The sequence below is a fragment of the Enterococcus sp. S53 genome (assembly GCF_016516865.1).
Lineage (GTDB): Bacteria > Bacillota > Bacilli > Lactobacillales > Enterococcaceae > Enterococcus_D > Enterococcus_D innesii.
On sequence record NZ_JACVUH010000002.1, the window covers coordinates 344,424 to 402,094 of the forward strand.

A 57,671-nucleotide genomic window follows, 5' to 3' on the forward strand; every position below is an offset into this window, starting at 1 on the left:
CACTTTCTAATCATAGTAAAAAAACAGGAAAGAAGCAATAGCAATCTCTTCTTTCCTGTTTTAATCAACGGGTTAAGTAGCCTTTATAGTCGTCTACATGAAGCAAACGTTTGGCATTTTTCACCCGATCTTCTGTTGGTGGTTCGATGCCTTCAAGGGGATATTTCAAACCAAGCTCATCCCACTTGTATTTTCCCATCGTGTGATAAGGCAAGATCTCCACTTTATCGACATTCTTCAGTGTTTTGATAAACTCATCCAAACGGATCAAAAATTCATCATAGTCGCTTCTAAATGGAACCAGCACGTGGCGAATCCAGACAGGTTGATTGATTTCTGAAAGATAATTCGCCATATCCAAAATGTTATCATTGGATTGAGTAGTTAACTCTTTATGGGCTTTGTTATCGATATGTTTGATATCAAACAACAGCAAATCAGTCACAGTCATCAACTCTTGAAACTTACTGAAAAAAGGCTCTTCTCGTGTAAATGGTTTTCCGCAAGTATCCAATGTTGTGCTGACCCCTTCTGCTTTGGCTTTGCGAAACAAATCGATCAGAAAATCCATTTGAAGTAACGGTTCCCCACCACTGACAGTGATCCCACCTTTTTGTCCCCAGAATTCACGGTATTTCAACGCTTCTTCTAAGACGTCATCGGTCGTTCGTTCGACACCCGTGCCAATCTTCCAAGTATCTGGATTATGACAAAACTGGCAACGCATGCGGCATCCTTGCATGAATACAATAAAACGGATACCCGGTCCATCTACCGATCCAAAACTTTCTGTTGAATGTACTTGTCCTGTTACTGCCATAATGCTCTTCCTTTCTTCGAAACGACGGATGATCTTGTTCCGTCTGATACTTTCAAAACAAGAGGCGGCGGATTTTCCCGTCCGCCGCCTGAATTTGTTACTTATTACATTGCTTCGTGCATTGTACGAGCAATGACATCATCTTGTTGTTCTTTGGTCAATTTAATGAAGTTAACCGCATAACCAGAAACCCGAATCGTTAATTGTGGGTATTTTTCTGGATGAGCTTGCGCATCAAGTAATGTATCACGGTTAAATACGTTAATATTTAAGTGGTGACCACCTTTTGCAGCATAGCCATCTAACATTGTTGCTAGATTTTCTTGTTGTGTTTCATCGTCACGACCTAATGCTTTAGGTACGATTGAGAAGGTGTTTGAAATACCATCTAATGAGTAATCATATGGCAATTTCGCAACTGATGAAAGACTTGCCAACGCTCCATGAGTATCGCGACCATGCATTGGATTTGCTCCTGGAGCAAATGGTGCACCTGCACGACGTCCATCAGGCGTGTTCCCTGTTTTCTTACCATAAACCACGTTAGAAGTGATTGTAAGGATCGATGTTGTGTGTTTTGAATCACGGTAAGTTTTGGTGCGTTTCACTTTCTTCATGAAGGCTTTCAACAAGTTGACTGCGATATCATCTACGCGGTCATCATTGTTTCCGTATTTAGGATAATCGCCTTCGATTTCGTAATCTTCAACAATGCCGTTTTCATCACGGATCGTACGAACTTTGGCATATTTGATTGCTGATAATGAGTCAACTGCTACAGAGAAACCAGCGATACCAGTAGCCATCGTACGTAAAATGTCTGTATCTTGTAGCGCCATTTCAATGCGTTCATAAGAATATTTGTCGTGCATGTAATGAATGATGTTCAATGTGTTCACATACAGCTCACAAATCCAATCCATCATTGTGTCATATTTTTCCATTACTTCGTTGTAATCCAAGTATTCAGAAGTAATTGGTTGGAATTTTGGTCCAACTTGTGCTTTTGATTTTTCATCGACCCCACCGTTGATTGCATACAACAATGTTTTCGCTAAGTTGGCACGAGCACCAAAGAATTGCATTTGTTTCCCGATACGCATTGCTGATACACAACAAGCGATTCCGTAGTCATCGCCCCAATGCCCACGCATCACATCATCGTTTTCATATTGAATCGCTGATGTTTGGATCGACATTTTCGCACAGAATGTTTTGAAGTTATGAGGCAAACGTGTTGACCATAAAACAGTCAAGTTTGGTTCTGGCGCTGGGCCTAAGTTTGCTAGAGTGTGTAAGAAACGGAAGCTGTTTTTTGTTACCATATGACGTCCGTCTTCACCCATACCAGCGATTGATTCAGTTACCCAAGTTGGGTCCCCAGAGAACAAGGCATTGTAATCAGGTGTCCGAGCAAATTTCACAAGACGTAGTTTCATGACAAAATGGTCAACGATTTCTTGTGCTTCTACTTCAGTGATCACACCGTTTTTCAAATCACGCTCTACATAAATATCAAGGAAAGTTGACGTACGTCCCAATGACATTGCTGCACCGTTTTGTTCTTTGATGGCTGCTAAGTAACCAAGATATAACCATTGGAATGCTTCTTTTGCCGTTTGAGCAGGTTTAGAAATATCAAATCCGTAAATGTTTCCTAGTTCTTTCAATTCGCTTAACGCACGAATTTGTTCACTTAATTCTTCCCGTTGGCGGATAATGTCTTCAGACATGGTTCCGTTTCCGCAATATAGTAGGTCTTGTTGTTTTTCTTTGATCAAGAAATCCACTCCGTATAATGCAACACGACGGTAGTCACCAATGATCCGGCCACGACCGTATGCATCAGGAAGACCTGTGATTACACCAGAACGACGAGCTGCTCTGATTTCAGGTGTATAGGCATCAAATACTCCTTGGTTATGTGTTTTACGGTAGTCGCGGAAAATGTGGGAAACTTCCGCATCAATTTCATAGCCGTAAGATTCTGCTGCTTGTTCTGACATGCGGATGCCGCCAAATGGTTGCAAGCTGCGTTTAAATGGTTTTTCCGTTTGGAAACCAACAACTGTTTCTAAGTCTTTGTCTAAGTAGCCAGGTCCATGAGAAGTAATCGTTGAAACGACTTTTGTATCCATATCCAATACGCCGCCAGCTTCACGCTCTTGCTTGTTCAGTTCCATGACTTGATCCCATAGCTTTGTCGTTGCTTCAGTAGCATCTGCTAGGAATTCATCTGTTCCGTCATAAGGTGTGTAGTTTTCTTGGATGAAGTCGCGTACGTTTACTTCTTCTTTCCAAGTTTTTCCTTTAAATCCATTCCATTGTTCCATCTGATGGACCTCCTTAAATTTTCTGTTCACTAATGTAACAGCTTTACGTGAACAGTATAACACACGCCTGAATGATTGCAAGCATTTTCAAGAATTATTTTGAACAATTTAATTATTTTTAAGATGTTTATTATTAAAAACGTTGATTTATAGGTATATTTTAAATGTGAATCTTTTATTAAAGTACGTTTTTAGCAAATGTGAAAGATTAATTAAGAGGTAAAAAACAGCCACCCTGTACTGGTACAGAATGGCTGTTTTGTTATAATTTATAGTACAGAATCCTCCGCGATTGCAGGACTGATTTGTGTTTTCACTTCGTAGATTTGTCCCCCTGTTTTCTCATCCATAATAAATGAGCCATTGGAGGTCCGATCATTGATCGGGATTTGATTCGTGATGACTTCAAAGGCTTGTCCTTTTTGGTTGGTCACTAGCAGTTGCTGATTTTCCCCACTGCCCATATAGACGACGCGATGAGGATTTTTCTTCAATTCACGCAAGACCATCAAACCACGCTTCGCCCGTCCTAATTGGGTAATCTCTTGAGCCAGCATGCGTTTTGCTGCGCCACGTTGAGTAATCAGAACGATTGGTGTATCCCCTTCGGAATAAACTAACAACCCATTGATAAGATAATCACCCGCTTTAAGGTTCATCGCTTTGACTCCCGCTGCTTTTGGTCCCACAACCGGCACTTCATTAAGCGAATACCGTAAGCCAAAGGCAAGATGACTGACTAAAAAGACATCCATTTCTTCCGTTTGATCCGTCAAAAAGACATTGACCAATTCATCGGTTTCATCTTTTAGCTTCATGATCGTCATTGGCCGTGTCTTATAGGTACGCCAAGGTTCAAATTCCGTCATCCGCGTTTGTTTGATCATGCCGTTTTTACTGATCAGCACAAAGTTTTTCAAAGGATCGATCTCTTTGTAAGCAAAGACCCCAATGATCATTTCATCTTGGGCCAGCGTCATGACCGTTTGCGAAATATGTTCGCCTAGATCTTTCCATTTTAAATCAGGCAATTCATGAACCGGACGATAGATCGTGTTTCCTTTATTGGTTACCAACAACAGATGATCTAACGTGTTCATTTGACTGCTATAAAGTAAAGAGTCGCCTTCTTTCATGCCGATCTCTTCTGGTTTTGAAGCGCCGTAAGAACGCAAACTGCTACGTTTGACATAGCCGTCTCTTGTGACTGTTACGACGACTTCTTCTTGTGCAACTAAGACTTGTGTTTCAATCTTGATTTCTTGAATTTCTGCTTCGATCTCAGTCAACCGCGGGGTCGTATATTTTTTCTTGATTTCCCGCAATTCCTTTTTGATCACTTTCAGTAATTCGCTTTCCTCATTTAAGATTGTTGTCAATTCAGCGATCGTTTCAGCAAGTTCTTTCGCCTCTGCTTGCAATTGCGTGATATCCGTATTGGTCAAGCGGTACAACTGCAAGTTCACAATGGCTTCTGCTTGCTCTTCCGTAAAGCCGTGTTGAACCACCAGATTGCTTTTGGCATCTTTTTTGTCTTTACTGCCGCGAATGGTGGCGATCACTTCATCAAGGATCGATAGAGCTTTGATCAGACCATCAACGATATGCTGTCTCTTTTGGGCTTTTTGCAGTTCAAAACGACTGCGTTTTTCAATCACTTCACGGCGATGCTTGATGTAGCTTTCTAAAATCCGTTTCAAACCGACTTGTTGGGGGCGCATATTGTCAATGGCCACCATATTGAAGTTGTAGTTGATCTGCAATTCGGTATTTTTAAATAGATAATTTAAAATTCCTTGTGCATTTGCTTCTTTTTTCAGCTCGACAACGATCTGCAAACCAGTACGGTCGGTTTCATCCCGTACTTCAGCAATCCCGTCGATCCGTTTATTCAAACGGATCTCATCCATTTTTTTGACTAAATTGGCTTTATTGACCTCATAGGGAATTTCATTGATGACGATTTGCTGTTTGCCGCCTTTAATGTCTTCAATCTTGGTTTTCGAACGCAGGATCACTTTGCCTTTACCTGTTTCATAGGCTTTTTTGATTTCTTCTTTCCCTTGTAAAATCCCTCCTGTTGGAAAATCAGGGCCAGGAATATACTTCATCAGCTGATCCAAAGAAGCTTGCGGATGGTCGATCAAATAGACCGTTCCATCAATGATCTCTCCTAAATTGTGTGTGGGAATTTCCGTTGCATACCCAGCTGAGATCCCCGTTGAGCCATTGACTAACAGATTCGGGTATTTTGCTGGTAGAACAGTTGGTTCTTTTTCGGTATCATCGAAGTTCCACACCAATTCGACCGTGTTTTTTTCGATATCTTTTAACAGCTCACCGCTTAATTCTGAAAGCCGTGCTTCCGTATAACGCATGGCTGCTGGTGGATCGCCATCCATACTCCCGTTGTTCCCGTGCATTTCAATCAAAATCTGACGTAGTTTCCAGTCTTGGCTCATGCGGACCATTGCTTCATAGATACTTGAGTCGCCATGGGGGTGAAAATTCCCCATGATATTTCCGACTGATTTCGCTGATTTGCGGAAGCCTTTGTCATACGTATTGCCGTCTTGGTTCATGGCAAACAAGATGCGCCGCTGAACCGGTTTTAACCCATCACGAATATCCGGCAATGCCCGTTCTTGAATGATGTATTTGGAATATCGTCCGAAGCGATCTCCCATCACTTCTTCCAATGTCAATTCTTGTATATTGCTTCTGTGTTCCAAGAGACCACCTCCTATTCCTTAACTAACTGTTTGCTTTCTGCTTGTTCGGTATCCATTAACTTTTCATCAACTAATTCCGGTACTGTATCTTCTTTTTTATCCAAAATACTGCCATCTTCTTCTAAACTGAATTGAACATGGCTTTCGATCCACTTCCGACGTGGTTCTACTTTATCTCCCATCAATGTGGTGACGCGACGTTCTGCTTGAGCCGCATCATCGATCCTTACTCGAATCAGCGTCCGCGTTTCTGGGTCCATCGTCGTTTCCCACAATTGATCGGCATTCATTTCCCCCAACCCTTTGTAGCGCTGAAGCATATAGCCTTTGCCGATTTTTTGGGTCAGTTTGCTTAGTTCATCATCGGTCCAAGCGTATTCGACTACTGCCTTTTTCCCTAACCCTTTGGACACTTTGTACAAAGGCGGCAAAGCAATGTAAACTTTTCCTGCTTCGATCAACGGTTTCATGTAACGGTAGAAAAACGTCAATAGCAATACTTGGATGTGTGCCCCATCGGTGTCCGCATCGGTCATGATGATCACTTTATCATAGTTGCAGTCTTCAATCGAAAACTCTGGGCCAACACCGGCACCGATAGTATAGATCATGGTATTGATCTCTTCATTTTTCAAAATATCCTGCATTTTGGCTTTTTCCGTATTGATAACTTTGCCTCGTAACGGTAAAATCGCTTGGAACTTGCGGTCACGGCCTTGCTTCGCTGAACCACCAGCAGAATCCCCCTCCACCAGGTACAATTCATTTTTCTTAGGATTACGAGATTGTGCAGGCGTTAATTTTCCAGAAAGCAGTGACTCCCCTTTTTTGCGTTTCTTTCCAGTGCGGCTTTCTTCTCTCGCTTTTCTGGCAGCTTCACGGGCCTCTCTTGCTTTGATCGCTTTACGAACCAGCATTTGACTCATTTCACTGTTTTCTTGCAGGTAATAGCCTAGCTGCTCGCCAATCACATTGTCTACCGCATTTCTTGCTAAGGGTGTTCCTAATTTCCCTTTGGTCTGTCCTTCAAATTGCAAAAGATTTTCCGGAACACGGATCGACAGCACGGCCGCTAAGCCTTCCCGAAAATCACTGCCTTCAAGGTTCTTATCTTTTTCCTTCAACAAATTCACCTTGCGGGCATACTCATTGAAAGCTTTCGTCATTGATGTCTTCATCCCCACTTCATGGGTACCACCATCTTTGGTACGTACATTATTGACAAAAGACAAGACATTTTCCGAATAGCCATCATTGTATTGAAAGGCAAGTTCTACCTCGATGGCTTCTTTCGTGCCAGAAAAATAAACCACCTGGGTCAAGGTATCTTTTTCTTCATTTAAATAATCAACAAATTCTTTGATGCCTTCCTCATATAAAAAGACTTCATGAATTGGTTCTTCCCCTCGTTCATCCGTCAGGGAGATTTTGACCCCTTTCAACAAGAAGGCTGATTCTCTCAAACGTTCTGCGAGAATCTCATAGGAGAATTTGGTTGCAGAAAAGATTGTATCGTCTGGTTTAAAGGTGACTGTTGTTCCCGTTGGTTTACGGGTTTTGCCGATTTTTTTCAAGGTACCGGCTGGTTTCCCACCGTCTTTGAAGCTCTGTTTGTATTCGATACCGTCACGAACGATGACCACTTCTAGCCAGCTGGATAAGGCATTTACAACACTGGCACCAACCCCATGAAGGCCGCCAGAGGTTTTGTAGCCGCCTTGGCCAAACTTCCCGCCGGCATGTAATACTGTGAAGATGACTTCAACAGTCGGGATTCCAGATGCATGTGTCCCGACCGGCATTCCTCGGCCATTGTCTCGAACACTGATACTATTGTCTTTATGGATCGTAACATCGATTTCATTGCCGTATCCTGAGAGTGCCTCATCAACCGCATTATCGACGATTTCATACACTAAGTGGTGCAAGCCGCGGCTATCGGTCGAGCCGATATACATTCCTGGCCGTTTTCTTACTGCTTCCAGGCCCTCTAAGACCTGAATGGAAGCATCATTATATTCTGTGGTTTTCTTTGCCAAACCCACCGCTCCTTTAATCTTGATCAGTCCTTTTTTGCTGCTGAAAGAACTGCAAAAAAAATCTTAACACAAAATACGCTTTTTTCAAGCGAACATTTTTCTAAACTATCTTATCCTTTTTCCTTTGTTTGCACAAGCTAGAGTCACAAAATGGCTCGTTTGTGTTTCACAGCTCTGAGAAAAGCTGTTTTTCTTCTTTGTCTGACCAGCGAAAGATTTTCTTATTGTTGGAAAGGCGTTTTCATGCTAAAATTGCCCTAGCCTTGCAAAGAAAGTTGGTTATTATGAATACGATTCTTTTATTTATTGTTGCTTACCTTTTAGGTTCGATCCCCTCGGGTGTTTGGATTGGCCAACTGTTTTTCAAAAAAGATATTCGCCAATTCGGCAGCGGCAATACGGGAACGACCAATACATTTCGCGTGTTAGGAAAAAAAGCCGGGATCGTTGTTTTATTGATGGATATCTTAAAAGGAACTTTGGCGACCAGCTTGCCGATCATCTTTGGTCTCCATACCGTCAATCCGCTCTGGTTTGGGGTCTGTGCAATCTTAGGTCACACCTTCCCAATCTTTGCCAAATTTAAAGGCGGCAAAGCAGTGGCGACAAGTGCTGGGATGCTCTTAGGATACAATCCGCTCTTTTTCATTTATTCTTCATTGATTTTTGTTATCTGTCTTTATGTGACCAGTATGGTGAGCCTGACCAGTATGATCGCGGCGTGTTTGATCACTTTATCGACGATTGTTTTGCCTTTTATCGCCCCTGCGATCTTGCCTGAGCAAAATTGGCTGCTGACCTTTATCGCCATCGGCGTAACGATTTTTATCTTTATTCGCCATCGTGAAAACATCACCCGCATCAAAGACGGAACCGAAAGTCGAGTACCCTTTGGACTGAATAAGCGTCAAACGAACAAATAAGCAGAAGCTGAGAAAAGTCATTGCGCTTTTCCCAGCTTCTTTTTGCATACATTATTTAACTGTGATTGAGTACTTTGTTTCAAATACTTCTTCAGGTGGAAGTGCTTGAATCCCCAGTTTTTCTGAAAGCTCACCGGAAGCTTCCAGTGTGTCTGCGATACCGCACCATGGTTCTATACATAGAAACGGCGATTTCACTGGATACGTGGACCAAAAACCGACATACGGCATATTATTGTAGCTTAACGTGACACTATGAGGCGATTTCTCACTGCGAATCGAGTAGGAATGTAATCCTTTCGTTTCATAAACTAGCGCATCATTTGCAAACATGTCATGGGTCAAGCGTAAATCCGTATTCGTTTGACCGAGTGTGCGTTGCTCATAATCAATATAGTTGCCTTTTAACGGCAATTTCACCCGTGATTTTTTTGGAGAAAAAGAAAGATAATAGTCTTCAAAAGTCAGCCCTTTTTCAAGTGGGACGTTGAATGCAGGGTGTCCACCAATGGAGAAATAGAGTTCTTTTTGACCGCTATTCTTCACTTGGTATTTGACGACTAAACCATCACCGCCTAATTCATAACTGACATACAGCTGAAAATCAAACGGATACTTTGCTTTGGTTTCAGTCGAACTTTCTAGTAAAAACAAAGCGTAATCTGTGCGTTGTTCAACGACAGTAAACAACATGTCTCTGGCAAATCCATGACGAGGCAAATGATAACTCTTGCCCTCATGCTGATAGGTGTCCTCTTTTAAGGCACCGACGATCGGAAATAAGATCGGTGCATGCTTTCCCCAGTGGTTTGGATCAGCTTGCCAAATATATTCAAGGTCATTGCTCGTATCGACTAAGCTTTGCAGCTCAGCCCCTTTTTCTGCAATTTTTGCTTGCAGATGACCGGCCGTGATGGTAACTGTCATGGTCTCATCTCCTAATATTGATGTTTCGTCAATTCCTCTTTAAAGCGACTGTTAAGCACTTTTAAATAGGTGCCTTTCATCCCCAAAGAGCGGGATTCAATAATACCGGCAGACTCTAATTTACGTAAAGCATTTACGATCACCGACCGTGTAATACCAATGCGATCAGCGATACTTGATGCGGTCAGACGACCTTCGTCTCCTTCTAGTGCCTCAAAAATCGCTTGAACAGCTTTCAACTCACTATAAGAAAGGGTGTTGATCGCCATTTGAACAGCCGTTGTACTGCGAACGTCTTCTTCGATACTGCGGGATTTTTGGTACAAGAATTGCATACCCACAACTGTTGCACTGTATTCCGCTAATACCAAATCGTCATCATCAAAAGATTTATCGATTCTAGAAAGAATGATTGTTCCTAAACGTTCCCCTGCACCGTAAATCGGTACGATAGTTGTTAGTCCGTTGGGATACAACTCACGGCCTTCCACAGGAAAAGCGGTCATATCATCACTGATTGGCACATTAGCTTCTGTGGAGGTCAGGTGATCGACTAAATCTGTATAATTTTTAGGAAACTGTTTTTCAACAAACATTTTTTTGATACGTTCGTTATTAACATCGTGGTTCTCAACAAAACCTAACACACTACCGTCGATGCTAATAATATACGCATTGCTGTCTAGGATATTTCCTAAAATGACAGCCATTTTGTCGTAAGGCAAATCAGAAGCTAAATTAAAGGTGTTTTTTTGCTGCAATAATTCGTTGATTTGTCTAGTCTTTTCTAATAATGTTTTCATTGGTCCGCTCCCTTTATAAAATATACCGGCTTAAGTCTTCATCTTTTGCGATGGACGCAAGTTTTTCTTCCACATACGCTTCTGTGATCGTAATTTCACCCATTTGCATCTCAGATGCTTCAAACAATAAATCTTCAAGTAGTTTTTCTAGAATTGTATGCAAACGACGAGCACCAATATTGTCGGTATCGCGATTGACTTGATACGCGATTTCGGCAATTTTTTCGATGGCTTCCATCGTAAAGACCACTTTGACATTCTCGGTTCCTAACAAGGCGATGTATTGTTTGACTAAAGCATTGTTTGGCTCCGTTAAAATTTTAACAAAGTCTTCTTTTGTCAAGTCATCTAGTTCCACGCGAATCGGGAAACGCCCTTGCAACTCAGGGATCAGATCGCTTGGTTTTGATAGATGGAACGCGCCTGAGGCGATAAAGAGAATATGATCTGTTTGTAACGTGCCATATTTCGTATTGACTTGCGATCCTTCAACGATCGGTAAGATATCTCTTTGCACCCCTTCACGAGAAACTTCTCCTGACTGCTGTGATTTCGAAGATACCTTGTCGATTTCATCAAGAAAAATGATGCCGCTAGATTCTGCTAAACGTAACGCTTCACTATGAATATCCGCGTCGTTGACCAGTTTGGAGGATTCTTCTTGAATCAACAATTCTCGTGCTTCTTTCACAGTTACCGTGCGCTCGATTTTCTTTTGCGGTTTCAATGCCCCTAAGGTTTCATTCAAATCAATCCCCATTTGTTCTAAGCCATTGTTCATCATTGGTGCTTGATTTTTCGGCTCATCGACTTGGATCGTCACTTCTCGGTTGTCTAAAAGCCCCTTTTCTAATTGCTCGAAAATGGCTTGACGGTTGCTGCGAATCTCATCCGTCAATTCTTCTTTTGGCTCTTCTGGTTGTTGTGCGGCGTTGAACATATTCATCATTTGTTCATAAGGATTGGTATTCTTTTTTTGTTCCTTTTTAATACCAGGAACTAGGACTTTTACTAAACGACGGTTGGCTTTTTTCTCCGCTTGGATCCGCACGTTTTTATATTGTTCTTTTTTCACGATTTGGATCGCATTCTCAACGAGGTCACGTACCATCGATTCTACGTCTCGACCGACATAGCCGACTTCCGTGAATTTCGTCGCTTCTAACTTAACGAAAGGTGCATCAACGATCTTTGCTAAGCGTCGCGCAATTTCCGTTTTCCCAACGCCCGTTGGTCCGATCATCAAAATATTTTTTGGTGTGACATCTTGTTGCATCTTTTCATCTAATTGTAGCCGGCGGTAGCGATTTCTCAAAGCAACCGCCACTGATTTTTTGGCGTTGGTTTGTCCAACGATGTATTCATCTAATTCTTTCACGATTTCTCGTGGTGATTTGTTTTGGTTTGTCATATCGTCATCCCTCTTTAAAACTCTTCTACAATGATATTGTGATTCGTAAAGACACAAATGTCTGCTGCGATATTCAAGGCACCTTCAGCGATTTCTTTGGCAGATAGTTCGCCGCCATAACGTTTCATCGCACGGGCTGCCGCCAAGGCATAGTTTCCGCCTGAACCAATGGCTAAGATCCCTTCATCTGGCGAAATGACCTCGCCTGTCCCAGAGACTAAGAGCATCTCCTTATCATTCATGACGATCAGCATCGCCTCTAATTTTTGCATCGACTGCTGCGTCCGCCATTCTTGTGCCAATTCTACTGCAGCTCGTTGCAAATTTCCGTTGTATTCATTTAGTTTTCCTTCAAATTTTTCTTCCAAGGTAAAGGCATCTGCCACACTGCCGGCAAAGCCAACGATCACTTCACCGTTGTATATTCGACGAACTTTCCGAGCGGTTCCTTTCATAACGACCTGTTCTCCCATCGTTACTTGTCCGTCACCGGCCATGGCAAACTTGCCGTCTTTTTCAACCGCACAGATGGTGGTTGAATGAAATTCTGACTTCATTTACGTTCCTCCTGTACCAATTTTACGCGCGTGGATGAAATTGGCGATAATTTTTTTGTAAACTGTCTTTGGTGACATGCGCATAGATCTGTGTCGTCGATAGATTGGCATGCCCCAACAATTCTTGAACGGTCCGCATATCGGCACCGTTATTTAATAAATGGGTCGCAAACGTATGCCGAAGCATATGAGGATGGATTTTACTGTCTAAACTGCTTTTTCGAATGATTTGATTCAACACATACTCGATCCCTGTTGCAGTGATCCCATCACCAAGATGATTCACGAAAAGAATATCGTGTTCTTTGTTCTGCTTTTCCATCAGTTGTTTGCGTCCTGAGGAAAGGTAGCGCTTGACTGCCGCTTGTGCGTAACTGCCGAAAGGAACATAACGATCTTTGTTGCCTTTTCCGTGGATCAACAATACGCCGCTTTCCCAATCGATCGCACCCAGCGTCAGACTACTACATTCGCTGACCCGCAGACCTGAACCGTAAAGGACTTCTAACAATGCTTGATTGCGCTGTTGTAATGGCTCATCACCGGCAACACTTTGAAAGAGTGCATCCATTTCCTTTTCATAAAAAAAACGCGGCAATTTGGCGTTTTTCTTTTTTAAATGAATGTAGGCGAAAGGATTCTCTTTGACGATCTCATGCTTGGTTAGAAATTGGTAAAATGATCGCAAGCTAGCCATTTTGCGACTAATGGAATTACGACTGTACTCTCGTTCTGTCAAATAGCTTAGATAGACGCGAACATCACGGTACTCCACTGCTAATGGGTCTTCATTGCCAGACTCTTTTAAGAAGTAAAAAAAATCGCTCATATCTTCTTGATACGCTTTTTTTGTCTTTTCCGAATACCCTCTTTCAACAATAAGATAACGAAAAAACTCTTCTTGTAACTGATCTGTTTGCAAAGTAACCCCCCTTTTCATGATTCGAAATAACTTTAGCATAGACCACAAAAAAAAACAAATGAATTGTCAGAATTTAATCAATATTTCAAAGTTTAGACATAATTGTGAAAACTTTCTAAGAATCTTCGTAAGATTCTTATCTCTCTTCAAAAGATCCCTCAAAAAAGCCAGAAAAACGTACCAGTCCTTCTCCTCAAAAGATAGAGGGACTGATACGTTTCCACTTATTTGCTTTTATTCGATTGGATCCGTTGTTGGCTGATGCGAACCATTGCTTTCAGATACAGCCTGAACTAGCTCTTTGTTTCCTTGTTTTGTGGACATCGTGTCATTGATCAACCCAACTAAGTCTAATCCGGTTGTCTCTTTGATCGTATCAAAAGTTCGCGCTAAACCAGCTTCTCCCATTGATTGAAGCCCATCGTTGCCGCCAAAGCTGACCACTTTATCAATATTGCTCAGTGGCGCATTGACTTCTTTCGCGATTTCAGGCAGCACTTTGATGAACTCCATTAAAATACCGGCTTCGTTTAGTTTGGTCAAAGCAATCGCCATCTTTTCACGGCTTTCCGCTTCGGCTTGACCGACTTTTGCGATCCGTTCCGCGTCGGCACTACCTAGTTTTTCAATTCGTTCGGCTTCTGCTTGGGCAGCTAATTTGACTTTTTCCGCTTCGGCTTGTGCTCGGGCGATTTCACGTGCTTTGTCTGCTAGAGCGTTTTGTTCAACGACATATTTATCTGCTTCGGCTTTTTTACGGACAGTTGCATTCAATTCTTTTTCCGTCAATTCCGCTTGTTTTTCTTGGATCTCAATATTTTTTTCTTGTTCGATCAACTGAACTTTCATTTGTTCGCCGACCGCGATTTGTTCTGCTTTCGCATCCGCAACTTCGCGTTCTTGTTTGTACTGCGCTTGTTTCAATGCCATATCTTTAGTCGCTTCTGCGATTTCTGTTTGGCGACGGATCTCTTCATGCTGTGCCAATTGCTCATTCTCAGCTTGCTTGATCCGCGTTTCTCTTAAGGCATTGGATTCCGCTACTTCGGCATTTTTTTTCACTTCAGCAATCTGAGGGCGTCCTAACGCATCCAAGTAGCCATTGCTGTCGCTGACATCTTTGATCGTAAACGAAACGATCTCCAACCCCATTTTTTTCAAGTCCGTAGAGGCAACTTCTTGCACTTGTTCCGCAAAATCATCTCGGTTTTTGTAGATAGCTTCTACCGTCATCGTTCCTAGAATCGCCCGTAAGTGACCTTCTAAGACTTCTTGAGCTTCATCTTCCAATTCACCTGTGGATTTACCTAAGTATTGTTCGGCGGCTGTCTTGATCGATTCGGTACTATTACCGACCTTCACAAGCACCGTCGCACTGGCTTTGATCGGTACGCCTTGTTCCGTATAAACTTCTGGTGTCCCAATCTCTAACTTGTGGGTCAATAAACTTAATTTATGAGCTTTTTGAACAATAGGAATCACAAATGTCCCACTGTTTTTTAAGATCTTGATGCCTTCTTTTCCTAAGAATGATCCTGTAACGATCAACGCTTCATCGGGTTTCCCGATACGGTAACGTATCATCAAAAAGGCAACCAATAAAACAACGAGGACAATGATCCATAAAATTGGATTACTTAAAAAATCGACTGCTGATCCTGTATCCACCATAACCTAACACTTCCTATTCTATAAAATTTTTACTTTCAACCACCAACGCGATCCCTTTTTTATCAAAATCGACAATGATGACTTTGGTGCCGACTGGCAATCGAACATTGTTTTCACGATCTTCTTCTCGAAAAAACCGAGCGGGATAAACAGAACGTGCACTTTGACTCCCTATTTCCATGACTTCGCCGATTGTGTCTCCGACAATCTTTTCCGTCAGTTCGCCGATCACAAACTCATTGCGGCTAATGACATTGCTGCGGTTTTTGTCTGTGATGCGATTGTAAAGCCACATAAAGGGACCTAACAGCAAACTAAATGCAACAAAGACAACGAAAATGACCCCGACCAAGAGGATCAGCCATCCTAAAAATTGGATCACTGTAGGAAAACGCTGTAAATAGTTTTGAATCAAATGAACCCATTCTCCGATCACCATCTTCACCACCTTCTCTCATTGTTACTGTCTATCATAAGTCACCTTGATTAAAGTTTCAAGACAAATTAAAAAAAAACCTTCTTACCAATTATCAGTAAGAAGGTGTTGACTCATCACTCTTATAGTTGTTCTTTGGCTTTTTCTAAAGCAGCTAACGCTCGATTTGCCAATGCTTCATAACGAGATTTCTTGTCTCTGATTCGCTCTGGAAGTTCTGGCAATAACCCAAAGTTTGCATTCATTGGTTGGAAGTGTTTGCCTTCAGCATGGGTGATATAATACGCCATACTACCAATTGTTGTTTCTTGCGGCATAATGATCGGTGCTTCGCCTTTTGCAAGTTTGGCCGCGTTGATGCCAGCCATCAATCCACTGGCTGCACTTTCAACATACCCTTCGACCCCTGTCATTTGACCAGCAAAAAAGAGGTCCTCACGTTTTTTCGATTGATAGGTTTGGTGTAACAACTCTGGTGAATTCATAAAACTATTCCGATGCATCACGCCGTAGCGCACAAATTCGGCCTCTTCCAAACCAGGGATCATCCGGAATACCCGCTTTTGCTCGCCCCATTTCAAATGTGTTTGAAAACCAACGATGTTGTACAGAGAAGCAGCTGCATTATCTTGCCGCAGCTGAATCACTGCGTAAGGACGCTTGCCGGTTTTCGGATCTTCCAAACCAACGGGTTTCATCGGACCAAACAACATGGTTTTCGGTCCACGGCCAGCCATAACTTCGATTGGCATACATCCTTCAAAGAATTTTTCTTTTTCGAATTCTTTCAAAGGGGCCACTTCCGCATTGACTAAAGCTTCACGAAACGCATAAAACTCCTCTTCGTTCATCGGACAGTTTAGATAGGCTGCTTCGCCTTTGTCGTAGCGTGATTTCAAATAAACTTTATCCATATTGATGGTGGATTTATCGACGATCGGTGCTGCTGCGTCATAGAAATAAAATCCTTCTGATCCGTTAAAAGCTTGGATCGCTTTGGATAAAGGTTCAGAAGTCAAAGGTCCAGTTGCAATCACGGTGATCCCATCTGGAATTTCAGTGATCTCCTCTTCGATGACAGTGACTAAAGGATGTTCTTTGACACGTTTGGTGACTAACTCTGAAAAATCATCACGATCAACAGCTAAAGCACCACCTGCTGGAACCGCTGTTTTGTCTGCAGAGGTAATAATGACTGAATCTAAGCGACGCATCTCTTCTTTCAAAACACCGACCGCATTTGTTAAATTGTTGCCTCGTAGTGAATTCGTACAAACAAGCTCAGCAAAATTATTTGTATGATGGGCTTCTGTCGATTTCTTAGGACGCATTTCATAAAGCTTTACTGCGACACCTGCTTGCGCTGCTTGCCACGCAGCCTCGCTTCCGGCTAAACCGGCACCAATAACATTGATTTCTTTCATAGTGCTCTCCTTTTATTTCAAAAGCTCGCCTCTTCTCATAAGAAACTGCTTGTATTAATCAAAAGGACCGGCACTTTCTTTTGTCAGCCAACATCGAGGCTGACCCTTCAAAAGAATGCGCCGATTCTTTTTATAACAGAGAATCCTGTTAGTTATTTTTGCACATTTTCTTCATAGTCGCCATTGATACACACGACTTGCTTGCCGCCTTTGACTTTCTTCTCGACTAAGTAATTATCACATTTCGGACAATTACGGCCTACAGGTTTGTCCCAAGAAGTAAAGTCACAGTCGGGATAGCGGGTACATCCATAAAACAACCGATTTTTTTTCGATTTGCGTTCAACAACTTGGCCTTGGTGACAGACCGGGCACTCAACGCCGATTTCTTTGACGATTGGTTTCGTGTTGCGACAGTCAGGGAAATTGCTGCAGGCATAAAATTTTCCGTAGCGACCTAATTTGATCACCATTGGATGGCCACAAAGATCACAGTCAAAGCCTGCAGGTTCGTCTTTGATTTGGATTTTTTCGATACTTTCTTCTGCGGTCGTCAATTCTTTTTCAAATGGACGGTAGAATTGATCGACGACTTTGACCCATTCTTCTTTCCCAGCTTCAATGCTATCCAAGCTATTTTCCATTTCAGCAGTAAAATGCATATCAACGATTTGCGGGAAGAATTCCTCGATCAATGAATTGACGATCTCACCAAGTTCAGTTGGCTCAAAACGTTTTTGCGTCAATTTCACATAATAACGCCGCTGGATCGTTTCTAGCGTTGGTGCATAAGTTGAAGGACGGCCGACACCGTTCTCTTCAAGGGTTTTGATCAAGGTGGCTTCACTGTAGCGGGCAGGTGGTTGAGTGAAATGCTGTTTCGGTTCGATCGATACGGATTGGACCACATCTCCTTCAACTAACTCTGGCAAGATGTTCTCTTTGTCTTCTTTGCCATCATCGCGCCCTTCCACATAGACCTGCATAAACCCTTTAAATTTGATTTTTGAACCATTGGCAATAAAGATGACACCATTTTGATCCAAAGTAACTTTCATTGTGTCCAAAATCGCCGGTGTCATTTGACTAGCCACAAAGCGAGACCAGATCAAGCGATACAGTTTTAGTTGGTCTTTATCTAAGAATTTCTCCATGGCTTCTGGCGTACGCATCACACTGGTTGGTCTTACCGCTTCATGGGCATCCTGCGCTCCTTGTGCATTGGCGCGTTTTTTGCCACCGTGCGCTGAAAACTCTGAACCATAGGTAGTTTCAATAAATTCTGCCGCTTCGCCTTTGGCTGTGTCTGCGATTCGGGTCGAATCGGTACGCATATAGGTGATCAAACCGACGGTGCCTTGTTTACCAAGGGCGATCCCTTCATAGAGCTGCTGTGCAACCATCATGGTTTTCCGCGTTCGAAAGTTCAGTTTACGGGCTGCTTCTTGTTGCAAGCTACTGGTGGTAAAAGGTGCCGCCGGGTTGCGTTTGCGTTCTTTCTTTTCAACCTTCGTCACTTGAAAGTCTTTACCAGAAAGGCGATCAGTGACTTCTTTAATACTTTCAGCATTCGGTAATTTTTTCTTTTTGCCATCTAGGCCCCAAAAATTGGCTTTAAATTTCTTCGTGGCTTTTTTAAAGTTCCCATCGATGCTCCAGTATTCTTCAGGCACAAAATCACGGATCTCTTTTTCACGATCAATAATGATCTTAAGCGCCACCGATTGAACACGGCCAGCACTCAATCCTTTTTTCACTTTACGCCAAAGGATCGGACTCAATGAATACCCGACTAATCGGTCTAAGATCCGCCGTGCTTGTTGGGCATCGACGAGATCCACATCGATCGTTCTTGGCTCTTTGAAGGCTGCTTTGACGGCATCTTTGGTGATTTCATTAAAGACGACTCGGTTTTTATCTTTTAAATCTAACCCTAGCAGAAAAGCTAAATGCCAAGCAATGGCTTCTCCTTCTCTATCCGGGTCACTTGCGAGGTAGACTTTCTCGGCTTTTTTTGCAGCTGAACGGAGGCTTTTGATCACATCGCCTTTGCCACGGATCGAAATGTAATGCGGCTCATAGTCATTTTCGACATCAATTCCCATTTTACTTTTAGGGAGATCACGAATATGACCGACACTTGCGACGACTTTGTAATTTCGTCCAAGGTATTTTTCAATGGTTTTCGCCTTTGCTGGCGATTCCACGATTACTAAATATTTATATGCCATATAAAGAATGGCTCCTTCCTGAATTTTTCCTACTATTATATTCTATCAATCAGTGAACCTATCGTATGCAGATGAAACATACAAATCGTAGCTTATCATAGCTTTCAAGAAAAGGTTTGTCAAGGAAGGTTGATTGGAAAAATCAAAAAAAGGCTAACTCCTGTAAAATATCTGACACACTAATCGTACATTTTGCGCCATCTTGAATCAAGTGGTGACAACCTTTTGACTGATCGGAAATCATTTCACCAGGTACTGCAAAAACTTCGCGGCCATTTTCCATTGCTAATTGTGCCGTAATCAAAGAACCGCTTCTTTCTTTAGCTTCAATCACACAGATCCCTTTTGAAATACCAGCAATGATGCGATTGCGCAAGGGAAAGTGATGTCTTTGCGGTTTAGTATCGTGAGAATATTCACTCAGTACTAGATGTTCTTGACGAATCTGCTGAAATAATGGAAACGCAGAAGCAGGATAACAATGGTCCAACCCAGACGCAATCACCGCAATGGTTTTCCCACGATTTCTGATGGCTGATTCATGGGCAAAACTGTCAACACCATTTGCCAATCCACTGACGATCGTATAATTTTCCGTCACTAGCGGTGGAATCAGCTTTTCGCAAACTTTACGCGCGTAGCGAGAAGCTGTTCTTGCGCCGACAAAGCCAATCATGGGCGTTTGCAGCAATTGCAGATTTCCTTCATAAAAAAGCATCAATGGTGGGTCCGCAATTTGTCTTAAAAGCATCGGATACTCCGCCGAAAAAAAGGTAAGGTAGTTTTGATCCCCCATCTTTTGTGTGATGTGCTCTTCTGTCAATTGTTCCCATGATCGCCGAAAAACCGCACGGTGTTGTGGAAGGACGCCGATGGCAATCATCTCTTCCAACGAACAACGCATCTCTTTTGTTTCCAGCCAATACCAAATAATCTTCCAGCAGCCTTGCAGACCGATTCCCTGACAGTAGTACAGTTTTATCAACTGTTTTTCAAAATCTGTTGCTTGTTGATATTTCATAAACAAAGCCCTCTTTTCTTAGTGATCTTACTTATAAGATTCGCTAAAAAAAGAGGGATGGATGAAATTTATAGGTATTGTTTAACTGGGGCAAAGGTTTTTCGATGAATAGGGCAAATTCCATGGGCAGCTAACCCTTCTAAATGAACTTTGGTCCCATACCCAGCATTTTGATCAAACCCATAAAAAGGATACACATCATGAAAATCTTTCATTAAATTGTCACGATAGACTTTGGCAATGATACTTGCTGCGGCAATCGAAATGGAGCGGGCATCGCCTTTGATCAGGCTTTGTTGAGGAATGTCGGTCTCGATCGTCATCGCATCAATGAGCAAATGTTCCGGCTTGACCGCTAAGTCGATCAAAGCTTCTTTCATCGCCAGGCGGCTCGCTTGATAGATATTTATCCGATCGATTTCTTCAGGACTAACCACACCGATACCGACAGCAACAGCCTTGTTTTGAATTTCGATAAACAGTTCTTCTCTTTTCTTCGCAGAAAGCTGTTTTGAATCATTCAACCCCAAAATTTGGCATTCTTTAGGCAGAATCACCGCAGCTGACACCACGGGTCCTGCTAAAGGTCCGCGTCCTACTTCATCTAAACCGGCGATAAAACGGGCGCCTTGTTGAAATGCTTCGTTTTCAAAACGCATCATTTCTTCATATTTCTCCCGCAAAAGCTGCTGTTTGACTAATTGTTTCTCATATTGTTGCAACAGCTTTTGGACCCCCGCGCGTTCATCTGCTAGCAATTCCTGCAAAAATGCCGGGTCATTAAAGGTTGGATCAAATAATCGCTCTTTGATTGTCTTAATCGATTGTTTCATCTTGACTTTCCATTTCCTCCACTCGATCTAGTGTGTAACGGCCTAATTTTCCTTGCCGAATGTCAAAGACAACAAGTTCGCTTCCTCGATCATAATTGTCTTTATAGCCACGTTTTTCCGTGATCTTCATTAAAAGGTCTGGCGTTAATAACGCCTCTTCCTCCGCCTTTAATTGGTAACGATTGGCGATTCTTTCAGGATAATAACGAGCGAAAAAATCAAGTCCATACAATGCGATATCATCCAAATGGATCAGCTGGTCTTTGATCGCTCCGGTCAATGCCAGCTTCTTACCGATCTCTGGATCTTCAAATTTTGGCCATAAGATCCCGGGCGTATCTAGCAGCTCTAGATCAGTCCCAAAACGCAGCCATTGCTGCCCTTTGGTCACACCAGGTTTATTGCTCGTCTGAGCAATTTTCTTCCCTACTAAGCGGTTCATCAAGGTTGATTTTCCGACATTCGGGATGCCGATCACCATCGCCCGAATCGCACGGGGTTTCAATCCTCTGGCTTTGTCACGAGCGATTTTTTCCTTCAAGACTTGCTTAGCCGTCGGGACAATCGCTTTGACGCCTTGATTGTCTTGGGCGTTGATCGCCAAGGCTAAATAGCCTTGTGCTTGGAAATAATGCTCCCATTTTTTGGTTTGAACGGGATCTGCTAGATCCGCTTTATTGATCAAGATCAATCGTGGTTTTTGCTGTAATAATTGATCCAGCATGGGGTTGCGGGATGAAATCGGCAAGCGTGCGTCCACGAGTTCAAAAACGATATCCACGAATTTTAATTTTTCACTTACTTCACGTCTGGCTTTCGCCATATGGCCTGGAAACCATTGAATGGTCATTTGAACGTTTTCCTCCTTGGTACTTCTTCGAATTGGTAAAAAGACAGTAATATCTAAATCCCTGCAGTATATACCTGACAAGAACAAGGACTATTTGCTCTAAAACCATCAGAGAAACTAGTCACACTGGGCATTTTGCTAAAGTTGCTTTAGGACAATGTTCTTGTTCCAACCTCGTGCATAGGTAAAGCTTTCAGCGCGATTCTCATGCGTCATACGCGCTTTCTCGCTTTTTAATTTTGGGGAAGTGATTGGAAAAAGCTTGTCTACCCACTCATTCTTCCTTTTTTCTGACACCTTTACCATTAGACCGACTGCTTTTTACTACCTTTTATCTTCGTTATTGTACCATATTTCACACGACATGTTTCGTTCTGAGTAAGGTTAACAAGTCATTTTCTAGTGGATCTAGAGGAAAACCTGCTATCTTTGCTTCTTATCACTGGGAGTGATCAAATCATGCTGTTTTTTTCTTTTGATTCTGCTAATCACCAGCAGGAGTAGTAATAGTATGGTGCTTACAACTAGCAGCACCCACAAATCCTGCTGGTTTGCTTTTTTTGCGGCATTTGTTTCATTTTCTTCATTGTAAGGAACCCGTTTGCCGCGAACCAATAAACGATGGCTATTGACCATATAGGGTGTGCAGGTTAGTAAGGTGACATAATCACTGCCTTTGACAATTTTTAGTGCTTCGGTATCATCAGGGGCGACCGTTTTGATCTGATCTATTTGATACGCCAACGTATCATCAAACGTTTCGATATAAAACGCATCGCCGATCTGCAGCTTAGGCAGATCCGTAAAGAGGGTTGCACTCGTTAACCCACGGTGTCCGCACAGAACTGCATGGGTATCTTCCCCACCTATTGGATACGAAGCGCCCTCCAATAATGTTGCACCTCTTTTTAACAACGTATCGGTGGTTTGATCAAAAATCGGGAGAGCGACATCGATTACAGGGATCTTTAAAACACCGATCGTATGTCGTTCATAGTAATCAGGGGTGTCGACTGATTCTGAGTCCTTTGTTTCTGCTGAAGCTTGCGTTTCTTTGATTCCAGGAGTACTTGCCCGCTGTGCCAGTTCTTGATTCGTTCGTTCCAACTGGTTCCTCTTTTGCTGTTTTTCTATTTCACTCATTTTTTTGGCTTGGCTTTGGTAGTAACTGATCAACTGCTGATCCAAAAAGGTGTTGAGTTGATTACTTACAAAAGGATAACTGATGATCAGGACTCCTATCAGCAGCAAAATACCCATTAAAACATCCAACAAAGTCACTTTTTTAGTAAGTGATTTCGCGCCATTTCTTTTCCTTTTGATCGTCATCGTGCATCTTCATCTCATTTACTTACCCTTTCCGTTTTACAAAGTAACACCCAGCTAAACCAACGATCACCACTCCGATGGCGCCCATTAAATACGTGCCGACACCACCAGTTGCCGGTAAAGTTCCTTTGCGGCGGTTAGGGACTTTTTCAGGTTCTAGCAATTGCTCTTTCGTTCCATAGGATGTTTCATGGACTTCAAAAGCGATGCGATTTGTTAACAGCACATAATTTTTTGGTGCTTTTACTTCTTCCAAATAGTAGGTGCCAAATTTCAACCCGATAATGTCGACTAATCCATCTGCACCTGAGGTAAATTTCGTCGCTTCATCCGCTGTTTGCACCCAAGATACTTGTTTGGTTCCCTCTTCGATTTTCAAGTAGTTGGCCTCATCATGGTCTTGATCCCGTACAACAAAAACTGCATCTGCCAATGTTTCGGTAGCGGTCACAGCCCCATCGACTTTTAAAAACCGTTTGCCCCCTGTCAAAACTTCCACGCTTGGAGGCGTTTGATCCGTCATGAAATCCGTTTCAACATTTGCTTCATTCGTAAAGCCATTGATAGGCATCGCCTGTTCATTTAAATACATATAATACACAAAGCGTAATTGATTTCCCGGCGTTAATTGCGGCAAAAATTCTGGATTGATAGTTACCGTAAAGCCATGCTCTTTTTCCGTTACTTGGTAATTCGTCGCGTCGATTTTCTGCTCTCCATCATACAACGCATAGCCTGTTTCTCCTTCAGCTGTATTTTCAAAAGTTAATGCTGGATCATGGGCATCGATCAATTGAAAATGTTTGTATTTGTTTTCAGCTCCTACTTTATCTTGAATACCTGATGGGATATTGACCGTTAGGTGATATTGGATTCTTTCGCCGATCTCCACGTCTTTTCCGTCTAATTGTGGTGTTGTTTTGGTAACATTTGTTGTGTCATTTTTGATTGTTAGCTCAACAGTAACGTTACTTCCTGAATCAATCGTGAAATCCTTGATCCTTTCTTCCTCGATTAAGGCGGCTTGACTTGGGGCTTTCGTTTCCTCTAATTGATAGGCGCCTGTTTCTAGTTGTGCAATCTTTAGCTGTCCTTTTTGGTTCTCACTCACATTGATACCAGCGTCTCCGGCAGCATATTGTTTACCTGTTAAAAAACGGTACGCTGCTTGTTTGTCGGTCGTCCACATATAGAGTCCATCGGCTGCACTTACAATATATTTCTTGGTCTGTTGGTTTCCTTCTTGCTTTGAAACAACAAATTCCGCATTATTCAGTGGTTCGTTTTCCCCCGTTCCTCGCTTATTCACAAGGAGCATTCCTTCATTTGTGACGAGATTTTTCGGATAAAGATGGATCGTGTCAAGCTCTTCTTCTCCATATACATAAGAGCCATCTGCTTGTGAGATCATTTCATACACAGGAAAGGCGATCACCATATTCTCAGCAGAGGTAACGCCGTCTTTAGGTTCTTCCACAATGGTGTAAACAGCATCCCGATCGGCTTGTTTTTTCGGCAATTCAAAAATCAAATCACCGGCTGTATCTGTTTTCCCGCTAGCTACAGGAGAACCTGGCGTCAAGTTTTGGACTTGACGCTTAGCTTCTTCAACGGATGCCCCTGCAGATCGTTTTTCGTAATAGGCTGCTGTCACATCATAGACAGAAAAAGTAACATCGGCTAACCCTTGGTATTGATCAAACTCTGCCATCTCGGTCCCACTATTTTGAATCAATGAACCTGGTAGATTGACCATTTTCTTTTTATGCAGATGAACCTGTGCCAAATTGGTCTCTGCGGATACTTGCTGATTTTTTGATCCAAAAAAGACAAATGGCAAAAATATAAAAAGAAGCCAAATTATGCTCGTATGATTAAAAATTTTTTTCATTGTTCTTTCCTCTCTTCTAAATTTTTTTGTTTTTCTTTCGCTAATGGAAGAATTACTTTAATGAAGGCTTATCTTTGCGCTTAACGTACAAATAGCTTCCAGCTAAAAGGACTAGCAGACCTGTTGAAAGAATCGCCAGCCATCCATGCCAATTCCCTCCGGTTTCAGGAAGAGACACTTTCACTTGATTGGTTACGATCAATTCTATTTGATTGTTCTTTTCTCCAGAAACAAGAAGATTCGGTTGTTGTTCTTCATCGATAAAGACCTGACCATCCTCTTCAATCTTGATTTGGACAGGTACTGTTAAACCTGCATAGCCTGCGGGTGTACCAGTTTCTTCCAAGGTATAGCTGCCGGGTGTAAGATCTTGGAAGTGAAATACCGCTAGTGCTTCTCCGTTTTCAGGCAGTTCGACAGTCCGTCCGTTTCCACTTAGCCGGAATTTTGCCCCTCAAGTGCTTGTCCCAGTTCATCCTGTTTATTGACCACCAAATCAAATGGTTTTAACTGATTGGCGTGGGTAAGGGTCCAACAATTGGCATCCCCATCGACGTTTTCCCCTAGATACTGGATTTTTCCGTCCGTACCAACGACAAATTCATAGTCACCGGCAACCGTATCGTATCCAAGCGGACCGGCTGTTTCTGTGATGCGATAAGACCCTGGTTCCCCGATTATAAATCCGGCGAGTCCAGCATCATCCGACGTTTCTGCGGCGATTTCTTGATAATCCCCCGTTGCAGTTTTTTGTTGCAGAGAAAAGACAGCCCCAGCTAACAGTACTTGCTGTTCTTTTTGTACCGTGTATTTTCGAATAGCGACTGGAATTTCTGTAAAGGGATTGGTGATCTCCAGCGTAATCGTATGATCGTCCAGTGTGACGGGTTGCCCATCGATCGTCGCATGCCCTTGCGCATCGACATGAATCTGCCACTGGGTTTGCTCAGCCAAATAATGTCCCGCCGGTGCAGTGACTTCCTTTAAATGATACGTCTGACTTTTTTGCAACGCAGTATCTGCTGGTAGCCCGTACGTTCCATCCCCTTGATCCACAAGGGTCACTGTCTCCCCTGCCCCCGTCAATTCAAAAACGGCACCTGTCAACTTCACCTCTCCTACAGCGGATTTTTTGATCAGGTTTAATGCCAGGGGCACAAACGTCTTTGTGTTTTTCCATGTATAAGCGTCCACTTTTGTCGCTTCATAGCCTGACACTGTTCGTTCACTTGTGACTTGATAATCAAAAGTTTCTCCTTGGTTATTATAAAGCGGCAGTAGACGGGTTTCTTCGTAATTCGTTCCATCCTTTTCAGAAACCGCGGGAACCTTGCTTCGTTCCCAAGTTGTCTGATCTTGCGCATCGGTCTCAGTAAGTTCGAGATATCCTGTTTGCCAGCTCTCCTTGCTAGTAACCGGGCTTCTACTTATTTCAAAATAAACGGATTCTGGGCGACTTGACACATCACCATCGTATTCCTCCCAGACTTTTTTGATCGTCAACTCCTTACCAGGTGCTTTGGCAGATGGCACACCAAACAATGCCTTTTGATCGGATTGATGATTCGGATAAAACACCGTTTCACCATTCATTTGATACCAAATATCTGGTTTAAAATCCGCTGCTTCTGTTTGAATCCGCACTTGATAATGAATTTGCAGTTCCTGTCCTTCGCCTAAATAAAGACTAGAAGCGTTGAGGGTATTGTCAGATACCGTGACCTCAGGCTGCACCGTTAGATCAGCAGAACCGACACTTTTGATGGACAAGCTATTTTCTTCGTATAAAAAAGGCTGCGAAATGGGGTCAGTAATCTCTCCATCAGTGACTGTCGCCGAAATATGAAGGGCTTTTTTCTCGAGATAGTCGGCAATATCCGCTGCTCCATTGGCTGACTCATAATAAAGATGCCCCTCTTCATCTGCAGAAACCATCTGTCTCATTTTGTTCTCAACATCGGCCTTTGTATACCCAGCTGTTTGATCTCCTTGCAGTTGAATCCCCAATCCGTGAATCTCAATCCCGCGCTCTTTTAACGCCATCGCCTCACCGATCGTAGCGACAAACGTATTGTCGATCCGTTTAGAGTTACCGTATTGATCAGGTGCAAAATACCCATTGTGGATAAACGATGTATTCATGGGCTGATCTTGAGTAAGTGAAAAGGCGGTTCCAAAATAACTGTCGTCTGCTTGCGTCTGCACTTTGGACACATGGTAACTGTAAGTAGGCACGCCATCTGTTAGCAAAACGATGACTTTCTTATGTCCATTTTGCGTCGATAGCATATCCCCTGCTTGGCGCAGCCCTCTTTGGGTAAAGGTTCCCCCAGCTGCTGTTTCTGGTGTCATGGTCCGGATCGTCTCTTTGACTTCCGAAAATTTTCCTAATTGGCAGATTTTGTTTTGGTAATTGCTACCATCACTGGAATAACCGACATAGCCCATGTAGACACTTTCTTGAATGCCGCTTCCTTCAATTTGATTCAAAAAGCGTTCCACACCTTTTTTTACTTCAGTGATGCGTCCCATCTCATTCATACTGCCTGACCAATCCATGACCAACACGACATCGATGGGATCGACTTGACGTTGAACATTCCCTCGTACATTTAGGTAAACATCAAATAGTCCCGGGGTATTCGTCTCTTTGGCAAATTTTCGCAGAGCGAAATCTGCTTCGTCACCTACACCACCATACTCAATATACGAGTTGGTCACATTTTCTGGATCACCATTCCAGATAGTTACGCCATCCCAGGTTTCTCCTGCATCCTTGTTCCCCTGATGATTTAAGACGTTACTCTTTTCATCGGTTTTCCAATTCGCCGAAGGATACGTCCCGCTTTGGTCTGTCGTATAATCTGGTTCAATCGAAGCAAAAGCCTGTGAACCGTTCATTTTTTGATAAAGACGTTCTTGTTTAAACGGTTCAATGAGTGTTTCATCTTCAGAAGAACTTGACGTCGTTCCTGTTTCCTTTGTCTCTTCCTGCGTTTCTTCGTTTAAAACACCTTTTGAGTCTTCATTCGACACTTGTTCCGAAGTTGACTCTGTGCCGGTTTCTGCAGCTTGCGAATCAGTTGAGCTGACTTCCACCCTATCTGAGGAAGCAGATTCTGTGACAAGCGGAATATCAACTATCAATTCATCCAAAGACGCCAATTTGTGCGACTCTTGATTTTCATGATCATATTCTTCAATCTGAAGCGCCAACTTCAGTTTTTTTGTTTCATTGGGTAGTTGAAACGTTACTTCTTGTTCACAGGGTGTTTTCAAGAAGTCTTGTGTTGTTAGCCAAGACTGTGCAGATTCATCCTCAATAACAACCATCTCTTTGTTGTTCGTTTTCGTTAGCGATTGTTCTTTCGTTTCATCCAGTGCATATAATTGCAGCCAGATGCGTTGCTGCTTGTTTTTTTGTGATAGCTGATAACGTAAAGTAAATTGATTGCCCTCCCGTTGACCTGTCAGCTTGATCTGCTCCGTTTCGGTAATAGCGATCGTATTTTCTTCTTGTGCACTTGCTGTCCCATTTGTTTGCAAACCTGAAGAAATGATGAATAATATCCCCCCTAACATACAGAAAATGAAAGAGAACCAGTGGTGTCTCTTTGCAAAAAACATAAAAAAACCTCCTTTCAAATTACAAGCTGATCATACAAAAAAGAAGAACAATACACCGCTTTTTTTCATTTTCAGAAAAATGGGAAAACTCTTATTTTTGTGCGTTATTTAAATAGAATTTAGGTGCATATTTTATGATGGAAACCTATCATTTTATGTTATTTAAAAACTGAAGAAAATTATCAATTTTCAAATCCTCTTTGTATTTTTCTTCTTTATGAGACACTTTTTGAAAAGATTTGTCTCAGTTTTTATAAAAAAAAGCAAAAGTTTTGAGACGTGTCTTTACACAGTTATATAAATAAGTTATTACTAAAATAAGAAGGTGATCATTTGATTGAAAAAATACTCTTAGATTCCCGAGCATTAGACAAAATCGGACTCTACGGAAAATTATTATCAATTGCTCCGGGTGAATACAACATAGAGTTCGTGAAAAATCTGACCCATTTAAGTACAACGAGATTGAAAAGTTTACTTTCCTCGATCCAAGAGGACCTGCAAAACCTTTCCCCAGTAAATCTTTCATTACATAAAAACACCCTCAGTCTCCCTAAAAATTTGATTGAATACAATCAATATCAGCAGTTTTTAGCCCAAGTAAGTATTTCTTATAAAATGTTGTTAAGTATCTTGACCAACCAAGATGAAAGCTTGCTGGCATTTTGCCAAAGAAACTATATCAGTCGTTCGACTTGTTTCCGACAAACTAAAAAGCTGCAGGATCATTTAAAGGAATTCAACATAACCTTAAACCAATCGGCCATGACGCTTACCGGTTCAGAGATGGTGATTCGCATCTTGTTGTTTAATTTTATCTGGCATATTTCTTTAGGAGATAGTTTGGCACAGGCATATAATCAAGAGATCGAAGAGTTATTTGTTACCTATGAAGGAACAAAATACCAAAGTAAATATGAAATTGGTAAAAAAGAAGCATTACTCCATTGCAAAATTTGTCTTTTCCGGATCAAGGATGGTCACTCAACGAATCTTTATGAATTAACGAATAAGTCCTTTATTCCCAGTTGCGAAAGTCTTGATTTCTTTTCTGCTTTCTTTAAGCTCATTGATTCAGCAATAGACATTCTTGAGATCAATTCATTGTTTTTTCTTTTTTATTACTGGCCGATGCTGACTTCCGCAAACGATGTGCGTCTGCCGATCGTTGCAAATTGTTACAAGCATGAAAAACAGGAACTAAAAGAACTGATGACTGAATTTGAAGACCATTGCCAAAAATTTCTCTGCGATTTTGACTTTGATCACCAATCGTTTCTTTATATGAATACATATCTTACCTTGCTGAAATTCTGCATATTCAAGCAAAAAGTCCCTCTTTCCAATTTTTTCGAAGCAAACGTGATCAAAGATAAATACCCATTACATACGATTTTGACAAATACCATTCAAAGTTTTTGGCGTAAAATAGCAAATCGTAAAGGTTATGAATGGTTGAAAACCTGTTATGCCGATCTTGCCTTTTATCAAGCCTGTTTGCTTTACCCCGTTTACATCGAAAAGGAACAGAAATATAAGCTTAAAGTGGCTTTCGTCTATGTATCCAATTATTTGGTTTCAATGGAAGTTTTTAATATATGTGAGCGACTACCATTCGTTGCGATAGAGCGGATCACACTGCCAACTGAAGAACCATTTGATTTTTATATCCTGAGTGCGCCTCAGCTTTTCCCTCCCTATACAACCGAAAAAAATTCGGCAATCATTGATTTTTGTCGCTATTATGACTTTGAAACAGATCTCTGTCAGAAATTACTGGCTGCTTTTAATGAAAAAATCAAAAAGTTGACGGGTTAAAATCAACTGGCGCACTTCGGCAAACGCAAGGAGGTCTTTTGAAAAAGATTGAAAACTATACAAATAACCCCTTGGATTCAATCGATGAATCCAAGGGGTTATGCATTATTTGTCTGTGTGTATAATTACATAGTTTAAATCAACCGAATATGGGTCAATGGATAATAAACAAAACGAGCATTGCCTAAAATAGCCTCTCCTGATATTGGTCCAAAGGAACGACTATCTTTGGAGGCACGTCGATTGTCACCAATGACAAAGTAACTATCTTTCCCTAATTTCTCAACGCCTAATAAAGATTCTAAATCAAAATCATTGGTATAAGAAGCAGACTCGTGGTCATTGCTACGGTTTTTCACTAGAAAATCTTCATCTACTGGTTCATCATCAATGTAAAGCTGATCATTGACATATTTCACTGACTCACCCGGTAAGCCAATCACCCGCTTGATATAGGTCGAACCATCCGGCAGTTGGAAAACAACGACATCAAAACGTTGGATCGGCGAAATCTTCTCAATGACCACCATGTCTCCTTGTTTTAAAGTTCCTTCCATCGAATTTCCTTCAACAGGAACTGGGATCAACAAGAATGCCCGAATCAAGAAGGCTGTTGCAAAAGCGATCAACGCATATTTCACTACTAGCCAAAAACGATCAACCCAAAGTTTTTTCGACGCCACACGTCTGCCTCCTCTCCAACTTTTCACTTAGTTTATTGTTCAGAAAGCAAGGACAGTGCTTTTAAGTATGCTGGGTCCTCTGCTTTGAGTTTCGCCGTTACTTCTTTTTCAATTGCTTGGGCCGTGTCTGCATCGACTTCCCCAGTTCCCTTTAAATCATGGGCTTCTTGGAAGGACTGCACAGCTGCGGTCGTCTCATCATTGAAGGTATCACCACTGGTTGAATACCCCAACGCTTTAAGAAACTGATTTAGATTGTTGACTGCCGTTGACGATTGGCCAGCTTTTAAAGCATGGTCCCGTGGTAATGGCGGGAAATACGCATATTCTGGATAGTCCTCTTCATAATCCGGCATCACGCCTTGATCATTGACCCAATTTTCATTCGGGGTCAACCATTTCATGACCGTCATTTTTAATTCACTGTTATCCCCCAGATCCTTCACATTCTGGACAGTCCCCTTACCAAAGGTTTCCGTACCAACGACTGGAATATTCGCTGATTCTTGCAAGGCTGCAGCAAAAATTTCCGATGCGGAGGCACTGCCTCCATCGACTATAACAACGACCGGCTCTGTGACTTTGAATCCTTCGTCCAAAGTTTCACTCGCTTTGGTTTCACTGATTACCCCTTGGTTATTGGCAAATTTCACGATCGTTTGACCGTTTTCCAAAAACATACTCGCCATGATCTGGACTTGGTCTAGCAGTCCACCAGGATTTTGTCTTAAATCTAGTACAAACGACTTTGCACCGGCTTCCCGCAGTTCGGTGATGGTTTCTTTCAACTCAGCTGCCGTGTTTTCACCAAAGGAAGTAATGTCGATACGACCGATCGTTTCATCACTTTCAGCGATTTCTCCATGAACCGTTTCGATGGGGATCACATCCCGAGTAATCTCCACATCAAATGTGTCCTCTCCACGTTGAATCGTTAAGGTGACTTTCGTCCCTTTCTCACCACGAATCTTACCCACGACTTCAGATAATTCTTGACCCTGCGTATCTTCACCATCTACCTTGACGATTCGGTCATTCATTCGCAGGCCGCTTTTTTCAGCAGGCGTATTTTTTATCGGGGCTTGTGCGACTTCTGGATAGTCTTCCACGATCGACAAGGTAGCACCAATCCCTTCAAAACTGCCAGAAAGTGATTGTTCTAAGTTATCCGCATCCGATTGATTCAAATACGTTGTATAAGGATCATCTAGCGCATCAGTCATTCCCTGTAGGGCGCCTTCTATCAAGGCATCCTCATCGACTTCTTGGTAATAATTCGCGAGGATCTGGTCATATAGCGACTGGATTTTCTCCATCCCGCTGGCTTCTGTGCTCGTTTCTGTCACCGGTTGCGTCGTCTGCTGATTTTGCTGAGCCGTTTGCCATAAATAGACACCGCCTCCTGACAAAATTGCGACACAAACGAGAGAAACGATATATCGGCTCGTCGTTAAACCTTTCATTCACAACACCTCTCTGAGAAAAAACAGCTTCGTTCTGTGGATTTTATGCAACCATACAAAACGAAGGACAGTTTTTTATTTGTTATTTTCGAGATACTCTGCCCAAATACGATCAAAAATATCCATGGATGGCAAATAATCAACATTTAGTTCCAGATAAGAAGAGACTTCATCATAGTCATCGCTGTGCTTCGGAAACTGGATATCATGACTTGCATGAGTAGCAAAGATCTGGGCCTCATCTGTATGACTCGGTCCTTTGACTGCCATTAAATAGCTATAAAAACTTTTACGCATGTTCTTGCTCCCAATGATTTTCTAAAAAGGCTGCTCTACGGGCGTGATTGCGAGCAAAATTCTCAGGATTCTTTTTGTAATACTCTTGGTGCTCTTCTTCCGCTAAATAAAAGGGTTGGGCTGGTTCGATCGTGGTCACGATCGGATCGGTAAAGCGACCGGAAGCTTGAAGTGCCTCTTTGCTGGCTTCGGCTTTTTGTCGTTGCTCTTCATTAAAATAGAAGATAGCCGGACGATAATTGTCGCCACGATCTTCAAATTGCCCAAACGCATCCGTTGGATCTGTTTGCTGCCAATAAATCGTCAAAAGATCTTCATAACTGATTTTTTCAGGATCAAAGATGATTTCCACTGCTTCGGTATGCCCGGTTTGATGGCTTTTGACTTCTTCATAGGTTGGATTTTCGGTATGTCCTGCGGTATAGCCAGAAAAAATCGAATGCACGCCCTCTAGTTCATCAAAGGGTTGGATCATACACCAGAAGCACCCACCGGCAAAAATTGCTCGTTCCATTATTCATCCTCCGTTTCAGCTGGTAAATATAAACTCATTTGAATTTCATCATCCACAAGATTGATTTTGTTGGCTTTGATAAACAAGCCGTTTTGCATGCGGAATTGATCCAATCGAATCAAAATAATTTGTTCATCGGCATTGACATCGATCCATTCAGGAAATTTAAAACTACGTTTGATCATTTTCATCACTTCACTGGTGGGCAGATCCAAGGTGCCGATTGATAAGCTTTTGGCCTTTAATTGGACATTGCCTTCTTCCGTCACATAAGGATCAAAATAGAGATAGAAGGTGATAGGAAATCCTAATACTTGAAACTCGCCTGTTAAGAGTGCTTCATTTCTTAGCTCAAAATTATATTTGACCTCTTGATCCTTTTGAAAATCAGATAGATAAAAATCAATCAATTGATTGACTTGGCTTTTGTTGCTGTTAACGGTCAGAACAGGACTGCCCTCCCGTTGAACAAGTTCGGCACTTTCATTTAAGCCGGTTTCCCGCTGCTGAAAAATTCTTGAAGCAAAGAAAACCGTTGTCCCTAAAAGGATACCGACCAACACTAGGAAGGCAATTTTCCAGTAGTTGATCGCTTTTTTATTCGTTGTAGCTGTTTTTTCCGGCTGCTTCGTTGATTCGCTTGGTTTCATTTTGTATCCTCCTCTAGCAACCAATAGTTTTGCGTTTTGATCACTTCATCGCGAACGGCATTCGCCATCAGTTGATACCCAAGATTATTGGGATGGAAGCGATCGCCTTCATACAAAACATTGTTTGTAATGTTATTTCCAACGGCTTGCGATGAATCAGTGGTCGTTGAAGGACTACTTTGCGTTTCATCCGAAGCTGTCGTTGATGAATCAGATAAGCGTTCTGTGTCCGATGATTCGGCAGTTCCCTCTGATTCCCCTCCTTCGGTATCAGCAATACCGACCTCATCACTTAACCCTTTATAGAGCAAATCGTTGATAGGAATAAAAAAGGCCTTTTCTTGCTGATTGACGAACGTTTCCGTTTGCTTATTCCAGTTATCAATGATCGTTTGCATATCCGTGATTTCTGGGAAATTCAGATAAAATGGATTGTAGATGCCCAAGACATAGATTGGTGCATCACTATTCAAATCGCGAATTTGAGCAAACAAGTCTTTTAAACGTTCTTTGTAATCTTCCATCGGTTCCGTAAACGTCTCAATGCTCAAGCCGAAGAAATTGCTCTGAATCACTTTTAGTACATCGTTACCGCCGACAGTCAAGGTAATCAAATCCGCTTGACTGAGGTCTTGCCGCAAGTCTTCATCATTTTTGACTCGCTTTAAAATCTGATCACTTCTTTCACCAGCGACCCCATAATTTTTGGCTACCAAATTGTTCAAATCATAGCGGTCCTCTAAATCCCCCGCTAAAATTGGCACAAAGCCGCCACGAGCTGTTTCATCACCAACCCCTTCCGTTAATGAATCCCCAAGTGCGAGATACTCGATGGCGGATTTTTTTGAGTCATTGGCCGCCAGCTTATTAACAGGGGTCAACAGTGGTTGCGCTTTGGGAACAGCAAAATGAAACAAGAAGCCAGTTCCAATGGCTATCAGTCCCACAACAAGTAAATAAGTTACTATTTTTTTCCATTTCACAGGTATTCAAACTCCTTTGTAATCTTTGCTATTTTAACAAAATTCTCATAAAATTCCTAGTCGCAATCCTTCAAACTTAAGAAAGAAAACAGCTCCCTACTCTCTGAGTAGACAAAAATCGCAGCTTCATTCTGCTTTTTCTTCTTTTCAGCTTTTCATACACCAAAAAGCGATTCGTCGTCAAACGAATCGCTGAAAGAAACATCCTTTTTATTCCGTACTGTAAGTAATCGCAAAAGCACCTTTGCCAGTGTGAGTGGCGATGATCGGTGTTGTGTGAAGCAATGGGATCTCCAAGTCAGGAAACAGTTCTGCTAGTTCTTTTTGGAAACGTTCCGTGATTTCTAATCCTTCAGCATGAGAAATACCAATTTTCGTCACTTTAGGCATATTCTTCAATTCTACTTTTAATTCCTCAAACCATTTATTAAACGTCTTGACACCGCGTCCTTTGACGACTGGAATCAGTTCTGAATGATCAAAATCCATGATCACTTTCATGTTCAGCAAACTCGATAAAAGACCTTTGGCACGACTGATACGACCGCCTTTTACTAAGTTTTCTAACGTTGAAACGCCGATAAATAATTTCGTATGTTCACGCACCAAATCCACTTCAGGTAACACTTCTTCTAGTGTCTTACCGGCTTTAGCCAATTCAGCTGCCCGAATCACTTGAAAAGCCAGCGCTTGATCTGTCGTGTCGCTATCAATCACCGTGACTTTGGCTTTTGATAAATGACTGGCTTGACGAGCCGCTTCCACGGTTCCGCTCAGGCCTTTGGTCATATGGATCGATAAAATTTCACTGCCATCTTTGCCTAATTCATCATATAATTCTACAAAATGACCGATCGGCGGCTGGCTAGTTTTAGGTAATTCTTTGGCTTGCGCCATCATTTGCATAAATTTTTCTCCCGGTAGCGTTTCATCATCTGGATAAACGACACCATCAATCATTACAGATAAAGGCACAACATGGATAGCCAAAGCATCACGGACACTTGGTTCCATCGTACTGGAAGAATCTGTCACAATTTTAAGATTTGCCATCATATATTCACTCTCTCTTTAAATCAAGTCTTTTTTCATGGTAAAATAACCACAGACCATTTATACTAAGTATAACAGAGAGAAAATTTTTTTTCATCTAATTTCGATTCGAAAGGACGGTGCCGAATGCAGCACATGAAGTTTAGTCGCAGATATTTGATCGTCAATGAAGTATTAAATGCAGTAACTCACGGGATCGGATTAGGACTGAGTATCGCAGGACTGGTCATTCTCTTAATCAAGGGGGCAAATCTAGGGTCACCTATCCACATCGTTTCCTATGCCATATATGGGTCAATGATGATTTTGCTCTTCCTCTTTTCTACCTTATTTCACAGTTTGATTTTTACCAAAGCAAAAAAGGTCTTCCAAGTCTTTGATCATGCCTCCATTTTCTTGCTGATCGCCGGAAGCTATACTCCTTTTTGTTTGCTTAGTATCCAAGGCTGGCTTGGCTGGTCACTCTTCGTCTTGATTTGGCTACTCGCAATTAGCGGCATCGTTTATAAGTCACTGACTCTTCATAAAAAAGAGACCGTCTCTAAAATTTCCACCCTGATCTACATCATCATGGGCTGGCTATGTGTCGTCGCCTTTAAACCTCTGATCGAACATTTAGGCTATTGGGGAACATTTTTACTAGCAAGCGGTGGTGTTTCTTATACTGTGGGTGCGCTATTCTATAGTTTAAAATCCGTTCGATTCATGCATGTGGTTTGGCACTTATTCGTTATGTTAGGAGCTGGACTAATGTACTTCTCTGTCTTGTTTTATACCTAAACAGTAAGTGCGATTAAATAAAAGATCAGGGAACCTTCATTAGAGAAAGGTCCCTGATCTTTTATTTTTTATGATAAAACTCGAATCGATGGGGATAATGGTTTTTTTCATCGATGATCCCATCGACCATATGATCAAGTTTCCATTGCGTCCAATCAATCTCTGGGAAATACACATCTCCGTTAAACTCCGCATCGATCACTGTACGGTACAATTGATCGCAATCGTCAATCATCGCTTCAAAAACACCCGCTCCACCAGTTAAAAAAACAGGATGCTCTTGCTGCTTCACATACGTTAAGATTTCCTCTCGGTCATGCATCACCAAGGCACCGTTGGCTTGATAATCTCGATCACTTGTCAAAACGATCGTCGTCCGTTGTGGCAACAATCTTTTTCCCATGCCTTCAAAGGTTTTGCGCCCCATAATGATCGTATTATTGATGGTTTGCTCTTTAAAAAATTTCAAATCATTCGGCAAATGCCACGGCAGTGTGCCATCCGCTCCGATCAACCCCTTTTGATCTTGTGCCCAAAGTGCGATCAACATAAATATTACATCCCTTCTGTATAAAATGATTCAGAAATATCCGCAGCGACTTGCAGTCGCTGCATCAGCTGAAAAGCCGATTCATGCTCAAATGGATCTTTGTTGCGCTCATCAAAGCGCAAGCCATCACAGGCTTGGTAAACAATTGTGCCGCCACTTCTTTGGACATTTCTTGGCCATTCTCCATCGTTTAAACGCGCGTTGTTGTTTTTCAGCAAGGTCGGTATCAGGGAGATCGGAAAGAGAGCACTGCCGGCTGCGACATCAATTTCTTCTATTTGAAAAAAGTCGGCGGCGATCTCGTTGATCAAGCACTCCGTTCTTTGCCACGTTTGCGGATGACTCGCAAATGCCCTTGCAGTTCGTCCTAGGATACAATACGTATTCTCTGGTAATGGCTGTTTGCTTATTGCCACAAGTTCTTCTGGGTACGTCTCGATCCACGTCACGACGCGATCAAAATCACAAATATGCAATGAATCCAGCATTGGTAGGTTGTGCTGTGCAGCAAAAACAAGCCTTCTGCGGGCATCTGCCGCTCCTTTTGCTGGTATAAAAATGGCAATGCACTGCTGATTTGACCGAATGGCTTCTTTTAGCTCCGGCACCGTTTCTTCGGATACGGATAGCCAAACTGCATCATAGTGCTGATCCAAGAAATCAATGACTTGCTCAATGAGCGCTGCATTAATCGATCCAGCATGTCTCTGATGAAAGGTCGCCGCAAAGCCTCGTTTGTGGGTATTTTCCATTACGCCTCATTCCTTTCTTTATGAAATGAAACCAAACAACCACTTAAACTGCAATCGGCGCTTTGATCGTTGGATGCGGATCATACCCAACCAGCGTAATATCTTCCATTTCAAAATCGAAGATCGATTGTTTTTCAGGATTTAACTGTAAGGTTGGCGCAGGACGCACTGTACGAGTCAATTGTTCTTTCATTTGTTCCATATGATTGCTATAAAGATGAGCATCGCCTAATGTATGGAAAAAATCTCCGACTTCTAGTCCAGTTTCATGAGCAATCAGGTGCGTCAATAGCGCATAACTAGCAATATTGAAGGGAACACCTAAAAAGACATCGGCACTGCGTTGATACAACTGACAGCTTAAGCGACCCTCATGAACATAAAATTGAAACATTGTGTGACAAGGCGGCAACGCCATCGTCGGTACATCTTCTGGATTCCAAGCAGAGACGATCAAGCGACGAGAGTCTGGCGTTGTTTTGATCATGTCGATCACTTCTTTGATTTGATCGATAAACCCACCCGTACTTTTTTCCCAATGCCGCCATTGGTACCCGTAAACATGACCCAAATCGCCGAAAGTTTCAGCGAAAGCATCATCGGCTAAGATTTTTTCACAAAACTGTTTCAACTCATGTTGGTACTGTTCATTGAAAGCTTCATCCACCAATGAACGGCGACCAAAGTCTGTCATATCAGGACCTGTATAAGCATCACTTTTAATATAGCGTTCAAACGCCCATTCATCCCAAATGTGGTTATTATGCTCTAGCAGATAACGAATGTTGGTATCTCCTTTTAGAAACCATAATAATTCACTTTTGATCAAACCAAAAGGAACTCTCTTGGTTGTCAACAATGGAAAGCCTTGGGACAGGTCAAAACGCATTTGGTGACCAAAGACACTGCGCGTTCCCGTTCCTGTACGGTCGCTTTTATCATTGCCTTCTGTTAAAATCTTTTTTCCTAGCTCTAAATATGCTTGTTCCATCGTTTTTCTCCTTTACTCTAGACAAATTCGCTCAAATATTCCCAACGATCTATTTTTTCTGCCAGTTGCGTTTCAACCTCGCTGATTTCTTGCTGTAATTTTTGGAGCTTCGTAAAGTCCGCACCTTGATGATTCATTTCTTCAGTTAAAGCGGCTGCTTTTTCTTCTAATGCCGCAATATCATCCTCAATCGTCGCCCACTCTTTTTGTTCCATATAACTCAGTTTCTTTTTGACAGGCGCTGCAGCAGTCGCCTCACTTTCAGCAGAATGTGAATCGGTTTTTGTTTCTTTTGGCTCTAGTACACTCGAACTAGCTTTATTGGTATTGGCTGCTAGATATTCATTGATGGAACCAAAGTAGGACTTAATCTTGCCATTTCCTTCGAAGATCAGCAATTTTTGGGCAACTTTATCTAAAAAGTAACGGTCATGGGAAACAGTGATGACTGCACCTGGAAATGTTTCCAAATAATTTTCCAAAATCGTCAAGGTATCAATATCCAAATCGTTGGTTGGTTCATCTAACAAGAGAACATTTGGCTGTCCAATCAATAGCTTGAGTAAAAATAGTCGTCGTTTTTCCCCGCCAGACAGCTTGCCGATCTTGGTGCCATGCATGGATCGCGGAAACAAAAACTGTTCCAGCATTTCTGCGACACTGACTTGTGAGCCATCCACTTTTTGCACTTCCTCGGCTGCTTCTTGCAAATAAGCAATCATTCGCTGATCAGGGTTCATCGCTTCAATCGTTTGCGTATAATAAGCCATTTTCACCGTCACGCCCATCGTACGCTCCCCTTCTTCTAAAGGCAGGCGTCCAGCTAAAATATTGAGCAACGTTGATTTGCCCGCACCGTTTTCTCCTGTGATCCCTAAGCGTTCTCTTGATTGAATCAACAAATCAAAGTGTGACAAAATCGTTTTGTTTTCAATCTGGAAACTCGCATCTTTTAGTTCTAAGACTTGTTTGCCTAAGCGTGTCGTAGCAACATCAATGGCCACTTCGCCGTTCCGTTTTACTTGATGTAGGTTTTCTTTTAAATCATCGAAACGATCGATCCGGGCCTGTTGTTTCGTTGTACGGGCTTTTGCACCAGTACGAATCCAAGCCAACTCATGTTTGTACAACTGCTTGCGTTTGTCTTCTTGCGTCTCCTCCACACGTTCTCGTTCTGCTCGAGCATGAAGATACGTCTCGTAATTGCCTTGATATTCATGCAACTTGCCAAAGGACAATTCAAAAATCCGATTAACGACTCGATCCAAAAAGTAGCGATCGTGGGTCACCATCAGTAACGCACCCCGATAATTCTTTAAATAGCCTTCCAACCATTGAATTGCATCATAGTCCAAGTGGTTAGTCGGTTCATCCAATAACAACAGGTCTGGTTCATCGATCAACACTTGAGCCATAGCTACTCGTTTCTTTTGACCTCCAGATAACTCACTGACCTTTTTCTCTAACTCACTGATCCCAAGCTTTTGTAAAATAATCTTGGCAGTTGTATCTGTATTCCAAGCATCGGCTTTATTCATCGCTTCTTCTGCCAACTGATAATTCCGTTGCGTTTGTTGATCCAAGCCATTATTCTCTAAGGCAATCAGCGCTTTTTCATAGTCACGAACAACGCGAATCAGCGGACTTGTGCCTTGAAAAACAGCATCTACAACAGATAATTCTTCTTGTAACTGATTGTCTTGAGCCAAGAAACCGATGCGATAATCTTGGGCGGCAAATACCGTTTGGCGATCGCCATCTCCGCGATCCAAACCGGCTAAGATCCGTAACAAACTCGATTTTCCCGTGCCATTGACACCGATCAAACCGATTCGATCTTTTTCATGTATCAGAAAAGAAAGCTGATCAAACAGTGTTTTTTCACCGTAAGTTTTGGTTAATTCACTTACTTTTAATTCTTTCACAGAATCCCTCCTGAGTTTTTTCTTCGCTCATTGTACCACATTTCATCAACGGAGACGATGAGAGAAAAAAATCAATTTATGTAAAAAAAGAATGCCTTCGTCAGTTTATTCCATGGATGATCCATGTTGATCACCTACGGGGAATAACCCGACGAAGACACTCCATAAAACATGCATCACTTCATGCACCTTTTGAGACATATTATCGGCGGAACATCCGCTGTTTCGGCTGTTCTTCCGCTCGAGACATCGCATACGATTCTAACAGATTGACATTGCGTCGATATTCATTCGCAGAAATCGTCGAGATTTTTTCAGCAACTTCATATTCATCGATCGTCTTGCGCTCGAGATAATAGCCCCAAAGGACTTTCTTGACAAAAATCGGATCTTGCTCGATCATGATCGTTTCAATGAAATTGCTATGTTCAAACCGTTTGATGCTCATTTCTCGTTGACGAATAAAGAAATTGATCAGCGAGGAATCATAGACATCTTCTAAATTGCTCAAACTGTGAAAAATGTATTCGCTGTTTTTTAAGTAGATTTTTTGTACTTCAGAAATGTCTCGTTGTTTCAAGGCATCTTTCAGTTGCTGCCGTCGCTGTAAAAACAAACGAGGATGGATCAATACACGAATAAAGCGCTGAATAAAGAAGAGCCAAAAACTAAAGAATGAGAGAATTTGTTTTGCGAGGGAATGCTGTTGCTGAGAAATAAACCGTGAATAAAAACGATAGCCATTTAGACTGACTTTCCCATTTCGATAGGCTTCATCCAAGCCATCTTGTTCGATCGACAAGATCAACCCTTGAATTTCTTGGATTTCTTGTTTTTCTGAATCTGTCAAACTATTGCGATACAATTCCCAACGGCGATTTTCATAGGAATTGATGACAGCATCAATCGCTAAGCGACCTTTATCAGAAAGCTCTTGTTTTTCTTCTGCTTCCAATTGTTCGATGACGTCTTCTAAGATCAGCAAGTGATTGAAGTCGACACTTTCGGCAGCTTCACCATCTGCCAAATAAGGCAAGACCATCACGCTGATGATCAATGTCAGCAAAATCACACAGGCGGTCAAAAACAAGAGCAAGCTCCGTTCCTGAAACGGTGTCTCATGCACCATCACCGGTAAAATAAAGATAGCTGCCAAACTGACTGTTCCCTTGACGCCACCAAAAGTCAACAAGGCGACTTGATTCATGGATACTTGTTTTTTTGACTGTAAGAACCAGTAATAAAATAGTAAAAAGAGAAAACGAACGAGGAAAATCATCGCTGTGACGACTAAAATCGTGATGACTAGATGCCAGTTTGCATAATTTTTGCTTTCCCAGATCGGTGAGAAGACTTGTGACAACTCGATCCCTAGAAAGAGAAACACTAATGCGTTCAATGTAAAGACTATGGTCGACCACGTGCTTTCCGAAATGTTCGCCAACTCTGCATCAAACAACGAGATTCGCCGTTTTCTTTGGGCTTGGGCTACACCTGCCACAACTGCTGCGATAATCCCTGAGACTCCGATCATTTCTGCCAGCAAATAGGCAGCAAATGGCAAGAGCAGTTCAATCAATAAGTATACTGTGACATCTTGTGCCGAGATTTTTTCAATAAAACGTAAAATCCGGCGTTTCAGCCACACAATCAAGTAACCGATAAGCCCGCCGCCGATACTAGAGAAAAGGAGTTGGAAACCTGCGTTGGCTGCTGAAAAACTCCCGGTGGTCAAAGCCACGATAGCAAACTGTAATGCGGTAACCCCCGAAGCATCATTCAGTAAGCCCTCGCCTTCCAGAATATGCATAATATTTTTGGAAATTTTCAAACGTTTTGCTAATGAGGAGACTGCCACTGCATCAGTTGGTCCTAAAGCAGCACCAAAAGCGAAGCAAGCAGCCAGAGGAATCGTCGGCATTAGCCAATGGAGTGTTCCCCCGACGGCAAATAATGTCATTAACACGCCACCAAAAGCCAAAAACAGCACGATCTTGCTGTTTTTTAAGATTTCCGGAACGTCTGCCCGCTCCCCTTCACGAAATAGCAATGGACCAATGATCATTACTAAGAACATTTCTGGCTCAAAGGCGATCTCTTGGCCCATCTCTGTAAGACCTAATAAAATTCCTAAAATAATTTGAATAAAAAAGATCGGTACCGAGGGCAATATTTTGCTCGCCACATTTGATAATGTGACAAGAATTGCAATGATAATGACGAGTTCAATAAATTCCATCCATTACCCTCTTTTCTTTCGAATTGCTAATAACAGCTCAAGAAAATCTTCTTTTTTTAAAAGGATCTTGTCGTTTAGAAGACCTAACTCCTTTTCGTTATTTTCAATCTCGCATTGGACACGTCGTGATTCCAAGCGGTAAAGATCATGTTTCATTCGTTCAAATTTTCGGAAAAGCAATGGATTTTTCCGTTGCAAATAATCCCGAATCTCCTTTTTTTCAGCTGGTGTAAATTGTCCCAACTGTTTCATTAGCTCTTGTTTACTTAAACATTCCTTGTTCATAATTACGTTTTTTACCCCTTTTATCATCAGTTTATCTTTTTATTTAACGTGCAAATCAAAATTATCTCTTGACCGCTAGTATTCTAAGCCAATCATTCAAAAATAGCAAGTCTTTCTCACTAAATGTTGGTTTTCTATCAGTTTTCTTATAAAACAAAAAAACCGCAGTCTTCACTGCGATTTTTTATGCTTATTTCATATATAAGTCGTAGTAAGCATCCATGATTTCTTTGGCGATTTGAATATTTGGATGGGTATCTGTGTCCCCTTTTAATTGAGGCATTACGATCGCGATGGCAATATCCGCATCGCTGCTAGGTCCGTAGGCAACGATGTTTAGGTTAACTAAGCTGATGGTATTGCCATTACTATCCACAATTGGTGTTTCGGCAGTACCTGTTTTGGCAGAGACCTCCATTTTCGCAGAAGCCAATCCTTTGGCAGTTGCCCAAGCATCCGTTCCATGAACTGCATCATAAAATCCATTTTGAACAATTTGCATTTGAGCATCTGTTAAACCAACTTCGTTCAATACCGTTGGTTCGATCTCTTCAATCAGTGAGCCAAGACCACCAGTTTCATCATTGCCGTAAATGCCGTCGACGATGTGAGGCTGCAATCTTTTGCCACCATTAGCAACAGTTGCTGCATATTGTGCCAGTTGCAACGTCGTATAGGTATCAAACTGACCAAAAGCCAAGTCAAGGATCTTCCCACCATCACTGACCGGGTCCATGTTATCGATCGATGTGCTGATACCAGTCGCTTCTCCCGGTAAATCGATCCCAGTTTCAGTTCCCATACCAAAAGAGGCAAAAGACGAACGTAGTTTTTCATAGACATCCCCTTGACGATCCACTGTTGGAATCGAGATACCTGACTGATAATTGATGCCCATCAAACGTAAAGCGACTTGCATCATATAGGAGTTAGAAGAAACTTCCAACGCCTGCTCCGCAGAAAGGTTACGATTATTTGCCCCAGTTGGGTTGAAAATTGAGGCTTTGACATCGGAGCCAATTCTGATTGGTTGATCCAATAACACTTCATTGCCGTTTAAGACCCCATTTTCCCAGCCGGCAGCCAAAGTCCCGGCTTTGACAACGGACCCTGGTACAAAGGAATTAATGAAGGTACCAATGGCATTTTCCTGCAATTCATTTGAACCTGTGTCATGATGATAACCAGACATTGACAAAACGCCGCCGGTTTTTGGATTTAACGCCACTGCGTATACCCCTGGAGAATATTCAGCTGCCCCAGAATCAATCAGTTTTTGGAAATTGTCTTGCAAAATTTTGTCAACTTTCGCCTGAAACTCAGCATCCAATGTTAGAACAAGGTTATCCCCTTTTGCTCCAGCAAAGGTTTCTTTTTGACTTTCAATATTATTATTGTTATCAAGGGAGATCTCAGAAATGGATTTTGTACCTTGTAAGACTTCTTCATACTGCTGCTCTAAATAGCTACGTCCAACACGGTCATTACGAGCATAGCCTTTTTCTAAAAATTCGTCTAGAACTTCTTCAGGAATTCCTTGTTCTTCACTAGTCACCGTTCCGATCAAACTAGCCAGAGAACTTCCTTCAACGATCTTTCGTGTCCAATCGGTACCGGTGGAGATTCCCGGTAAATCGACCATGTTTTCAGCAACAATAGCTAATTCACGGTCAGACACATCCGATGTCTTAATAAAGACCGTACTCAAAGATTGGGCGCTATTCATCCGCTTAAAAATCGTGGCTGCTTCTAATTCTGCATCAGAAAAATTGATTTCATCTTCTGTCACTTTATCAACGGTTGCCGCATATTGTTCAGAAGTACCTAAAGAACGCTCTTCATCACTCAATCGGTCAGTTGCTGCTTCAAGATTGTCTTCATCTGCCAGCCAAAAATCCTTAAGATCTCGATCAGACAAGTTTTTGTCCACAGGAACTTCGATCAACTCGCTCAATTTTTTGGCCGTTTCTAACAGATCTTGAGCGGTCATTTTGTTTCCGCGGGTAAATGTGATTGCCGCATTGGCTTGATTTTCCACCAGCGCTTTTCCAGAAGCGTCATAGATCATTCCCCGTGGGGCGCTTCCTTTGACTTCCACTACAGATGAAGCTTTCAACTGCTGCTCAATATTGTCGCCATTGACGATCTGTAGATAGCCTAATTGAACGATCAAAGATACAAACAAAGCAAAAATAATAAAAAACAAAAAGTTCAATCGAAATGGAACATGAGATTTGCGATACGATTTAGCCTTTGGTTCTTCTGGCCCCTTACGTATCCCTTGGACAACTTTATCTTTCAAATTCTTCATCTCATCTATCCTTCCAATCTATAATGACTACTGTCCTATTTTACCAAAAAATTCGATTCGAAACAGAAAAAACAAAAAATATCCATTAATCCTTAGAAAAAACTATAAAAATTGGCGTCATTCCGAGTAAATGTTTCACAGTTTGATTGTTTCATTTTCATTCTTTCATGAAAAAATTGTTTTTTTAAGCTTTCTTATGTTTTTTCATTTGATGATCTCGTGAAACAAGATTCCCCCTGGTACTTTTGTGGAAAACTAAAAGCAGGAGGACTTTCGGTCACCCTGCTTTTTTAGGCTTCTAAAGATACTAGCTACTCCCCAGTTGTTGAATTTTCTTCTGAGAAGGTCAAACTGTCGTCGTATAACTGATAATTAGGCGATCCGTTAGTATATTCATCGCCTTGGGTCAAACCCTCGTTCGTCGGAAGCTGCAACTGCTCCTTTAACAAATTTTGCGTATGCAACAACTGATTCGTCCCCAATAACTGATAATACACTCCACCAATCAGTTGCCCTTCTCCTTGGAGTTGCTCTTGTTTGATGGTCGTAAAAGCAGGAATATAATTGGTACCGATGTCCATCATATCATTCCACGTAAGATCCGTCTTCGAATTCTTTTCAACCGCTTTGAGAATCTTTTGGTAATTACTGATGCCATCCAGACTCATAACTTTTTGAAGAATTTTCGTAACCACTTCTCTTTGCCGTCTTTGGCGACCGATATCCCCTTCCGGATCTTGTTTGCGCATCCTTGCATAAGCCAAACCTGTTTTCCCATCTAAGGTGATTCGCCCTTCAGGGACATGAACGCCTTCTAAAGTAAAATCGATAGCATTTGTCACCTCGATACCTCCAACTGCATCGATCAGATCCCGCATCCCTTGCATATTGATCGTCACATAGTGATCGATAGGAATGTCCAAGAGATTTTCAACAGAGTCCATGGCCATAGCCTCCCCACCGAAAGCATAGGCATGATTCAGCTTATCGATCGTATTGTAACCAACGATTTGTGTGTAAATATCACGATCAAGGCTAATGATCGTTGACTGTTTTTTTTCAGGATTGACCGTCACCACCATCATACTATCCGAGCGACCTTGCTCGGTTCGACCTAATGCCCCAGTGTCGATTCCCATCAGCAAAATGGAAAACGGATCTCGATCTTCAATGCTGATCGCTTCCTCTCGTTTGTCTGTTTTCCGATCAACAGCGTGAGAGATTTGATTAAACGTGGCATTTGTCTCTCGATAAACCTGCATCCCGTAGATCGTTACTCCAATGATTCCAACTACTAACACGACTAAAATACCTAAAATTACCTTTTGATATCTCCGCATCTTACACCTCACCAATAAAAATTCACTCATCAAATAAATTTTCCCACAAAACGCATCTTTCAGCAATCGCTATCATGCATCAACTTCCTATTTAATGCTTCCGTAACTTCTTTGAAATAAACAAAAATAAAGTGCACCCTCTAAGCTAGAGAGTGCACCGCAAATAGTCTTTTTTAAATATAATCCACAAAACGAGCGCGGAACTTCATATGCAAATGACTTCCTAGAATAAGAAGCATCAAAGTTAGACACCAGAAGATAAGTGTATAAGTTGTTTTTTCCCAAACCCATGCACGGGAAAGCAACGAGTCTCGAAAGCCCTCAATAATATAATAAAAAGGATTGAGTCTTAAAATTTTAACTAACCATACCGGCATATTGCGATTATTTATATCCCATATTGGTCCAGACACATAGAAAAGCAAACGTAGGACCGATTGTAAGAAGATATGATAATCCCGAACCAACACTGTGATTGTTGCATTCAACACCCCGTATGCAAACAAAAAACTAACCATACAGAAAAAATAATAAAAATACTGAATCCAATAAATGGTAGGTGTATTTCCAGTAAATAATAATGATCCCACAACAATTGCTACCATCGGAATATATGATGACAGATTACTAACAATATTGATTGTTGGTAAAATACTTACGGGAAATTTCATTTTAGCAACCATTCCAACTTGTCTGTGAATGCTGTTTGATGCTCCTAAAACAGATGAACTTATATAAAACCATGCTGTGATACCAACTAACATCCATATAATAAATGGAAATCCGTCTACCTGACGATTATTATTTACGCCCAATCCAAATACTAGATAATAGATTCCGATTTGAATGGCCGGATTCAAAATTTGCCAAGCTAGCCCTAAATAATGACTTTGGTAAGTGGCTTTATCTTCATAGCGAGACATTCGAAAAATCATACCACTATGCTGAATTTGTTCCTTTAAAACTGCAATTATTTCTTTCACAAGGCTCTTCCTCTTCTACATAATATAAGTAAGTATCGATGATTACCGTACGATAACTTTCGTAATAACTTCTATAGGATTCTTAAGCGCATAACCCAAAGATCTTCCACTAAATGTAACGATACTGAAAAAAAGAATACTCAAAATTGTTAAAGATAAAACGAGTTTAGTAAAAATAGTCATTTTTTCTCCAAATAAAGTTCGTTTCGTATTTTTTTCCAGTTCGGTAGCATCTAAATTCTGATTTAAAGTTTGTGGATCATTTTTGGCTTTTTCAACTAATTTTTCAATACTAAATTGTTTTTGTTTTTCTTTATATTCATCCTGATATTTTTTCTGTTCTTTTTTGGGTAATTTTTTAAACCAATCAATAAACTCACGATATTCTTTCATCACTTCATTAGTGGGTCCAAACATTTTTAAATCACCGTAATGCATCCAAATCGTTTTATCACAAAGTTTTTCTACCTGTCCCAGTGAATGAGAAACGAAGAAAATAGTTTTCCCATTTTCTTTAAATTCCATAATCTTATCCACACATTTTTGGTAAAAAGTTTCATCTCCTACAGATAAAGCTTCATCAATTACTAATATGTCCGGATTGTTGTGGACAGCAATAGCAAAGCCCAAACGAGATTTCATACCACTGGAATAGCTTTTTACAGGTTGATTAATAAAATCTCCTAAATCAGCAAAAGCAACGATGTCATCTAATTTGTCATCAATCTCTTTATTCGTCATTCCTGACATCAGGCCTTTTAAACGAATATTTTCTAGTCCGGTCAGTTGGATTTTCAATCCAGCACCGATTGCAATGATCGAAGTTTCTCCGTTAACCTCCATCGTTCCTGATGTAGGAGGAATAATTCCACTAATCAAGTTCGAAAGTGTTGATTTCCCTGATCCATTAATACCAATGATTCCTACTGATTCACCAGCATTTACTTCAAAACTTACGCCTTTTAATGCCCAGAATGTACTCATATTTTTTTTATAAAATTTAAATAGAGATTTTACTTTATCTGATTTTTTCTTCAGAAGATCGTATTCTTTTGTTACTAAAGTACTACGAACTTTAACTTGTTTATCCATCTTATCTTCTCATCCATTCTAAAAATCTTTGCTTACATTGTTTTGATTGAACATTGTCAGGTCAGCCTTTATTTGGGTTGTTGAAACTTCTGGCGTTCTTGGAAGATAAACTACCTCAACTCCTGATTCAGTAGTTAGATAATCAAATTTACCTGACCAGTCGTCCCCTATTACAAAAATATCGACGTTATATTTCTTCATGTCCGTTATTTTTTGCTCCCAATTTTCTTCTGGAATAACAAGATCGACATATCTTATTGCTTCTAAAAGCTGTTTCCTTTTTTCATAGCTAAAATAACTAGTCTTACCTTTTTGTAATAAATTGAACTCATCGGTTGATAATCCCACAATCAAGTAATCACCTTTTTGCTTAGCAGTTCTCAATAGATTAATATGACCATAATGAAGCAAATCAAATGTTCCATAGGTAATAACTCGTTTCATTTTTAGTCCCTTCTTATTTCAAAATAAAAATCACTAATAGATTATATCATAAAACCCAGAAAAAAAAGATTCTTAGGAAAGAATTAACAAATTTGAAAGATTATTAACCCTAAATATTTGCTTTAATTTCCTATTTTTCATATAAAAAGCAGCAACCTATATGATGGTACCTCCTCATCTCTGAGTCTAGCAAGAAATAGAAACTAATATAAGTGTATCAAAAAAGCAGATATTCATGCTCCTTTGAGATGAATAATCTGCTTTGTCTACAGTCTACTTGATTTTAGACTTTCGTCACTTCCGCTGCTTGCGGTCCGCGAGCACCTTCAACGATCGTAAATTCAACTTCTTGACCTTCTTCAAGTGATTTAAAACCGTCTCCTTGAATGGCAGAAAAGTGAACAAATACATCATCGCCACCGTCAACTGTAATAAAACCAAACCCTTTTTCGTTGTTGAACCATTTTACTTTCCCATGTTCCATAGTGTGTAAAGCCTCCAATAATTATAATCCGACGATTCCGTCGCCTTTATTATAGCGGATTATGTAAGCGTTAGCAATATCAAAACGATTCTTTCTATCCACAAAAAAAGAAGCCTTTTAGCAGGCTTCTTTCTAGTAAATTGTTTAAGCTTTTGCGAAATATTCGTTTACTTTGTCCCAGTTAACAACACTCCAGAAAGCATTGATGTAATCTGGACGAACATTTTTGTATTTCAAGTAATACGCATGTTCCCAAACATCTAAACCTAAAACAGGTGTTTGACCATCCATCAATGGTGAATCTTGATTCGCTGTTGAAGTAACCGCTAGTTTACCATCTTTCACGACTAACCATGCCCAACCTGAACCAAAACGTCCGGTTGCAGCAGTTTTAAATTCTTCTTTAAAGTCTTCAAAGCTGCCAAAAGTTTCTTCAATTGCCTCTTTGATGGCTCCAGTAGGTTCGCCACCAGCATTTGGGCCTAAGATTTCCCAGAAGAACGTGTGGTTGGCATGGCCGCCACCATTGTTACGAACTGCTGTTTGAATATCTTCTGGTACAGAAGAAAAGTCAGCTAATAATTCTTCAACTGTTTTTTCACCTAATTCAGGATGTTTTTCAATCGCTGCGTTTAAGTTTGTTACATAAGTGTTATGGTGTTTATCATGATGCAAATGCATCGTTTCTTCATCAATGTATGGTTCTAATGCATCGTATGCGTAAGGTAAATCTGGTAATGTGTAAGTCATAAAAAAATTCCTCCTCAATGATAATGTTTACATAAGTAACATTATCAGACTATCAGACTTTGTTCAAAAAATATGCTTACTTTTTCTCACTTTTTTTCGTATTGAAAATCAAAAATTTACTAAACACATAGTTTGCCAAAACAACAACAACTTGGGTGACCAGCTTGGCAACTAGATCGCCGGTTGCCAAAATTGAAATAAATAGATACATACAAAGCATATCTAAGCCTAATGATAAGACGCGAAAGAAAATGAACTTCCCAAATGCCGCCCATGACTCTTGCTTTGTCTCGGTTTTTGCTTCAAAGACCCATAACTTATTTGTAAAGTAGGCGAACAAAACAGAAGCAATCCAGGAAATCACATTCGCTGTCTGGTAATAAAAACCAAATCCTTCACGAAAAACGAGGTAGACGACAATGTTGACTACAGTCGTTAATCCACCAAAAAATAAATACGTAATCGGCTCCCACAACTTTTTTTGCTGCAAGAACTGCTTGTATTCGTTGTACTTTTGCATTCTTTTGCCTACTTTCATTTCTTTATTTATTCATTCATTCGATTATTGGTTCTTTTTTTGTGAATTCCTTGTAATTCAAAGAACCCTTCGTTACAATTACTCTAGTTATACCACAAAGGAGTTCATCAGCAAATGACTATCGTCCAACTATTTAAAATTGCTTTTTTCCGAATACCTGATTTAAAATTTGTCAAAAAAGCAGAATTTTCCAAAGTAATCGTTTTTCTATTAAGCGCCTCCGTGCTTATCGCGGTACCGATGACCATCAATGTATTAGGTGTCTTTCGCGATGTGCAAGCAGACGGACAAAAAATTGGAGAATCGATCCCAGATTTTACGATCGAAAATGGCAAGCTTGCTACAGCGCCGGGTACGCAAGGTTTCATTTATCAAACCGATTCGATCATCTTTACTTTCGATCCAGATGGCAACCGTACGCCAGCAGATATTGCATCTGATGTCACTGGCTCTGTCATCGCTGTTGCCTTGTTAAAAGATCAGCTGGTCATCCGTATCCCCTCTTCTGGCTTATCGACGTCAATGTTAGATTCTAATCAATTAGAATTTGATTACAGTGAGCCTGCGCTGCGCAATCTTAACGGTCAGGCGATTCGAGAAGCGCTATCCAACCAAGCGATCCCCTGGCTAATCAAACTCATTGTCTTTTTTGTTGCATTGTATCCATCATTTGTCAGCTTGCTGATCACCTTAGTGATGGGGACCTTTATTGCAACGATCTATACAAGATTAAAACGATTCTCCTATACTTTCTTTGAAAATTTAAAGATTCTGATCGTAAGTGCTGCATTGCCTACGCTTATTAGTGTAATCGTACAACTACTATTGCCTTCCTTCGATGCAACCACCTTTATTTTGTTTGGTTCTTTATTCTTATTCACACAAGGGGTCAAACATTCTCCAAAAATTCAGTTTAAAACCTAATCTAGGCCATGTTCAATTCCTTGAACATGGTTTTTTTCTCATTCTTTGCTACACTTAAGTTAAAAGGAGGCTTGGCAATGAAAAAAATAATCTTAGCCACTCGAGAGTTTCGCGACACATACGTGAAACAAATCGAAAAAGACTATCAATTTCTTGTGTACAGAAAGGACCAAGCAATTGATTGGTCACAAGTAGAAATTACCATAGGTTGGAAGCCCGAATGGAAGGACTACCTACTAACGGAGAAAACAAATTTGAAATGGGTCCAAGCAATTTCAGCAGGCGTAGACACCTTACCCTTAAAAGAGTTTGCGAAATATGGCATTCGCTTATCTAATGGTAGCGGCATCCATGCTGAATCGATTACAGACCATCTATTGGCTCTACTATTTATGGAAAACCGCGGGATTTTCCAAGCAATCCAACAACAAAGAAAACAGCAATGGTCACCAAATACAATCCCCTATACAAAATTGTCAGACCAAGAGATTTTGATCGTTGGTACGGGACAAATTGGCCAAAAGTTAGCTCAAGCATTGACCTTTTTTGGTGTAAGTCCCATTGGTATCAATACTAGCGGGCATGACGTGACAGGTTTTGAAAAAACGTTTGCGTTATCTGACTTACACGCTTGCGCAAAAACCGCCGATTGCGTCATCAACATCCTTCCTCTGACGGAAGAAACCACTCACTTGTATGATGCAGCTTTTTTTGCCCAAATGAAACCTAGTGCTTCCTTTTATAATGTCGGCCGCGGGCCAAGTGTGGATACCACTGCATTAGCAAAAGCCCTAGAAAAAAAGCAGATAGCATTTGCCGCACTGGATGTTTTTGAAGAAGAGCCATTGCCCGAAAATGATCCGTTATGGCACATCGAAAACCTTTTGATAACCCCTCATATCTCAGGGCACACGCCCCATTTTCAAAAGGCATTTATGGCTATTTTCTTAGCGAACTTCCAACAATTTTTGGCAAAACAAGAACTTGTAAAAAATGAGATAAACTTGGATAAAGGCTACTAACATATTCTTTCCGCAAAAAAAGTGTACAGTTGGAGGCGAAACCTTCAGATTGTACACTTTTAATTTATCGTTGTTTTTCTTGGTCTTTTTCAGTTTCTTTCAAGAAATATAAGGGTCTATTTTTGGTTTCTAAAAAAATTTTCCCAATATATTTCCCGATGATTCCCAAACAAAGCAATTGCAAGCCGCCCACAAATAAGAAAATGCTAACCATCGATGGCCAACCAGTTGTTGGATCACCAAAGATAAAGGTTCTGATCACAATAAATACCAAAGCAATCAGAGAGCCCAAGCAAGAAAGCGCCCCAATAAACGAAGCAATGTTCAGAGGGGTATCCGAAAAGTTGACAATCCCGTCGATCGAATATTGAAATAGTTTCCAAAATGACCACGAAGTCTCACCAGCGACTCGTTCCCGGTTCTCATAGGCGATGTATTCTGTATCAAAGCCGACCCAACTGAAGATCCCTTTGGAAAAGCGATTGTATTCTGACAGCTGTAAAACGGCATCTACCATATTACGGCGCATCAAGCGAAAATCTCGGGCACCATTTACCATTTCGGTATCGGCAATTTTGTTGATAATATTATAAAAAGCATCTGAGAAAAAACTACGGATCTTCGGTTCTCCTTTGCGATCCGCCCGTCTAGTCCCCACACAATCAAGCTCTGGTTTTGCTTCCAGCATCGCAAACATTTCTGGCAGTAATGTCGGCGGGTCTTGTAGATCTGCGTCCATCACAGTGACAAAATCGCCTTTCGCCGCTTGTAAGCCTGCATAAAGTGCAGCTTCTTTGCCAAAGTTTCTCGAAAAAGATAAATAGCGAACACTTTCGGGGTGGGCACGATATAACTCTCTTAAAACAGGTAGTGTTTGATCTGAAGAGCCATCATTGACAAAAATATATTCAAAGGGCATATTTAATTGTCTCTTCACTTTTTCTGTTTCCTCAAAGAATATCGGCAAGCTCGCCTCTTCATTAAAACAAGGTACAACAATTGATAACATCGGTTTCATCTCCTAGAGCCAATCGAGTTACATCGGTCATCATTTGACCAAACTCATATTATTTTTTATCTTCACTAAAATCATACTTGGGTTCATCTAACCTTTGATCATAATCAACTGTCAGATCATAGCCTTTGAAAAACCACTCATCCGCTTCATCAATAAAAAAAAGCAAGCCGTCAATTGTTCGTTCAACGATCGGACGTTCTGGTTTATCGACTGACATCCCCACGGAAAATCCGTCATGCACTTGTGTTTTGCCATAAATTTTTCCAAAAAAACGAATCCCGCTTCCTTGGTCTACCACCAATTCTTTTTTGAACCATTGCATTGCTTCAGGACTTATTGTTAAGTTCATTTTCTTCACTCCTAATCATTCATATGTTCATCAAGTATATCTACATCATCTGTATTGCCGATCACGAGTAAATTGTCATTTTCACGCACGATCGCCTCTGCATCTGGCGAAACGATCACTTGTCCTGGTCCCCGACGAATCGCAACAACTGTCAGACCATACTTTTGTCGAAAATTCAGCTCAATCAGGGATTTATTGAAAAAGCGTGGATTGGACACACGAATTTCTGCTAGAGAAAATTCATCAGATAGTTCAATATAATCTAAGATATTTTTGGAAACTAGATTATGGGCGATGCGAATCCCCATATCACGTTCAGGATGGACGACACGGTCTGCGCCGAGTTTTTCCAGTACACGGGCATGGTATTCGTTTTGGGCTTTGGCTAAGATATTAGGAACACCCATTTCTTTAACCATCAAGGTCACCAAAATACTAGCTTGAATATCCTCACCGATCGCAACAATGACATGGTCAAAGTTTCGGATACCCAATGAGCGTAACGTCATCTCATCCTGTGCGTTACCAACCACCGCATGGGTGGCGATATTCATGTACTCATTCACCCGATCTTCGTTACTATCGATCGCCAGTACTTCTTGTCCAGATTCAATCAACGTGCGACAAATACTGCCACCAAAACGGCCCAGACCGATTATTGCATAATTTTGCTTCACCACAAACGCTCCTTTTTTACCAGATCATAATTTAGTATAACAAAAACCTCCTCAACTGACCATGAGGAGGCATAATTATCGAGAATTTATTTTATCAAACCGTGTTTAAAAGCATATATTGTCGCTTGTGTACGATCTTCAACTTCCAATTTTGATAAGATATTCGATACATGTGTCTTAACAGTTTTCAAGGTAATAAAGAGCGAATCCGCAATCTCTTGGTTACTCTTTCCTTCGGCGATCAACAGTAACACTTCTTGTTCCCGATTGGTCAAATCTTCATGTAGGATTGGTGTCCGATTCGTCAAACGATCCATCATTTTCGTGGTGACTTCGGGTTCTAAGACCCGCTCTCCTCGCTGGGTGGCACGAATGGCTTCCGCAATCTCATGAGCAGTAGACGTCTTTAACAGATAACCGGCCGCACCCGCTTCAATAGCTGGATAGACTTTTTCATCATCAATAAAACTAGTGACAATAATGATTTTTGCATCCGGCCAATCCTTTAAAATCAATTTCGTAGATTCGATCCCATCCATTTCATCCATCACTAAGTCCATCAAAATCACGTCTGGTCGCAGCTCCAAGGCCTTTTCATACCCTACTCGGCCATTTTCCGCTTCCCCAATCACTTCTATATCGTCTTGAATCGATAAGTAAGAAGATACCCCCAGACGAACCATTTCATGGTCATCAACTAACAACACGTTTATCATCCGTTATGCCTCCTTCAACAATGGAACTTTGATTTCAATGCTGGTTCCTTGCTTTTTAAAACTAATAATTTTCAACGTACCACCAACGGCACTCACCCGTTCTCGGATATTCATTAAGCCATAGCTGCCGGCCTTTTGATCTTGGGGATCAAAGCCAACTCCGTCATCGATCACCCGCAATAACACGTTATTATCGATGCGATGCAAGTATACTTCTAACTCATCAGCTTTCGCGTGACGCAGTGTATTAGACAAGAGTTCTTGGATCACACGAAAGAGTTGATCTTCAATCGAACTAGGCATCGTAAAGTCTTCAATATCCCAAGTCAATAGAATTTTGATTTTAGTCTCTAATTCCTTTAACAATTGCTCGATTCCTTGCTTTAGACTCTTCCCTTCCAAAGTTACAGGTCGTAGATGAAGCAAGAGCGCCCGCATTTCAGATTGCGAAGCATTGATAATGTCTGTGACCATCGCTAACTGTTTCTTTTGGCTTTCTGGAGCATCTGTTCGAATCGCTTGCTCATTTAGTGCAGACATCATCATCATGGCGGCAAACAGCTGTTGAGAAACAGAGTCGTGCAATTCACGAGCCAGACGCTGCCTTTCTGCTTCTAAAATCTCTTCTTTCGTCTGACCATCAACAAACTGCGGTTTCGCATTCAATTGCTGTAATTCCATCGACATCTGTTTCATCTTCGATTGGATACTGGCAATATCACGATCCACATTCGCAATCAAATGGTTTTCAGACGCATGGGGGATTTTTGTTTCCAATAAAGGGCTATCGATATAGCCGCTGGCTAACAGTCTTAACTTTTCTTCCACCGGACCGTATTGACGGTTGCGAAAAAAAGAAATCAGTAAAAAGACAGCTAAAGCAATCAATGCAGATATTACAAGTAAGTGAAAGACGATTGGGATAAAGAAGAGCTTGATTTGAAAGACTTCTATCAGCCAATTATTTTTCCCACTGGCATACAAATAGGAAAACAGCATCAAAATCATGGTAAAAAAACTTGCTAAGCCTGCATAAAACGCGATCATGCCTCTTGAAAATTTCCCGATCATACCCGAATCACCTCAACATCACCAACAAGGGTATTCGTTAAAATTTTCAAACGCCGACTATTTTCGCCATAATCGGGGCTGTAGATTGTCACTTTTTCATTTTTCAAGCTCGTTTCTTCACCTTCAAAGATAACGGAGCCAATAAAAGTACTGTGCTCTAATTTGATTGCTATGCCAGCAGGCACTAAA

52 protein-coding genes (1 of these 52 only partly in view) are annotated in these 57,671 nt (G+C 41.3%); 5 read left to right on the forward strand and 47 right to left on the reverse strand.

Annotated features, from left to right (window positions below):
• Positions 1–64: 64 nt before the first annotated feature.
• The 4 genes from pflA to parE form a co-directional block, all read right to left on the reverse strand.
• Entirely contained in the window at positions 65–820 is a 756-nt protein-coding gene (pflA, locus tag IAE45_RS04605; RefSeq protein WP_010749400.1) for a pyruvate formate-lyase-activating protein, read from the reverse strand.
• Positions 821–924: 104 nt separating this feature from the next.
• Positions 925–3,153 carry a formate C-acetyltransferase gene (gene pflB, locus IAE45_RS04610; protein WP_200125186.1) on the reverse strand — a complete coding sequence of 743 codons (2,229 nt, stop codon included), beginning with the start codon at positions 3,151–3,153 and terminating at the stop codon, positions 925–927.
• A 269-nt stretch (positions 3,154–3,422) separates the two neighbouring features.
• The gene (parC, locus tag IAE45_RS04615) at positions 3,423–5,885 is read right to left on the reverse strand and encodes a DNA topoisomerase IV subunit A (protein WP_200125188.1); all 2,463 of its coding nucleotides are present in this window, start codon (positions 5,883–5,885) and stop codon (positions 3,423–3,425) included.
• An 11-nt stretch (positions 5,886–5,896) separates the two neighbouring features.
• Positions 5,897–7,924: a DNA topoisomerase IV subunit B gene (parE, locus tag IAE45_RS04620; protein ID WP_077452542.1), complete on the reverse strand. Its 2,028-nt coding sequence runs from the start codon at positions 7,922–7,924 to the stop codon at positions 5,897–5,899.
• A 284-nt stretch (positions 7,925–8,208) separates the two neighbouring features.
• Between parE and plsY the strand changes: the two genes are divergently transcribed.
• Positions 8,209–8,847 carry a glycerol-3-phosphate 1-O-acyltransferase PlsY gene (gene plsY / locus IAE45_RS04625; RefSeq protein WP_200125190.1) on the forward strand — a complete coding sequence of 213 codons (639 nt, stop codon included), beginning with the start codon at positions 8,209–8,211 and terminating at the stop codon, positions 8,845–8,847.
• Between the two features lie 51 nt (positions 8,848–8,898).
• On the opposite strand, the gene IAE45_RS04630 is transcribed toward plsY, so the two are convergent.
• From IAE45_RS04630 to IAE45_RS04700, 16 genes are all read right to left on the reverse strand, one after another.
• On the reverse strand, positions 8,899–9,774 hold the full coding sequence (locus IAE45_RS04630; protein ID WP_200125192.1) for an aldose 1-epimerase family protein: 876 nt from the start codon (positions 9,772–9,774) through the stop codon (positions 8,899–8,901).
• An 11-nt stretch (positions 9,775–9,785) separates the two neighbouring features.
• A complete protein-coding gene (gene codY, locus IAE45_RS04635) occupies positions 9,786–10,577 on the reverse strand; it encodes a GTP-sensing pleiotropic transcriptional regulator CodY (RefSeq protein ID WP_005236817.1) in 792 nt (263 codons plus the stop codon).
• Between the two features lie 13 nt (positions 10,578–10,590).
• Positions 10,591–11,988 (reverse strand): ATP-dependent protease ATPase subunit HslU, encoded by a 1,398-nt coding sequence (gene hslU / locus IAE45_RS04640; RefSeq protein WP_005236820.1) that lies wholly within the window; start codon positions 11,986–11,988, stop codon positions 10,591–10,593.
• Between the two features lie 14 nt (positions 11,989–12,002).
• Positions 12,003–12,545, reverse strand: coding sequence for an ATP-dependent protease subunit HslV (gene hslV / locus IAE45_RS04645; protein ID WP_005229630.1), 543 nt, complete (start codon positions 12,543–12,545; stop codon positions 12,003–12,005).
• Positions 12,546–12,567: 22 nt separating this feature from the next.
• The gene (gene xerC, locus IAE45_RS04650) at positions 12,568–13,506 is read right to left on the reverse strand and encodes a tyrosine recombinase XerC (RefSeq protein ID WP_077452546.1); all 939 of its coding nucleotides are present in this window, start codon (positions 13,504–13,506) and stop codon (positions 12,568–12,570) included.
• A gap of 195 nt (positions 13,507–13,701) precedes the next feature.
• Positions 13,702–15,138 (reverse strand): flotillin family protein, encoded by a 1,437-nt coding sequence (locus IAE45_RS04655; protein ID WP_077452547.1) that lies wholly within the window; start codon positions 15,136–15,138, stop codon positions 13,702–13,704.
• 13 nt (positions 15,139–15,151) lie between these two features.
• Positions 15,152–15,577, reverse strand: coding sequence for a hypothetical protein (locus IAE45_RS04660; protein ID WP_086292746.1), 426 nt, complete (start codon positions 15,575–15,577; stop codon positions 15,152–15,154).
• A 119-nt stretch (positions 15,578–15,696) separates the two neighbouring features.
• Positions 15,697–16,998, reverse strand: coding sequence for an FADH(2)-oxidizing methylenetetrahydrofolate--tRNA-(uracil(54)-C(5))-methyltransferase TrmFO (gene trmFO, locus IAE45_RS04665; protein WP_200125194.1), 1,302 nt, complete (start codon positions 16,996–16,998; stop codon positions 15,697–15,699).
• Positions 16,999–17,150: 152 nt separating this feature from the next.
• Positions 17,151–19,229, reverse strand: a complete 2,079-nt coding sequence (gene topA, locus IAE45_RS04670; RefSeq protein ID WP_081119148.1) for a type I DNA topoisomerase — start codon at positions 19,227–19,229, stop codon at positions 17,151–17,153.
• Between the two features lie 142 nt (positions 19,230–19,371).
• Positions 19,372–20,250 (reverse strand): DNA-processing protein DprA, encoded by an 879-nt coding sequence (dprA, locus tag IAE45_RS04675; RefSeq protein WP_200125196.1) that lies wholly within the window; start codon positions 20,248–20,250, stop codon positions 19,372–19,374.
• 68 nt (positions 20,251–20,318) lie between these two features.
• Positions 20,319–21,083: a ribonuclease HII gene (locus IAE45_RS04680; RefSeq protein WP_077452551.1), complete on the reverse strand. Its 765-nt coding sequence runs from the start codon at positions 21,081–21,083 to the stop codon at positions 20,319–20,321.
• Positions 21,067–21,933, reverse strand: a complete 867-nt coding sequence (gene ylqF, locus IAE45_RS04685; RefSeq protein WP_200125198.1) for a ribosome biogenesis GTPase YlqF — start codon at positions 21,931–21,933, stop codon at positions 21,067–21,069. Before ylqF ends, IAE45_RS04680 begins: the two co-directional genes overlap by 17 nt.
• Positions 21,934–22,356: 423 nt before the next feature.
• Complete coding sequence (locus tag IAE45_RS04690; RefSeq protein ID WP_200125200.1) at positions 22,357–23,262, reverse strand: class C sortase; 906 nt, start codon at positions 23,260–23,262, stop codon at positions 22,357–22,359.
• Positions 23,263–23,284: 22 nt separating this feature from the next.
• Positions 23,285–25,153 carry a SpaH/EbpB family LPXTG-anchored major pilin gene (locus IAE45_RS04695; RefSeq protein ID WP_200125202.1) on the reverse strand — a complete coding sequence of 623 codons (1,869 nt, stop codon included), beginning with the start codon at positions 25,151–25,153 and terminating at the stop codon, positions 23,285–23,287.
• A 52-nt stretch (positions 25,154–25,205) separates the two neighbouring features.
• Entirely contained in the window at positions 25,206–25,565 is a 360-nt protein-coding gene (locus IAE45_RS18845) for a SpaA isopeptide-forming pilin-related protein (RefSeq protein ID WP_442784169.1), read from the reverse strand.
• A 23-nt stretch (positions 25,566–25,588) separates the two neighbouring features.
• On the reverse strand, positions 25,589–28,780 hold the full coding sequence (locus IAE45_RS04700; RefSeq protein ID WP_233618948.1) for a vWA domain-containing protein: 3,192 nt from the start codon (positions 28,778–28,780) through the stop codon (positions 25,589–25,591).
• Positions 28,781–29,113: 333 nt separating this feature from the next.
• On the opposite strand from IAE45_RS04700, the gene IAE45_RS04705 reads away from it, so the two are divergent.
• On the forward strand, positions 29,114–30,598 hold the full coding sequence (locus IAE45_RS04705) for a helix-turn-helix domain-containing protein (RefSeq protein ID WP_200125203.1): 1,485 nt from the start codon (positions 29,114–29,116) through the stop codon (positions 30,596–30,598).
• 134 nt (positions 30,599–30,732) lie between these two features.
• Here IAE45_RS04705 and lepB read toward each other — a convergent pair whose 3' ends face one another.
• The 7 genes from lepB to IAE45_RS04740 form a co-directional block, all read right to left on the reverse strand.
• On the reverse strand, positions 30,733–31,281 hold the full coding sequence (lepB, locus tag IAE45_RS04710) for a signal peptidase I (RefSeq protein ID WP_077452557.1): 549 nt from the start codon (positions 31,279–31,281) through the stop codon (positions 30,733–30,735).
• Between the two features lie 32 nt (positions 31,282–31,313).
• Positions 31,314–32,744, reverse strand: coding sequence for a S41 family peptidase (locus tag IAE45_RS04715; protein WP_200125205.1), 1,431 nt, complete (start codon positions 32,742–32,744; stop codon positions 31,314–31,316).
• Between the two features lie 75 nt (positions 32,745–32,819).
• Positions 32,820–33,041 carry a YozE family protein gene (locus tag IAE45_RS04720; protein ID WP_005229600.1) on the reverse strand — a complete coding sequence of 74 codons (222 nt, stop codon included), beginning with the start codon at positions 33,039–33,041 and terminating at the stop codon, positions 32,820–32,822.
• A complete protein-coding gene (msrA, locus tag IAE45_RS04725) occupies positions 33,034–33,555 on the reverse strand; it encodes a peptide-methionine (S)-S-oxide reductase MsrA (RefSeq protein WP_077452559.1) in 522 nt (173 codons plus the stop codon). Before msrA ends, IAE45_RS04720 begins: the two co-directional genes overlap by 8 nt.
• Entirely contained in the window at positions 33,555–34,205 is a 651-nt protein-coding gene (locus IAE45_RS04730; protein ID WP_077452560.1) for a YpmS family protein, read from the reverse strand. The genes msrA and IAE45_RS04730 overlap by 1 nt, the downstream gene beginning before the upstream one ends.
• Positions 34,202–35,188 carry an SGNH/GDSL hydrolase family protein gene (locus IAE45_RS04735; protein WP_200125207.1) on the reverse strand — a complete coding sequence of 329 codons (987 nt, stop codon included), beginning with the start codon at positions 35,186–35,188 and terminating at the stop codon, positions 34,202–34,204. Before IAE45_RS04735 ends, IAE45_RS04730 begins: the two co-directional genes overlap by 4 nt.
• Positions 35,189–35,398: 210 nt before the next feature.
• On the reverse strand, positions 35,399–36,241 hold the full coding sequence (locus tag IAE45_RS04740; RefSeq protein WP_081119177.1) for a DegV family protein: 843 nt from the start codon (positions 36,239–36,241) through the stop codon (positions 35,399–35,401).
• 126 nt (positions 36,242–36,367) lie between these two features.
• Between IAE45_RS04740 and trhA the strand changes: the two genes are divergently transcribed.
• On the forward strand, positions 36,368–37,021 hold the full coding sequence (gene trhA / locus IAE45_RS04745; RefSeq protein WP_086292773.1) for a PAQR family membrane homeostasis protein TrhA: 654 nt from the start codon (positions 36,368–36,370) through the stop codon (positions 37,019–37,021).
• 61 nt (positions 37,022–37,082) lie between these two features.
• Here trhA and IAE45_RS04750 read toward each other — a convergent pair whose 3' ends face one another.
• The 14 genes from IAE45_RS04750 to IAE45_RS04815 all read right to left on the reverse strand — a co-directional run bounded on the left by IAE45_RS04750 (position 37,083) and on the right by IAE45_RS04815 (position 51,687).
• A complete protein-coding gene (locus tag IAE45_RS04750; protein WP_086292775.1) occupies positions 37,083–37,571 on the reverse strand; it encodes a dihydrofolate reductase in 489 nt (162 codons plus the stop codon).
• 5 nt (positions 37,572–37,576) lie between these two features.
• On the reverse strand, positions 37,577–38,323 hold the full coding sequence (locus tag IAE45_RS04755) for a hypothetical protein (RefSeq protein WP_200125209.1): 747 nt from the start codon (positions 38,321–38,323) through the stop codon (positions 37,577–37,579).
• Positions 38,324–38,366: 43 nt separating this feature from the next.
• The gene (locus tag IAE45_RS04760; protein ID WP_200125211.1) at positions 38,367–39,314 is read right to left on the reverse strand and encodes a thymidylate synthase; all 948 of its coding nucleotides are present in this window, start codon (positions 39,312–39,314) and stop codon (positions 38,367–38,369) included.
• A 17-nt stretch (positions 39,315–39,331) separates the two neighbouring features.
• Positions 39,332–41,239 carry an ABC-F family ATP-binding cassette domain-containing protein gene (locus IAE45_RS04765; protein ID WP_140965433.1) on the reverse strand — a complete coding sequence of 636 codons (1,908 nt, stop codon included), beginning with the start codon at positions 41,237–41,239 and terminating at the stop codon, positions 39,332–39,334.
• A 202-nt stretch (positions 41,240–41,441) separates the two neighbouring features.
• On the reverse strand, positions 41,442–43,478 hold the full coding sequence (locus IAE45_RS04770; RefSeq protein ID WP_200125213.1) for a cation:proton antiporter: 2,037 nt from the start codon (positions 43,476–43,478) through the stop codon (positions 41,442–41,444).
• Between the two features lie 3 nt (positions 43,479–43,481).
• The gene (locus IAE45_RS04775) at positions 43,482–43,763 is read right to left on the reverse strand and encodes a hypothetical protein (RefSeq protein WP_008379625.1); all 282 of its coding nucleotides are present in this window, start codon (positions 43,761–43,763) and stop codon (positions 43,482–43,484) included.
• Positions 43,764–43,953: 190 nt separating this feature from the next.
• Positions 43,954–46,074, reverse strand: a complete 2,121-nt coding sequence (locus IAE45_RS04780) for a peptidoglycan D,D-transpeptidase FtsI family protein (protein ID WP_086292783.1) — start codon at positions 46,072–46,074, stop codon at positions 43,954–43,956.
• Between the two features lie 311 nt (positions 46,075–46,385).
• The gene (locus IAE45_RS04785) at positions 46,386–47,414 is read right to left on the reverse strand and encodes an LCP family glycopolymer transferase (protein WP_081119167.1); all 1,029 of its coding nucleotides are present in this window, start codon (positions 47,412–47,414) and stop codon (positions 46,386–46,388) included.
• A 173-nt stretch (positions 47,415–47,587) separates the two neighbouring features.
• Positions 47,588–48,397 carry an ABC transporter permease gene (locus IAE45_RS04790; protein WP_005236888.1) on the reverse strand — a complete coding sequence of 270 codons (810 nt, stop codon included), beginning with the start codon at positions 48,395–48,397 and terminating at the stop codon, positions 47,588–47,590.
• A 42-nt stretch (positions 48,398–48,439) separates the two neighbouring features.
• Entirely contained in the window at positions 48,440–49,489 is a 1,050-nt protein-coding gene (locus IAE45_RS04795; protein WP_194195331.1) for an ABC transporter ATP-binding protein, read from the reverse strand.
• Between the two features lie 18 nt (positions 49,490–49,507).
• On the reverse strand, positions 49,508–49,933 hold the full coding sequence (tagD, locus tag IAE45_RS04800) for a glycerol-3-phosphate cytidylyltransferase (RefSeq protein WP_005236890.1): 426 nt from the start codon (positions 49,931–49,933) through the stop codon (positions 49,508–49,510).
• A 283-nt stretch (positions 49,934–50,216) separates the two neighbouring features.
• On the reverse strand, positions 50,217–50,417 hold the full coding sequence (locus IAE45_RS04805; RefSeq protein WP_005229578.1) for a cold-shock protein: 201 nt from the start codon (positions 50,415–50,417) through the stop codon (positions 50,217–50,219).
• A gap of 144 nt (positions 50,418–50,561) precedes the next feature.
• Positions 50,562–51,167: a superoxide dismutase gene (locus IAE45_RS04810; RefSeq protein ID WP_140965429.1), complete on the reverse strand. Its 606-nt coding sequence runs from the start codon at positions 51,165–51,167 to the stop codon at positions 50,562–50,564.
• A 76-nt stretch (positions 51,168–51,243) separates the two neighbouring features.
• Entirely contained in the window at positions 51,244–51,687 is a 444-nt protein-coding gene (locus tag IAE45_RS04815; protein WP_034878673.1) for a GtrA family protein, read from the reverse strand.
• A 132-nt stretch (positions 51,688–51,819) separates the two neighbouring features.
• Between IAE45_RS04815 and IAE45_RS04820 the strand changes: the two genes are divergently transcribed.
• Positions 51,820–52,629: a DUF1189 domain-containing protein gene (locus IAE45_RS04820; RefSeq protein ID WP_077452571.1), complete on the forward strand. Its 810-nt coding sequence runs from the start codon at positions 51,820–51,822 to the stop codon at positions 52,627–52,629.
• A 26-nt stretch (positions 52,630–52,655) separates the two neighbouring features.
• On the forward strand, positions 52,656–53,651 hold the full coding sequence (locus tag IAE45_RS04825; protein WP_200125215.1) for a phosphoglycerate dehydrogenase: 996 nt from the start codon (positions 52,656–52,658) through the stop codon (positions 53,649–53,651).
• Between the two features lie 64 nt (positions 53,652–53,715).
• Here IAE45_RS04825 and IAE45_RS04830 read toward each other — a convergent pair whose 3' ends face one another.
• The 6 genes from IAE45_RS04830 to liaF all read right to left on the reverse strand — a co-directional run.
• The gene (locus IAE45_RS04830; RefSeq protein WP_200125217.1) at positions 53,716–54,660 is read right to left on the reverse strand and encodes a glycosyltransferase family 2 protein; all 945 of its coding nucleotides are present in this window, start codon (positions 54,658–54,660) and stop codon (positions 53,716–53,718) included.
• Positions 54,661–54,718: 58 nt separating this feature from the next.
• Entirely contained in the window at positions 54,719–55,018 is a 300-nt protein-coding gene (locus tag IAE45_RS04835) for a HesB/YadR/YfhF family protein (protein ID WP_081119174.1), read from the reverse strand.
• Between the two features lie 11 nt (positions 55,019–55,029).
• On the reverse strand, positions 55,030–55,695 hold the full coding sequence (locus IAE45_RS04840; RefSeq protein ID WP_005229566.1) for a potassium channel family protein: 666 nt from the start codon (positions 55,693–55,695) through the stop codon (positions 55,030–55,032).
• An 86-nt stretch (positions 55,696–55,781) separates the two neighbouring features.
• Entirely contained in the window at positions 55,782–56,411 is a 630-nt protein-coding gene (locus tag IAE45_RS04845) for a response regulator transcription factor (protein WP_077452576.1), read from the reverse strand.
• A 3-nt stretch (positions 56,412–56,414) separates the two neighbouring features.
• A complete protein-coding gene (locus tag IAE45_RS04850) occupies positions 56,415–57,482 on the reverse strand; it encodes a sensor histidine kinase (RefSeq protein WP_077452577.1) in 1,068 nt (355 codons plus the stop codon).
• Positions 57,479–57,671 carry the 3' portion of a cell wall-active antibiotics response protein LiaF gene (gene liaF, locus IAE45_RS04855; protein ID WP_010749367.1) on the reverse strand. The gene runs 539 nt beyond the window's last position, so the window shows 193 of its 732 coding nt (coding positions 540–732); its start codon lies off the right edge, out of view; its stop codon occupies positions 57,479–57,481. Before liaF ends, IAE45_RS04850 begins: the two co-directional genes overlap by 4 nt.

Bases quoted from the DNA above. Each gene is read 5' to 3' on its own strand.
- codY (WP_005236817.1), bottom strand. From the start codon at position 10,577: ATGAAAACATTATTAGAAAAGACTAGACAAATCAACGAATTATTGCAG.
- IAE45_RS04720 (WP_005229600.1), bottom strand. From the start codon at position 33,041: ATGCGTAAAAGTTTTTATAGCTATTTAATGGCAGTCAAAGGACCGAGT.
- IAE45_RS04750 (WP_086292775.1), bottom strand. From the start codon at position 37,571: ATGTTGATCGCACTTTGGGCACAAGATCAAAAGGGGTTGATCGGAGCG.
- IAE45_RS04810 (WP_140965429.1), bottom strand. From the start codon at position 51,167: ATGACTTACACATTACCAGATTTACCTTACGCATACGATGCATTAGAA.
- IAE45_RS04805 (WP_005229578.1), bottom strand. From the start codon at position 50,417: ATGGAACATGGGAAAGTAAAATGGTTCAACAACGAAAAAGGGTTTGGT.
- IAE45_RS04700 (WP_233618948.1), bottom strand. From the start codon at position 28,780: ATGTTTTTTGCAAAGAGACACCACTGGTTCTCTTTCATTTTCTGTATG.
- IAE45_RS04825 (WP_200125215.1), top strand. From the start codon at position 52,656: ATGGTTTTTTTCTCATTCTTTGCTACACTTAAGTTAAAAGGAGGCTTG.
- IAE45_RS04690 (WP_200125200.1), bottom strand. From the start codon at position 23,262: ATGACGATCAAAAGGAAAAGAAATGGCGCGAAATCACTTACTAAAAAA.
- IAE45_RS04715 (WP_200125205.1), bottom strand. From the start codon at position 32,744: ATGAAAGGTTTAACGACGAGCCGATATATCGTTTCTCTCGTTTGTGTC.
- IAE45_RS04830 (WP_200125217.1), bottom strand. From the start codon at position 54,660: ATGTTATCAATTGTTGTACCTTGTTTTAATGAAGAGGCGAGCTTGCCG.
- topA (WP_081119148.1), bottom strand. From the start codon at position 19,229: ATGGCATATAAATATTTAGTAATCGTGGAATCGCCAGCAAAGGCGAAA.
- IAE45_RS04785 (WP_081119167.1), bottom strand. From the start codon at position 47,414: ATGCGGAGATATCAAAAGGTAATTTTAGGTATTTTAGTCGTGTTAGTA.
- IAE45_RS04680 (WP_077452551.1), bottom strand. From the start codon at position 21,083: ATGAAACAATCGATTAAGACAATCAAAGAGCGATTATTTGATCCAACC.
- pflB (WP_200125186.1), bottom strand. From the start codon at position 3,153: ATGGAACAATGGAATGGATTTAAAGGAAAAACTTGGAAAGAAGAAGTA.
- IAE45_RS04655 (WP_077452547.1), bottom strand. From the start codon at position 15,138: ATGGTGGATACAGGATCAGCAGTCGATTTTTTAAGTAATCCAATTTTA.
- IAE45_RS04795 (WP_194195331.1), bottom strand. From the start codon at position 49,489: ATGGATAAACAAGTTAAAGTTCGTAGTACTTTAGTAACAAAAGAATAC.
- msrA (WP_077452559.1), bottom strand. From the start codon at position 33,555: ATGGAACGAGCAATTTTTGCCGGTGGGTGCTTCTGGTGTATGATCCAA.
- IAE45_RS04730 (WP_077452560.1), bottom strand. From the start codon at position 34,205: ATGAAACCAAGCGAATCAACGAAGCAGCCGGAAAAAACAGCTACAACG.
- IAE45_RS04815 (WP_034878673.1), bottom strand. From the start codon at position 51,687: ATGCAAAAGTACAACGAATACAAGCAGTTCTTGCAGCAAAAAAAGTTG.
- hslV (WP_005229630.1), bottom strand. From the start codon at position 12,545: ATGAAGTCAGAATTTCATTCAACCACCATCTGTGCGGTTGAAAAAGAC.
- ylqF (WP_200125198.1), bottom strand. From the start codon at position 21,933: ATGACCATTCAATGGTTTCCAGGCCATATGGCGAAAGCCAGACGTGAA.
- IAE45_RS04630 (WP_200125192.1), bottom strand. From the start codon at position 9,774: ATGACAGTTACCATCACGGCCGGTCATCTGCAAGCAAAAATTGCAGAA.
- xerC (WP_077452546.1), bottom strand. From the start codon at position 13,506: ATGCTAAAGTTATTTCGAATCATGAAAAGGGGGGTTACTTTGCAAACA.
- IAE45_RS04850 (WP_077452577.1), bottom strand. From the start codon at position 57,482: ATGATCGGGAAATTTTCAAGAGGCATGATCGCGTTTTATGCAGGCTTA.
- tagD (WP_005236890.1), bottom strand. From the start codon at position 49,933: ATGAAACGAGTTATTACCTATGGAACATTTGATTTGCTTCATTATGGT.
- IAE45_RS04755 (WP_200125209.1), bottom strand. From the start codon at position 38,323: ATGGAAAATACCCACAAACGAGGCTTTGCGGCGACCTTTCATCAGAGA.
- IAE45_RS04775 (WP_008379625.1), bottom strand. From the start codon at position 43,763: ATGAACAAGGAATGTTTAAGTAAACAAGAGCTAATGAAACAGTTGGGA.
- IAE45_RS04695 (WP_200125202.1), bottom strand. From the start codon at position 25,153: ATGAAAAAAATTTTTAATCATACGAGCATAATTTGGCTTCTTTTTATA.
- IAE45_RS04740 (WP_081119177.1), bottom strand. From the start codon at position 36,241: ATGGCAAATCTTAAAATTGTGACAGATTCTTCCAGTACGATGGAACCA.
- IAE45_RS04760 (WP_200125211.1), bottom strand. From the start codon at position 39,314: ATGGAACAAGCATATTTAGAGCTAGGAAAAAAGATTTTAACAGAAGGC.
- plsY (WP_200125190.1), top strand. From the start codon at position 8,209: ATGAATACGATTCTTTTATTTATTGTTGCTTACCTTTTAGGTTCGATC.
- IAE45_RS04820 (WP_077452571.1), top strand. From the start codon at position 51,820: ATGACTATCGTCCAACTATTTAAAATTGCTTTTTTCCGAATACCTGAT.
- IAE45_RS04845 (WP_077452576.1), bottom strand. From the start codon at position 56,411: ATGATAAACGTGTTGTTAGTTGATGACCATGAAATGGTTCGTCTGGGG.
- IAE45_RS04770 (WP_200125213.1), bottom strand. From the start codon at position 43,478: ATGGAATTTATTGAACTCGTCATTATCATTGCAATTCTTGTCACATTA.
- trhA (WP_086292773.1), top strand. From the start codon at position 36,368: ATGCAGCACATGAAGTTTAGTCGCAGATATTTGATCGTCAATGAAGTA.
- trmFO (WP_200125194.1), bottom strand. From the start codon at position 16,998: ATGAAAGAAATCAATGTTATTGGTGCCGGTTTAGCCGGAAGCGAGGCT.
- hslU (WP_005236820.1), bottom strand. From the start codon at position 11,988: ATGACAAACCAAAACAAATCACCACGAGAAATCGTGAAAGAATTAGAT.
- IAE45_RS04660 (WP_086292746.1), bottom strand. From the start codon at position 15,577: ATGGTGATCGGAGAATGGGTTCATTTGATTCAAAACTATTTACAGCGT.
- dprA (WP_200125196.1), bottom strand. From the start codon at position 20,250: ATGAAATATCAACAAGCAACAGATTTTGAAAAACAGTTGATAAAACTG.
- IAE45_RS04835 (WP_081119174.1), bottom strand. From the start codon at position 55,018: ATGAACTTAACAATAAGTCCTGAAGCAATGCAATGGTTCAAAAAAGAA.
- pflA (WP_010749400.1), bottom strand. From the start codon at position 820: ATGGCAGTAACAGGACAAGTACATTCAACAGAAAGTTTTGGATCGGTA.
- IAE45_RS04780 (WP_086292783.1), bottom strand. From the start codon at position 46,074: ATGAAGAATTTGAAAGATAAAGTTGTCCAAGGGATACGTAAGGGGCCA.